This window comes from Microbispora rosea (assembly GCF_900156315.1).
Classification (GTDB): domain Bacteria; phylum Actinomycetota; class Actinomycetes; order Streptosporangiales; family Streptosporangiaceae; genus Microbispora; species Microbispora rosea.
In genome coordinates this window covers 342,044-399,714 of sequence record NZ_FTNI01000003.1, presented here as the reverse complement: position 1 = coordinate 399,714, position 57,671 = coordinate 342,044, and the positions used below count along the sequence as shown (strand labels likewise).

Sequence of the window (57,671 nt, the reverse complement as noted above, 5' to 3'; positions counted from 1 at the left end):
TTGACAACCATGCCGGATGCCTCTTTACCCGCCCTTTACCCCCTCGTTTAAGGTCCCGCATGCGCGCTCATCCCGGCGCGCCGTGCATGGGTGTCCGGGGAACCCGGACGGGAAGGGATCTCGTTGTCCAGAAGAATCCGGCGTCTCGCCGCGATCGTGCCCGCGCTCGGGCTGGCGGCAGGAGGTCTGGCCGCGGCCGGTGCGGCTGCGGCTCCCACGGCGGGCTACCAGCCCTCCGCCAAGGACCACTACATCAACTACGCGCCGCCGCGCGTGCAGGGCGACTTCACCACCATCGATGAGAAGGTCCCGGCCAAGGGCGCCAAGCGCACCGCGGCCCTGGCGCAGGCGATCGACCACAAGTTCGCGAGCGGCAACCCGGTCGCGGCGCGGGTGCTCGCCAAGCACGAGAAGCAGGCGATCAAGACCGGGAAGAACCCCTTCGACTTCATCTACAAGAAGGCGAAGACGACCCGCACCGCCAAGCTCCTCACGCTGCTGGTCGAGTTCAACGACCAGGCCAACGACGACTTCTCCGGCTGGTCCCACCCGAGGACGATCGACGACGTCGACGACTGCATCACCGAGCCGCCGGGCACCAAGCTGAACGGCCCGCTGCACAACAAGATCCCCAACCCGGCGACCGCCGGCGGCGGGGGCAAGGACAACAACTCCATGTGGGTGGCCGACTTCAACACGGCCCACTACAACAACATGCTCTACACCTCCAAGGGGATCACGACCCGGGTCCGCCCGGATCTGAAGGACCCCCGGGACGGCAAGAAGGGCATCGACATCTCCGGCTCCACCATGAAGAACATGTACGAGGAGATGTCGAAGGGCGCCTACACCGTCACCGGTGAGGCCGTCGGCTGGCTCAAGGTCCCGCACTCCGAGGCGTGGTACGGCGCGGGCAAGTGCCACACCTACCCGCAGGACATGACCGGCCACCCGGACAACCCGCGCGGCGCCGCCCAGCTCGCGGTCGACGCGGTCGACGCGCTCGTGAAGTCGAACCCGAACTTCCCGTGGGCCGACTACGACGTCGAGGACACCTCCGACGCCGACGGCGACGGCAACTTCGACGAGCCCGACGGCGTCGTCGACCACCTCGTGCTGATCCACGCCGGTGAGGACAAGTCGGGGGGCGGCGGTGCCGAGGGCACGCTCTCCCTGTGGGCCCACTCCAGCGACGTGGCCGGCGGCTACACGGTCCCGGGCACGAACGTGAAGATCTCCAACTACATCCTCCAGCCGGAGGACGCCGGGGTGGGCGTGTTCGCCCACGAGTACGGCCACGACCTCGGCCTGCCGGACCTGTACGACACCACCGGCGAGGGCGACTCCGACGTCGACTTCTGGGACCTGATGTCGAGCGGCTCGCACTCCGGGCCGATCTTCCAGTCCCTGCCCACCCACATGGGCCTGTGGGACAAGTGGGTGCTCGGGTGGGCCAACCCGAAGGTCATCGAGCCGGGCGGCAAGAACCAGCTCGTGACGGTCGGCCAGACCTCGCGTACGCCGAAGGGCACCGAGGACGGCGTGCGGATTAACCTGCCGGACAAGCAGAACATCATGTCCACCCCGCACAGCGGGTCGAACCTGTGGTGGTCCAACAGCGACCAGGACTGGGCCGACAACAAGCTGAGCAGGACCGTCGACGTCCCGGCCGGGGCGGACGCGAAGTTCTGGTGGTGGAGCGACTGGGGCATCGAGGCCGACTGGGACTACGGCTTCTTCGAGATCTCCACTGACGGCGGCGCCACATGGACCGAGCAGAAGGTCTACAACGAGGACGGCAGCCTCGCCACCACCGGCGACGACTACACCGACCCCAACGGCCGCCTGAAGGACTACGGCAACAAGAAGTACGGCCTCACCGGTGAGAGCGGCGGCTGGCACCACCTGTACGTCGACCTCGCCCCGTTCGCGGGCACGTCCGTCCAGATCCGCCTGCGCTACGCCACCGACGCGGCGTCCGTGCAGCGCGGCTGGTTCAACGACGACTTCTCGCTGAACAACGGCGCCACCGCGGTCTGGACCGACGACGTCGAGGGAGGCGCCAACGGCTGGACGGCCACCACGGGCACGTTCACCGACACCAGCGGCGCCGGCTGGGTCATCCACTCCGGCCAGGAGCAGGCGGCGCAGTACTACCTCGCCGAGTGGCGCAACTTCGACGGGTTCGACAAGGGCCTGGAGTACGCCTACGACACGACCTGGTCGCACGACGGCGCCTGGAAGGTCGAGAAGGTCAAGTACAACGCCCCCGGCCTGCTCGTGTGGTACCGCGACACCTCGGTGTCCAACAACGACGTCTCGGGCCGCACGTTCGACCTGCCGTCGGTGGGCCCGAAGGGCGAGCTGCTCATCGTGGACTCGCACTTCGAGCCGCTGCGCCGTACGGGTGAGGCGGCCGCGCACGACCCGAGCGTGCTGAAGAACCTGCCGTCCCGTCCGCAGTCGTCCAACGCGGCGTTCAACTTCGTCGGCACCTACCCGTTCAAGGAGTGCGTCGAGGGCGAGCCGTTCGTGGAGTACTGCACCTCGTTCGGCAAGCAGGCCGCGGTGAAGTCGTTCACGGACGCCAAGGGCTGGTACCCCGGCCTGGAGATTCACGACGACGGCAGCCTGTACTACCGCCAGCGTGACTCCTCGGCGGTCGTCCCGTCCAAGGACAACCAGCCGTACTCGACCAGGATCGTCCACGCGGACGGCACCCCCGCGAAGGAGCTGTACGGCACCGACATCGGCGGCCCGATTCTCGGCACCGGCAACCCCGGCGACGAGGGCAAGCAGCTCGGCGTGCAGATCAAGCTGATCAGCCCGCTGCCGGCCAACCTGGGCGCGATCGTCCAGGTCACCCCGGCCAAGAAGTAACCGCCATCGGGGTGTGAAGCCCCGTGGCCCCCGTGCCCGGCCGCCGTCCGCCCCGGACGGCAGCCGGGCACACTCGCGTCCGGGGCCGCGCATCCGGCCGCGGCGGCCCCTAGCATGTGACCGTGCGGAGCAAGGCGGAGCATACGGAGACCATCCACCGGGAGCGGAAGGCCGCCGTCGTCGTGAACACCAAGTCGCGGCGGGGCCGGCGCCACTACGCCGAGGTGCTGCGGCTGCTGAAGGAGCGCGACTTCCGGCTCACCGGCGTCCACCCCGTCACCGACCCCTCGCGGCTGCGCGACATCCTGACCCGCGCGCTCGACTCCGGCCCCGACCTGCTCGTCGTCGGGGGCGGCGACGGCACGCTGAGCAGCTCGGTCAGGCACGTGGCGGGCCGCGACGTCGCCCTCGGCGTGCTGCCGCTGGGCACCACCAACAACTTCGCCCGCAGCCTGGGGCTGCCGCTCGACCTGCCAGGGGCGATCGGCGTGTTCACCGAGGGCAAGGTGGCCGACATCGACCTCGGCATCTGCGGCGACCGGCCCTTCGCCAACCTCGCGAGCTTCGGCGTCTCGGTCGAGGTGGCGGGCACGGTCAAGCCGTGGCTCAAGCGGATGCTCGGCCGGGCGGCCTACCCGCTGACCGCGATGACGATCCTGCCGAGGCACCGGCCGTTCCGCGCCTACATCACCGTGGACGGCAAGCGCCACGAACTGCTGACCCACCAGCTCAACATCGCCAACGGCCGCTTCCACGGCGGCTGGCAGATCGCCAGGGACGTCAGCATCGACAACCGCAAGCTGGTGGCCTACCAGCTCGGCTCCGGCAAGCGGCTGCGCCTGCTCGGGGAGACCCTCGTGCGGGCGACCACCGGCAGATGGACCAGCCTCGCGGGCGGGCCGTTCGTGACCGGTCAGGAGATGCTGCTGGAGACCGACCCGCCGATGGCGGCCGACATCGACGGCGAGGTGCGGCTGCGCACCCCGCTCGTGCTCAGGACCGTCCCGAACGGCGTCCGCGTGATGGTCCCGCAGAGCTTCGAGGACACCTGATCCCTACCAGGTCGTGTCTCGTGATCTTTCCAGCCTACTGCGGTCGGCCAAATGGCGCCTCGCTGCGTTCTCGTCGTCGCCCATAGCTCCGCTATGGGCTCCTCCTCGGCCTTGCGATGCATCCACCTGGCCGATCCTCGCTATGGCAAAAGATCACGGGATACTCCCTCGGCCTCGTCGTTCTCCCCGGCCGCGAGAGTCCGGTACGCGGGCCGCAGCAGGTCGAGCAGCGGGATGTGCCTGGCCTTGACCTGCGGCGGGTCCAGCGCGCGCAGCAGCAGGTCGGGAGGAGATCCGGGATCGGCCGGCGGGCCGAGGCGGGCCGCCGAGGCGCCGGACTCGTAGAAGTCGCTCATCCGCTCGGCGAACGGGACGTCGGGCACGCCGAGCGGGTCGGGTGTCCCGCCGCCTCCCGGCTCAGCCGCGATCCGCCCGCCGTCGCCGCCGGTGGCGCGGAGGGCGTCGAGCAGGCCCTCCCTGGCCATGCCCCGCCAGGCCAGCACCAGGAACGGATCGTCGTCGAACGCCTCGGCCAGCAGGTAGAGCACGGCCGACAGGTGCTTGCACGGAAAGCCCCAGTCGGGGCAGGAGCAGTCCATGTCCAGGCCGCGCTCGCCGGGGAAGAGCGGCAGCCCGCACGCCTCGAAGACCTGCTCGATCTCCGGCGGCATCTCCCCGGCGAGCAGCTTCGCCCGGTGGAGAGCCTGCGCGGCCAGCGCCTCGACCAGCCCCGCCCACTCCCGCTCGCCGTACGCCGTGATCCGCACGCTCACGCCGTAAGGGTCCGGCCGGGAGCCCTGCACCCGGGCCTTCACCAGGCCGGGACCGAGGTCGAGGTCGAGCACCTGGCCCCGTCGCGCGTACGCGCGGCCCCGGGTCAGCCTGCCCGCGTCGCAGACGCGCTCCAGGACGTCGACGAACCGCCGCGACCACCACTGCTCGCCGATGGTCCCCCGCTTCGAGCGCGCCTTGATGCCGCCCTCGACCCTGATGGGCCGCGCGGCCTCGAACCAGCCGTCCCGCCCGACCGGCATTCACCTCACCGCCTCGGGGGACAGGCGGAACAGCTCGCGCAGCTCCGCCGTGGACAGCGCGGAGATCCAGTCCTCGCCCGTCCCTACGACGCTTTCGGCCAGGGCTTTCTTACGCTCGATCATCTCGTCGATCCGCTCCTCCAGGGTCCCCGCGCAGATGAACTTCCTGACCTGCACATTGCGGGTCTGGCCGATCCGGAACGCCCGGTCGGTCGCCTGGTTCTCCACGGCGGGGTTCCACCACCGGTCCACGTGCACGACGTGGTTGGCGGCGGTGAGGTTGAGACCGGTGCCGGCGGCCTTGAGCGACAGCAGGAAGATCATCGGCTCGTTCTCGGTCTGGAACCGCTCCACCAGCGCGTCGCGCGACTTCTTCGGCAGCCCGCCGTGCAGCCACAGCACCGGGCGGTCGAGACGCGCCGCCAGGTAGGGCTGCAGCATCGAGCCGAACTCCGCGTACTGCGTGAAGACCAGTGCCTTGTCGCCCTCGCTGAGGATCTCCTCGGCCAACTCCTCCAGCCGGGCCAGCTTCCCCGACCTGCCGGACAGCCGGGAGCCGTCCTTGAGCAGGTGGGCGGGGTGGTTGCAGACCTGCTTGAGCCTGGTCATCGCGGCCAGGACGTTTCCGCGCCGCTCGATGCCCTCGCTGCCGGCGATCCTGTCCATCATGTCCTCGACCACCGCCTGGTAGAGGCTCGCCTGCTCGGGGGTGAGCGTGCACCAGACCTTCATCTCCATCTTGTCCGGGAGGTCGGAGATGATCGCCTTGTCGGTCTTGAGGCGCCGGAGCACGAACGGGCCGGTCGCCCGCTTGAGCGCGGCCGTGGCCGCCTCGTCGCCCCGCCGTTCGATCGGCTCCTGGTAGCGGTCGCGGAAGGCCTTCGCCGACCCGAGCAGGCCGGGGTTGCAGAACTCCATGATCGACCACAGCTCGGCCAGATGGTTCTCGACCGGGGTGCCGGTCAGCGCCAGCCTCGTCCGGGCCGGGAGCGAGCGCACCGCCTGGGCCTGCCGGGCGGCGGCGTTCTTGACGGCCTGGGCCTCGTCGCAGACGACCCGGGCCCAGGTGAACCGGGCCAGGGCGTCGCGGTCGCGCAACGCCGTCCCGTACGTCGTGAGGACGAGGTCGGCCTCGCCGACCCGCCCGGCCAGTTCCTCGCCGCGCAGGCGGCCCGTGCCGTGATGGAGGTAGACGTCCAGCGAGGGCGCGAAGCGGGCGGCCTCCTTCTGCCAGTTGCTGAGCAGCGACATCGGGCACACCAGCAGCGTCGCCCCGGCCCGCTCCTCCTGCTCGCGTTCATTCAGCAGCAGTGAAAGGGTCTGTGCGGTGTTGTGGCAGAGGATGCCTCCGGCGACGAAGTTGTGGTGCTCTGCCACCTCGAAGTCATAGACGTATCCCTCGTAATCGACCTCTTCCACCGAGACGACCCGCGCGTAGAAGACCTCACGTTCCGCGCGCACGGCGAGCTCATCACGGATCGCGCGCAAGGCGTCCCGATCCAAGGCGCGATAGGCGGCAGCGACCTTCCCGGTCCATCGGTTCTCCGGTTGAATCAGATGTTCGCGTTCCGCTGCGCCGGACAACATCCGGTCCATCGCCTGGATCGCCATGGCCGCGGTCTTCGGGGAAAGCTCCTGGGTCCCCGTGAAGTAGACGGGACCGACGCCGAAATGACGCATGGGAAGGCCGGTGGACGCCCGAGCGAGCGCCAGGAGATCGCTGCCGGGTACGCCCTCCACATTCGAGTTGGCCGGCTTCGCGCAGAGGTCGTCCAACTTGGCCTGCTTCACCGGGTCGGAGAACCCGATCAGATCGCGGAACAATCGAAGCCCAGGACCGCCGATCATGCCGATTTGATAGGGCCGCCTGATTCCAGAGCCGTTGGTGGCCGCCTCCATCTTCTCAGCCGTCCGCAGCCAGATCCCGAATCGGCGGAGCATGATGCTCAGCTGGGACATAAGCCAGCGCGAGGCGGACGCGATCTCGATCATCCGCATCCCCGCGACGACACCGCCTTCAGCCGTGAAGAATTCCCTGAGGAAAAGCCGGACCGTGTCGTCGCCAGCGGCCATGATGAAGTCAGGAATGCGTTTCGCGTCGGAGAGACGGCCCCACTCGTAGCCCCGGGCGGAGAGGAACGCGGCGTAGTCGACGCTGCACAGGCGCAGATCGTGCACATCCCTTGTAGGTCGAATGGTCGGATTGTTTACGAACAGCCCATAGCGGGTGCCGATCCGGAGAATACGCTCATGGAGTTCGTCGAGAACGGCGCGGTTTTTCTGGGTGATTCGTAGATCCGCCTTGCGACTCTCGTGGCCCTCGCTTATCTGCCATGCCAGGAGTACGGTGAGGTCCGGATCGACCGGCTCCCCCTCCCATCGAATGCGGCGGGGTACGCAGATTCGGTCGCCGGGCTGGATGTTGCGGGTCCAACCGTTGACACCGAGCAAACGATGCCGCCTGGTGATCGTGATCTCACTGCCGTCGTCCAGGCGGACCCGGCGAAGCCGTTCCCACACATGCTGGCGGTAGAGGCGAGTGAACGAGGCCTGTACCACCCGGCCCTCGGCGTCGATCGCATTGGTGGAGAGCGGAGACAACGGGGTGGCCCACTCACCGCCATCCTTGAAGAGGATGCCGACGGCGTAGTTCTGCCAAATATCGGCTGCGGAGGTAAGCGCACCGTTGACGAAGATGGGCGAATCGGGCATTAGGCACTTACCGAGTCCCATGTCGTCCGCGAGAATGCCGCCGAGTCCGATTTGGGACATGAAGTCGAGCCATGCCAGCCCGCGCTCCTGGTACGGCCGGAGCGTGCCGTGGAACGCGGCCGGGGTCGCGACGGGTTCGAGACGGCGGTCGGCCTCGCCCGACAGCAGGTCGCCGAGCAGGCCGTCGGCGTCCACCTCCATGAGCGGAAGCTCGTCGTCCCCGCCGTGGACCACCTCCTGGATGACCTCGCCGATGGTCATCTGACCGGAGCCGCGGCGCTCCACCGCCCTCAGCGCGGCCCCGAGCTGCCGGGCGTCCAGCTCGACCCACTGCCCGCGCAGCCGGACCAGCGGCACCTTGAGCCGGGCCAGCTCGGCCAGCTCCGCCTCGCTGATCGTCTCGTCGCCGACGGCCAGCTCGGCCCGGAAGTCCACGAGCTGCGCCAGCCCGAACCCCTGGTCGGCGGCGGCGCCGGGTCCGGAGCGGGACCTCGTGGTGAGCTTCAGGCCGAGGCGAGTGCGGCCCGCCCACGCGGGCAGCTGCACGCCGAAGCCGGCCGACTGCAGGAGGGGCGCGGCGTGCCGGAGGAAATGGAAGGCCCCCTCCACGTCGAGGCCGACGTTCGTCGGCCGGGGTTCGCGGAGCGCGTCGTCGATCCTCGGGTAGAGACGGGCCGCCCGGCCGAGCCCGGCGAGCAGCGTCTCGTCCGGCCGTCCGGGCAGGCCGGGCAGGCCATCGCCCGCCCAGACGAGGGGAGCGGGCACGTAGAGGCTCGGGTCCTCGGCCGACTGGAGGGCGAACTCGACCCGCCACGCCCCTGCTCCCGCCTCGGCCGCGGCGCCCACGTGGGGTGCGCTGACCGCCTGCGCGGGATCTTCGGCCGGGAGGGGCTCGACGAGGCGGAAGCACACCTTGACCGGGCCGTCGAGCTGGTGCGCCGCCCTGAACCACTCCTCCAGCGGCCGGGCCAGCGCCTGCGCCTCCTCCCTGCGGGCGCCGGGAAGGGCCGCCGTGTCCCCGGTGAGCGCCACCGTCCACCGGTCGGCCAGGGGGCTGCGCGTCCCGGGGCGGTGCCCGCCGAGCAGGCGTTCGGGTAGCGCCTGCCGTACGGCGGCGTCGGCCAGGCCCGCCAGCGCCTCGGTCAGCACATGGGTGGACGGCCGCTCCCGCACCACCGCCCGGCAGACCGGCGGCATGGCGGCGGCGAGCTCGCGGAAGCGGTCGGCGTGCGCGCCGGTCAGCACCGGCCGCCAGCGCGCCGCGTAGCCGCCGTCCTCGGCGGCGAGCTGGGGCAGCACCCGGCCGCGCCGCACCAGGTCACGGGCGTGGGCGGCGACGACCGCGAGATAACGCAGGGACGGCCCGGCGATGGGTGGCGGCTCGAACTCCTCGGTCAGCAGGCGGAGTGCGGGCCCCGGCTCGACCAGCAGCGCGGGCACCCGCCATGGACTTATCCTCGGGCGGCGCGCGGTGACGCGCAGGCCGGTCTCCGGGGAAGGGAGGGGACTCGCCGCCGAACTCGGCAGCAGCAGCACGGCGTCGCCGGACACGGCCTTGCCCGCCGCCTCGGCCGCCGCGTCCCCCCAGCGGGGCAGCTCTCCGGCCAGGGCGCTCGGCGGGACGGCGAAGGGATGGGGGCGCACCTCGGCGCGGGAGGCCGCAGGCTCCGCGCCGGTCGTCTCCTCCGCCCAGAGCACGAGTTTCCCGCCGTTCCAGGCGGCGTGGATCACGACCACGCCGTCTCCTCCGCCGAGATCACGAGTTTCCCGCCGTTCCAGGCGGTGTGGATCACGACCACGCCGTCTCCTTCACCAGGAGTGCGAGCCGCCCGCCGTCGCAGGTCATGTGAGTCACGAGCACACCGTCTCCTCCCGCCAATTCGGAACGCTAGCAGCGGCGACGGAGCTTCCCGGCCGCTCCCGCCGTCGCCTGTGGACAACGCTCCGCGCGGGCCTGCCTCGACCTGCCGGGTGAACGCGCTGATCGCCTGGTCGAGCCGTGTCCGCGACATCCCCTGCCGAAGCGTCGTCGCGCGAGCGTCACTCGGCGGGCGGGAGCCGTACGGCGATGTAGCCGCGCAGGTCGTCCTCGTCGAGCGAAGCTCCGGGGAGGGGCGATCCCGCATCGGCACGCAGGCCGTCCAGCATGATCTCCACCACGCGTTCCATGGCCTGCTCGTTGTGCGTGCCCGGCGGCGTGTACACGTTCAGGGTCATCAGCAGGGCGACGTCGCCGGGGCCGATGTCGGCGCGCAGGGCGCCGTCCGCCTGCGCCTGTTCGACCATCCGCAGGACGGTGGCGATCACCAGCTGCCGCATCTCGTGCAGGTCGGGGCCGGTGCGCAGCCGCTGGTGCAGGTGTGGCTGGAGCTTGGCCGGCAGCACGCCCAGCCGCATGGCGACCGAGCCGCGCAGGAAACGGCACAACGCGTGCCAGGCGTCCGGTTCCTCCTGCCAGGACGTCTCCGCCAGATCCACGAGACGGCGCAGGCTCTCCTCGCCGACCGCCCTGAGCAGCGCTTCCCGATCGGGAAAGCGGCGGTAGAGCGTGCCGACGCCCACGCCGGCGCGGCGGGCGACCTCCTCCAGTGGCACATCGACGCCCTGCTCCAGGAACAGCTCCTGGGCCGCGGCGACGATCAGGTCCCGGTTGCGGCGCGCGTCGGCGCGCAGCCCCTTCTCCACTGCTGCCACCTCACAGACGGATCTGGACGATTTTCCTCCGGTTAGGATACCGTTGCTTATCGGAGGAAATCCCTCCGGTTAGGGGTGCGTCATGAGCACAGCGCTGATCTCGGGGGCCGGGATCGCGGGGACGACGCTGGCCTACTGGCTGGCCGGGCACGGGTTCCGGGTCACGGTGGTCGAGCGCGGGGGACGGCTCCGGTCCAGCGGCAACCCGGTGGACGTCAGAGGGCCGGCCGTCCCGGTCGCGGAGCGGATGGGCGTCATGCCCCGGCTGCGCCGGGCCACCACCGGCACGACGGGGGTCAGCTTCGTCGACGCGGCGGGCAGGCGGACCGGCCGGATGGACATGCGCGCCGTGCAGCGGCCGGACGAGGTCGAGGTGCCGCGCGGCGACCTCGCGTCGATCCTCTACGAGGCGAGCCGCGACCGCGCCGAGTTCCTCTTCGACGACTCCATCACCGCGCTCGGCCAGGACGAGCACGGGGTGGAGGTCAGCTTCGAGCGCGCCGCCCCACGCCGCTTCGATCTGGTGATCGGGGCCGACGGCCTGCACTCGGTGACGCGGCGCCTCACGTTCGGCCAGGAGACGGAGACGCCGCAGAGCGGGCTCGTACGTCACATGGGCCTGTACGTCGCGACGATGCCGCTCGGCGACGGGGCGGCCGGAGCCGGCCGGGACATCCTCATGCACAACACGCCCGGCAAGGCGGTCGCCGTCAATCCCCGGCCGGCGGGCGCGTTCTTCCTCTACCGGAGCCCCGAGGAGCCCGGCTTCGACCACCGCGACACCGAGCAGCACAAGCGGATGCTGATCGACGCCTTCGCGGACGTGTCGTGGCGGGCGCCGGAACTGCTCGACCACGTGCGCGCCGCCGACGACCTCTACTTCGACTCCGTCAGCCAGGTGCGCCTGCCCCGCTGGTGGAAGGGCCGCGTCGCGCTCCTCGGCGACGCCGCGTCCTGCGTGTCGCTGTTCGGGGATGGCTCCACCCTGGCCATCGCGGGGGCCTTCACCCTCGCCGAGGCGCTGGCCGCCCATTCCGGCGATCCCGCGGCGGCCTTCCGCCGCTACGAGGCGGCGCACCGGCGCCTGGTGGACCCCAAGCAGCGCAACGTCGCGCAGGCGTCGGCGCTCCTGGTCCCCGCGACGCGAGGCGGCATCCTCGCCAGGAACCTGGCCACCCGTCTGTGGCCCGCCGTGGCCGCCACCACGCGGCTCAAGCACGCTCTCGCACGGTGAGCGCAGGCCCCAGCCGCTCCGCTAGGAGGGGAAGGCGAAGAGGCGGTACCGGGAGACTTCGACGAAACCGAATCGCCGGTACAGCGGCTCACCGGCCGGGCTCGCGGCGAGTGCCGCCAGCCGCGTACCGCGGTCCCGTCCCACGCGGAGCGCTGCCGCGGTCAGTGCTGTGCCGACGCCGCGTCGGCGATGCGTGTCCGCGACGTGGACGAGGAAGATCCCGGCCACGTCGTGGGCCGCGATCACTGTCGTCGTCCCGACCACACGGTCCTCGAGAACCGCCGCCAGGCGGACGATGTCCGCGTTGTCCCGACGTTGCGACTCGATCCGCACGATGTCGGGTTCGAGGCTCGGCGCGACGCCCATGGAAGCGCTGTAGGTGCGTACCAGCTCCGGCAGCCGGTCATGATCGGTTACCGCCTCGATCCGCAGGCCGGCCGGCGGATCCATCGGATCCACGGCCTGGTCGAGCGATCTGACCATCACGGGGAGCGTTGTCAATTCTTGCGCTCCGCGGGTGGTCAGGGCGGACGACGTGCCCGCGGGGCTGTCGGGGCCGACCCACCACCACCAGGGCACTCCCGCGAGCCGATCTCGCGCGGTGGCGGTGATCTGCTCGACCGCAGCCAGGGAGCGGACACGGACCACTCCGTTGAACTGTGGCTGAGCCAGCCCGCTGCGGAAGTAGCCGAGGTCACCCTCACCGCGGTCCGCCGCGCCCCAACCGGTCAGGTACTGGCGGAAGTTGGCGGTCACGCGGGCCATGCTCCCGGGGTGCCACAGGGCTCGGGGGGCACGGTTGCCCGGGGATGCGGCCGCCGCGAGCGGTTCATCGGCTCCGCTTGGAACGTTCGTCATGGGTGTCACCTCTGTGGAGAAGCGGCCTTCTATTGATCTTGTGGTGTCAGGACGCCACGATTCGGTAGTCCAAGACGGGGCGGTATCCGATGCGCCGGTAGACGTTGTTGCTCGCCGGGTTGGCGAGGTCGGTGAAGAGGAGCACGTGTTCCGCGCCGGCGTCGCGAGCTGCTAGGGAGACGGCTGTGGTGACGGCGGAGCCGTAGCCCCGGCCGCGTTGTCCGGGCGGCGTGTAGACGGGGGTGATGCGGGCCGTCCCGGCCACCACGGACGTCATGGCGGCCATGGCCACTGGTTCGTCCCCGACCGCCCACAGCCGCCAGCCGCCCCGGCTCAGCCGCTCGTCGATGAACGCGTCGAGATCGGCTCCGAGTGAGCCGGCTTCCATGACGAAGCGGGTGCACCAGTCATGGAGAAGAGCCCGGTCGCCCTCGGTCGCCGCCCGCGGTGCCCCTGGTGGTGCGACGTCAGGGCGCACAAGCTGTTCGAGACGGTAGAGGCGCAGGTGCGGTCCGTGCTTCGGCGCGGAGCCGGTGGTCGTCCGCCAGGCTTCGCAGAAGGCGCGGACCGACGCGGTATCGGCCAGGAGCTGAGTGAACGGGTGAGTCCGGGCGGACAGGAGCCGGGCCAGGTGCGCTGCCGCGACCTGGGAAAGGCGGCTCGCGGCGAGGAGGTGCGGTGGCGTCCAGACGAAGGCGGCCGTCGTCGCCGTCTCTTCCGGTTCCCGCCACCAGCCCAGCACCGTGGGCGGGTTCTTGCCCCCGGATCGCAGCTGCTCGATCGTGTCGAGTCCGGACAGCAGCATGGTGTGCAGATCGGGACGTGCGGCGAGGAACGACTCCGCCTCGGAGCGGAACACTTCGGGGTCGTCTGTGATGAACCAGGTCACGGGGTGTGGTCTCCTGCTGGCCAGGGGGCGCGCGCGGTAGCCATGTGTCCCGGGGGTGTCACCAGATGAGGTGAGAGCCGCCGTGCGGACATCGACGCCGGGCAGTTCATCGAAGGAGTCGCAGATGCTCGGGCTTGTGCCACGCTCCGGGCGCCGGCGACAGCGACGGCAGGGTCGTTCGAACCTCAGGTGAGGTGTTCGGCATGGGCCCATCATGGAGGCCCCCGCCTCGCAGTGTCCACGTGATAGATGTCACCAATGATCTATATGGCCGGGCTGAACCACCGCGCCGTGAGAGAAAACCCTCCCGGCCCGCCGACGGTTCGCCGGCCGTGCCCCCTCGCCGTGGGCGCCGAGGTTGGCAACCATGGAGACTTAGATTATGGTCGCAATCTAAAGACGCACATCCACTGAGGGAAGAGGACGACCATGTCCACACAGAAGACCGGGACGGCACTCGTCACCGGCGCTACCGCAGGTCTGGGTGCCGCCTACGCCGAGGAACTGGCGGCGCGGGGGCACGACCTGCTGCTCGTCGCCCGCGACCAGGCGCGGCTGGAATCTTCCGCAGCCGGCCTCGCGCAGCGTTTCGGCGTCGAGGTTTCGGCGCTGAGCGCCGACCTGGCCACCCCGAAGGGCATGCGGAGCGTCGAGGACCGCCTGGCGGCGGACTCCTCGATCGACATGCTGGTGAACAACGCCGGCAGCGCGCTGTTCGGCCCGCTGTCCGCGGCGGACCCGGACCGGCTGGAGTGGCTGGTCACGTTCAACCTGACCTCCGTCACCCGGCTGGCGGCCGCCGCCGCGAAGGCGTTCGCCGGCCGGGGCTCGGGCACGATCGTCAACGTCTCGTCCGCCCTCGCCCTCAACATCCTGCCCGTGGGCGCGGTGTACAGCGGGACGAAGGCCTACGTGATCGCGTTCACCCAGGCCCTGGCGCAGGAATTCGCCGGCTCCGGCGTCCGGGTGCAGGTGGTGGTGCCGGGAGCGCTGGAGACGGCGATCTGGGACGGCTCGGGCATCGAACTCGACCAGCTGCCCAAGGAGGCCGTCATGGCACCCCACGACGCCGCGCGGGCCGCGCTCGCCGGTCTCGACGCCGGCGAGCTGGTCACGATCCCCTCGCTGCCGGAGTACGCCAGGTGGGAAGAGTACGAGAAGGCCCGCCAGGGACTCATCCCGGGCCTGTCCCTCACGCGCCCCGCCGAACGCTACGCCCGCTGACAGCGGGGCACGCACGCTCCTCGCCAGGACCGGAGGCCGACCGCCGCCGGCCGGGACCGCCGGCCGGCGGCGGGACGGGCCACGAGTTCAGGACGCCGTACGAACCGGCCGCGGGGCCGGGGCCTGCGGGCGCGCCCTGCGAACACGGCGTACGCGCCGCTATGGGACGTCGAGCGGGTCAGGACACCGAGGTGGCGTGCACGTCAGCGGGTTTCCGGTTGACCGGTGTCGGCGGCCCTCGCCGCCGCCGCACGCGCGGCCTGCAGGATCTGCTCCGACAAAGGCGTGCCCGCGGTGGCACGGGCGAGAAGTATGCCGCCGACGAGCGTGGCGTAGGCGGCCAATCCGGCGTCCCCGGGCGCGATCCACTCAGCGAGCTCCTGCACGCCCTTGGCGTAGGTGTCCCTGTGCTCGGGCTCACGCGCGACGTCGCCCGCGAAACCGGCTCCGGGACAACCCGTGCCGGGGTTGTCGCGATGCTCGACGGAGAAGTAGGACTCGAGCAGCGACTGCCACGCCGCCTGATGCCCTCCGGCCTCGTGGTCCAGAGCCATGAGGTCGTGCAGGTTGTCGGCGAACGCCTTGGCGGTCGCTTCGTCGACGAGAGCGGCTTTGGAGGCGAACTGCTTGTAGAAGCCGCCTTGAGTAAGCCCGATCGACTTCATCACATCCGCGATGCCGACCTTGACCACACCCTCCTCACGGAACAGTTGAGAGGCCGCGGCCACCACTCGCTCTCGGTTGGCCTTCGCTTCTGCTTGCGAGACGCGACTCATTCATCCCCTCCGTATGCCGGCTGTCCGCCCCGTCGCGGCCCGTCACAACGACCAGCGGCGCAGCGCCCCGGCCTTAAGATTATGCCTGTCGTCTATCGCCTGTCACAGCTCCCTGTCAGCGGAACCCGGTGTCAGACGAGGTCGGGGAGCAGCAGGCCGGTCGCGTCGTCCCCTCAGAGGCCGGACGTGCGCCAAGTGCCGCCGGTCGCGGTGACGGCGAAGGCCTCGTAGCCGTCCAGCGCTTCCACCCACTCCCTCGCGGCGCCGCCCATGGCGAAGGCAGCCGTGGCGTACGCGTCGGCGAGGGTGAGGTCCGGCCCGATCACCGTCACCGAGGCCAGCTCGGTGGCGGGTCTGCCGGTGTGGGGGTCGATGACGTGCGCCCCGCGTTCCGCCGTGCCCGAGGTGGCGACGGCGAGGTCGTTGCCCGTCACGACGGCGGCCAGGTCTCCCGGGCGGAGCGGGTGAGCGACGCCGACCCGCCAGGAACGGCCTGGGCCCGCCGAGCCGGACAGCCGCACGTCCCCGCCGCCGTTCACGCAGTGGTCCGGCGCGCCCGCATCGCGGAGCATGGCGGAGGCCCGTTCGACCGCCCATCCCTTGACGAGGGCCGAAGGGTCGAGCCGGCCCCCGGGGTAGGCGGTGAAGTATCCCCGGGACCGGTCGCTCACCGATTCGCACATGCGGAGAACGTCGGCCACCTCCGGCGGGCAGTCGGCCAGGGCGATCTCACCCCGGCCCAGCCGGCTGACCGGGCTGTCCGGCTTGTAGGTCGAGAAGACCTCGTCGACGTGGTGCAGCCAGGCCACCGCCTCCGTCACGGAGGTTCCGGCGTCGTCGTGGCGTCCGCCGGAGCGACGTACGTCGAAGGAGAAGACGGTGCCCATCACGTGCTCGACATGGCGTGTCAAAGGCCGGCCTTGTCGAGCGCGCTCTGCAGGGAGCGGATGTACCCGTCGCTGGTGTAGGTGGCGCCGGAGACCGTGTCGATCTGGGCGGACCGCGCCGACAGCGCCTCCTCGTTCAGGATCGGCAGTGCCTCGTTGTTGATCGATATGTCGCGGCGGTTGTTGGCGGGGGCCACCGGCACCCTGATCCCGGCCAGCTTCCCGCCGGAGATCACGATCTGCACCTGCACCGGGCCCCAGCGAGTGTCAGCGGGGTCGCCGGTGACGATCTTCTCGCCGCCGGTGGCGCCCGCCGCGGCGCCCTGCCCGGTCCACTCCGACCCGGAACCGGAGGAACCCGAGGAGTCCGGGGAGCCCTCGCCGAAGCGGTCCCCGTCGCCGGACTCGTCGTCGTCGTGGCCGAAGAACCCGTCGTCCTGGCCCTGCTCGCCGCCCTGTTCGCCGCCCTGGGCGCGGTCGCCGGCGTCCGCGTCCCCGCCCTGGGTGACGGCGGCCGGACGCTCGGCCAGCGAGGTCACCTCGTGTGGTTTGAAGGACAGCAGCAGCACGAGACCGACGGCGGTCGCGAGCACGGCCAGAATGGCTCTGCGCATGAAACTCCCATCAAGGGCGATCAGAATTCGAACGATTCGTGGTGGATGTGGCGCTTGGGCACCCCGGCGGCCCGGAGGGCGGCGGTGACGGCGCTCGTCATCTCGGCCGGCCCGCAGACGTACGCCTCGTGACCGGTCAGATCGGGCACCAGCCCGGCGAGCGTCGCGGGCGTGAACGGGTCGCCGATCACGGTCCGGGGGCCGACGCAGTAGTGCAGGGTAGCGCCGCGCGCCGTGGCGATCTCCTCGAGCTCGGCGCGGAACACCAGGTGCCGTTCGTCGCGCGCACGGTACAAGAGGGTCAGGTCGCCGGGGGCGGCCGGCACCGACTCGAACAGCGCGCGCAGCGGTGTGATGCCGACGCCGCCCGCGACGAGCAGCACCTTGCGCGCCCGGCCCCCGCCCGCGGTGAACGCGCCGTACGGGCCCTCGGCGAGCACCCGGGTGCCGGGCCGCAGGCCGGAGAGAGAGCGGCTCTGGTCGCCCAGGTCCTTCACCGTGATCCGCAGCTCGCCCGCGCGGGGCGGGGCGGACAGCGAGTACGGGTTGGGGGACCACCACAGGTCCCTGGTCAGGAACCGCCAGCGGAAGAACTGGCCGGGCTCGGCCCGCAGCCGGCCCAGGCGCCGCCCGGTCACGTACACGGAGACCACCCCCGGAGCCTCCGGCACCACCCGGGACACCCTCAGGCGGTGCCGTACGGCCAGCCGTACGGGCGTGAGGAAGCGATACCAGACGATCAGCGCCGCGACGCCCCAGTAGAGGACGTACCAGGAGGTGCGGGCGACCGGGGCCACGGCGAACTCCGCGCCCGTGGCGAGCTGGTGCCCGAAGGCCAGCCACGTGGCCAGGTAGGTGTAGAAGTGCAGGTGGAACCACGTCTCGTAGCGCAGCTTCGGGCGGATCTTGCGGGCGGAGACGACGCCGACGCCCACCAGCAGCAGCAGCGCGACGGTGGCCTTCAGCACGTCGGGATAGGTGAGGTTCAGCGTCACCGTCTCGCTCACCACGTCGGTGCGGTCGGTCAGCGCGTAGCCCCAGATGGTCAGCAGCATGTGCGCCACCGCCAGGCCGACGACGTAGCGTCCGCCCATGGAGTGCCACCGGGCGAGCCGGTCGGAGCCGACGCCGCGCTCCAGTGCGGGGACCCGGGCCATCAGCGCCAGCAGCACGGCGATCGCGTACCCGGCGAGCAGCCCGGTGATGCGCCCCGCGTTCGTCAGCCAGCCGTCGAATCCCGCGACGCTCGGCGTGTTCGCCCACCACATGCCGATGACCGCGACCACGCCCACGGCGATGAGCGCCAGGACGGCCTCGGGGCGGGCGCGCACGCTCCGTCGCGGCGGACGCGCGTGCCGGGTCGTCACCGCCGCCCCCGGGAACGTGGTGGTCACGGTTGCCTCCTCGTCGTCATCACGCGCCTCACCGTGTCAACGAAACCTCTTGTTTTCCTATGAACCGGGGCATTTGCTGACCATTCATAGGATTCTCTGAGGCGGCTCACAGGGTAGGCCCGGTGAGCGGGGAGGACCCTGTAGGCATCATGCGTAAGACTTCGAACGACCGGCCCGGCCTGGTCCGCTCCGACGGAAATCCCGTACGCGTCCTCGTGGTCGACGACGAACCCGACCTCGTCGAGGTCCTCGCCGCGGTGCTCAAGTACGAGGGGTGGGAGGTGCGCACGGCGGGCGACGGGACGTCAGCCGTGCGGGAGGCACGGGAGTTCCAGCCCGACGCGGTGCTGCTGGACGTGATGTTGCCCGACTTCGACGGGCTGGAGGTGCTGCGCCGCCTGCGCGCCGAGGCCCCGGACGTGTGCGTGCTGTTCCTCACCGCGCGCGACGCGGTGGAGGACCGTATCGCGGGCATCACGGCGGGCGGGGACGACTACGTGACCAAGCCGTTCAGCCTGGAGGAGGTGCTCGCCCGGCTGCGCGGGCTGCTGCGCCGCGCCGGCATGGCGCGCGGCGCCGAGGGCGACCGGCTGACGGTGGGTGACCTGGCGATGGACGAGGACGCCCGCGAGGTGACCCGGGACGGGGAGCTGGTCGAGCTCACGCCGACCGAGTTCGAGTTGCTGCGCTTCCTCATGCGCAACCCCCGGCGTGTGCTGAGCAAGGCCCAGATCCTCGACCGGGTCTGGTCGTACGACTTCGGCGGGCAGGCGCACGTGGTCGAGCTGTACATCAGCTACCTGCGCAAGAAGATCGACGCCGGCCGCAGGCCGCTGATCCACACGGTGCGGGGCGTGGGATACGTCCTGCGGCCGTGATGGCGCCGCTGTGACCGGCTCGCCGCCCCGGGCGGCGCCGGCCCGGGCAGTGCCGCGCCAGAAGCCGCCGCGCACGCGCCGCCTTCTTCGCCCGGTGCCGACGACGTTGCGGGCCCGCCTGGTGGTGGGCACGCTGGTGCTGCTCGTGCTCGCCTGCGCGGCGGCCGGGGCGGCCTCCTCCCTCCTGCTCGAACGGTTCATGGTCGAACGGCTGGACCAGCAACTGTCCGTGACGGCCGGGCGGTTCGCGGCGAGCCTGGCCCACGAGGAGCGCGAGGAGCGCGAGCACGGGTATCCGCGCGATCCGGACGGCGAGCGCGGGGACTCGCGCGGGCAGGCGCCCGGCACCTTGGGCGTGCTGATGCGGGACGGCCAGGTGGGGACGCCCGCCGTGGTGGGCCGGGCCGACCCGGTGCTGTCGGCGGCGGACCGGAAGGCGCTGGCCGCCGTCCGGGCCGACGGGCTCGGGCACACGGTGGATCTGTCCTCGGGCGGACTCGACGACTATCGGGTGATGGCCGTGGGGGACGACGACGGCGAGCTTCTCATCACCGGCCTGCCACTGGACGACGTGCGCACCACCGTGCAGCGCCTGCAGATCGCCGAGATCGGGGTGTTCGCCGTCGTCGTGCTGGTGACGGGGATCGCCGGGGCCGTTTGGGTGAGGCTGTCGCTGCGCCCACTGGACCGGGTCGCCGCCACGGCCCGGCGCGTGGCCCGCCTGCCGCTCGCCGACGGAGAGGTGGCGCTGCCCGAGGGGGTGCCCGACGAGGATCCCCGCACCGAGATCGGCCAGGTGGGGGAGGCGTTCAACCGCATGCTCGGCCACGTGGGACGGGCCCTCGCCCAGCGCCACGCCAGCGAGCAGCGGATGCGCACCTTCGCCGCCGACGCCAGCCACGAACTGCGCACCCCGCTCGCCACCGTCCGCGCCCACGTCCAGCTCGCCCGGCGCGACGAGGAGGCCGTCCCCGACGGCGTGCGGCACGCCCTGGAACGCATCGACGCCGAGTCGGCCCGCATGGGCACGCTCGTGGACGATCTGTTGCTGCTGACCCGGCTCGACGCCGGCCGCCCGCTGGCACGCGAGGAGGTCGACCTCACCCGCCTGGCCATCGACGCCACCGGCGACGCCCGCGCCTACGGGCCCGACCACCGCTGGAGGCTCGACCTGCCCGAGGAGCCGGTCACCGTGCCCGGGGACCCGGACCGGCTCCACCAGGTGGTGGCCAACCTGCTGGGCAACGCCCGCGCGCACACCCCTCCCGGCACGACCGTGACCGTGGCCTTGCGCGTGCCCGGCCCGGACAAGGTGGAGCTGACCGTCACCGACGACGGCCCCGGCATCCCCGGAGACCTGCAGGGCGAGATCTTCGAACGGTTCGTCCGCGCCGACAAGGCGCGCACCCGGGCCTCGGGCGGCAGCGGCCTGGGACTCGCGATCGTCAGGGCGGTGGTGGCCGCGCACGGCGGCACCGTCGACGTCGAGAGCCGTCCCGGCCGTACGGCGTTCCGCGTGCTGCTGCCCGCGGGCTCTGCCGCGCCGGACAAGGCTCTGTGATCGATCCTTACCCGTGATGATCGGTTCCGGTAAGGTCGCCCCGTCCGGCACGGGAGGGGGACATGGCGGGATTACGGGCGCTTCGTACCGACGATCCGCGGCAGGTGGGCCTTTACCGGCTGGTCGGCCTGCTCGGTGAGGGCGGCCAGGGGACCGTGTACCAGGGCCTGGCCCCGGCCGGCGAGCCCGTGGCGGTGAAACTGCTGCACGCGCGCTTCGCCGGGGACGACCGGGCGCGGGCGCGGTTCGCGGCCGAGCTGGATCACGCACGCAGGGTCGCCGCGTTCTGCACGGCGCGGGTGCTGGACGCCGACGTGGCGGGGGATCGCCCCTACATCGTGTCGGAGTTCGTCTCGGGGCCGTCGCTGGGAGAGGTGATCGCCTCGGGCGGGCCGGTGACGGGCGGTGCGCTGGAGCGGCTCGCGATCGCGACGGTGACCGCCCTGGCGGCGATCCACGAGGCGGGGGTGGTGCACCGGGATTTCAAGCCCGGCAACGTCATCATGGGGACCGACGGGCCGCGAGTGATCGATTTCGGGATCGCGCGGGCGCTGGACGCCACCGGCACCGTGTCCAGCGCGGTCGTGGGCACCCCCGCCTACATGGCGCCCGAGCAGATCGCCGGGCATGCGGTCGGTCCCGCCGCCGACGTGTTCGCCTGGGCCTGCACGATCGCCTACGCCGCGAACGGGGCAACCCCCTTCGGGCAGGACTCCATCCCCGCCGTCATGAACCGCATCCTGCACGCCGACCCCGATCTGGGCCCCCTCGACGGCGGACTGGCCGGCCCGATGCGCGAGATCATCACCGCCTGCCTGACCAAGGACCCCGCCGGCCGCCCCACCGCCCGGGACATCCTGCTGCGACTCCTCGGCGCCGGCCACCCCGCCGACACCCTGCTCGCGGAAGGCGCCCGCGCCGCCGGGCCGCCCGCGGCCGATCCCGCGGCCGATCCCGGTCCCACTCCGCCGCCGTACGACGGGGAGCGGCCCTCCGACGTCCCGCCGCGCACGCTGCCGCTGTCCGCCACGCCCCCGGCCGCCGGCGCGCGGCCCGCGTCCCCGGTGCTCGGCGCGCCGCCGATGGTCGTCGCCGCCGTGCTGGCGCTGGGCGGGATCACGGTGCTTGTCGACAGCACCGTGATGGGGATCGCCATGCCCATGATCTCTCGGGAGTTGCACGCGTCGTACGTGGACGCGCAGTGGGTGATCACCGCCTACCTGCTGGCCGCGACGATAGTCGTTCCCGTCACCGGGTGGCTGGCCCGGCGCTTCGGCGCGTCGGCGGTGTGGATCATCGCGCTCGTCCTGTCGCTGGCCGGCTCGGCCCTGTGCGGGCTGGCCTGGTCGTTCGGCGCCCTCGTCGCGTTCCGGGCGTTGCAGGGACTCGGCGGCGGGATGATCTTCCCGCTGAGCCGCATCCTCGTCGCCGAGGTCGCCGGCAGCGAGCGGCGCGGCGGGGCGGCGGCCCTGGTCGCGGTGGCCGTCCAGGCGGGGCCCATCGCCGGGCCCGTCGTCGCGGGCGTGGTCGTCGACACGTTGTCCTGGCGGTGGATCTTCTTCCTCGCCGTGCCCCTGCTGCTGCTGACGAGCATCCTGTCGGCCCTGCTCCTGCCCTTCGCGGGGGTGGCGGCCCGATCCGCCCAGCCCCGCGTGGTGGAACCGCGCCTGTTCCGCGACCGTGCGTTCGCCGCCTCGGCCGCCGCGTCGCTGCTCCACCACTTCGCGCTCTTCGCCGCGGTGTTCCTGGTGCCGCTGTACTTCCAGATCGCCGGCGGCCTGTCGCCCCGGCAGGCCGGGTGGTTGTTCGCCGCTCAGGGGGTGGGCACCCTCGTCGCGGTGCTCCCCGCCCGGTGGCTCGCCGGCGTCTGGCGCAACCCACGCCTGCTGGTCCTCGCCGGTCTCGCTCTGGTCGCGGCCGGCACGCTCCCCTTCGCACTCGATTCGGCGCACACGGGGTCTTCGGTGCTGGTCGCGGCACTGTTCGTCCGCGGTCTCGGGCTGGCGTTCGTCGGCACGCCCCTGATGGCGAGCCTCTGCCATTCGCTGCCGGAGGCGCGGATCCCGGCGGCGACGACGGCCGACGCCATGGGCGCCCGGGCCGGCGGCGCGGTGGGGACGGCGCTGATCGCCGTGGTGCTGGGATGGGCCACCGTCCCCGGCATCGCGGACCCGGGCTCGGGATTCCCCCCGGCGTTCTGGGCGATTCTGGTGGCCGTCGCCCTCACCGTGGTCCCCGCCCTGTCGCTGCCCGCGGGCGGCGCCCGCCGGGCGCACACGTGATCTCAACCCTATTGGGGAGGTCGCTGTCAAGGGGGGCGCTGTGAAACATATGTTGCATATGAGGAATACTTAGGCGTTGGGGGGGCAGGGGGGTCTTTCTGAGCGGAGGTCCCTCCGCGACAAGAGAGGTGTGCAATGACCGCGACCGCTACCGAGCGCCGCACAAGTGACGAACTTCCTCACCCGTGGCCGGATGACCGCTACGAGGTCAGATGCGACAGGGAGAGCCCGTTCGCCGGTAGTCGTGACCGTTACCACTACGCCAAGAACGCTGTGGAGTCGGCGAAGGCGCTGGAGCGAGCGGGACTGGCCCGCCGTGTCGTGGTCGTCAGGCTGGCGGACGAGACCGTCATCTACGACCGTGTGGGCGATGTGAACCTGCCTCCGGAGTCGTGGTGATCCGGCATGACACGGTGTGACATGTCTGGTCGCGTTTGGTGCATATAACGCAGAAAGACGATCCCCCGGGAGTGTGTCCCGGGGGATCGTCTGTGTCCGGACCGGCCTGTTCCGGGGTCGTCGCCCCGGCGGCCGGAGGTCGGGTCCTCGCGTGAGGCCCGCGCCGCGCGATCCTCGCTCGGGCACCCGCCGGCTACACGGGTGTGCAGGTTACGTCGGGGGCCTTCCCGCCGCCCAGGCGGGCGGCGAAGCCGAAGACGGTCGAGCCGCCGATCGGCAGGTTGCCGTTGTAGCTCTCGTTGCCGAACGCGTACGAGCCGACGGTGCCGACCACCGGGAGGGCGACGGCCCCCCACACCTGGGTGATGACGCTGCCGTCGGTGTAGCGCCACGACACACGCCAGCCCTTGAGTGCCCACGACCCGGTGTTGGTCACCGTGACCTGGCCGAGCGAGGGGGCGTCCCTCGTTCCCGGCCACTCGCTGGTGACCGCGTAGCTCGCCGTGCAGCCGATCGAGTCCGCGGCCGCGGGGACGGCCGTGATCCCCGCGGTCGCCAGGACCAGGCCTGCCGCGGCGATCATCTTCCTGATCATCGATCTCTCCCTTTCTCGGCGCTGACGTGGATGCCCGCCTCCCCCAGAGAGGGGTCCGTCTGGGGAAGGCGGGCGACTGGGGCGAGCCCGGGAACGCGGGCTACGCGGGAGTGCAGGTCACGGACGACGGGACGGTGTCCGAGCCGGTGCCGGTGAAGCCGAAGTTCGTGGTGGCGCCGGAGCTCAGGTTGCCGTTCCAGGACAGGTTCTTCACCGTGACGTTCGATCCGCTCTGGCTGACCGTGCCGCTCCAGAGCTGGGAGATGGTCTGGCCGCTCGGGAACGACCAGGCCACCGTCCAGCCGGAGACGGCCGAGGCGCCGGAGTTGCGTACGGTGACGTCCGCCTGGAAGCCGCCCTGCCACGAGTTGATGACCTTGTACGTCGCGGTGCACGCCTTGCCGGTCACCGGCGACGGGCTGGGCGACGGCGACGGCGAGACGGACGGGCTGGGCGACGGAGAAGGCGACGGGGAAGGAGACGGGGACGCCGACGGGGACGCCGACGGCGAGGCCGACGGGCTGGGCGACGGGGAGGGGGACGCGGACGGCGAGACCGAGGGGCTGGGCGACGGGGACGGCTCGGTCCCGGGCGCGTTGCCCCAGATCTTGGTCGATCCCGAGTACAGCGTCATGTTCTGCACCGTCACCGGCGTGGACGGCGTGGTGGACACCCCGGTGTACGACCAGTCGTTCGACGGGTCCCACGAACCGGAGCTGGCGATGCGGAACTGCACCTCACGCCGCGACTCCGACTGTCCCTGCGGGGCGATGACCTGGCCGGAGCAGTCGATCGTGACGTAGTAGACCTTGCCGGAGAACTGCGTGGGCCCGGTCGGCGGCTTGCACTGGTTGTAGTTGGCCGTCAGCGTGATCTGGCTCGGCGTGGTGTCGCCGTCCAGGGTGAAGTAGTAGCGGAACGAACCGTCGCTCAGCGCGCGGGCGGGCCAGGCCGAGTGGTTGTAGACCAGCGTCTTGATCTCGGTGAAGTTCTGGCCGGTGGCGTTGAGCGCGGCCTGGAGGTAGATCTCCGGGCCGTCGGGGGTCTCCGCGACCGGGAAGTTCGCCAGCGGCGTGCCGCCGTACTCCTTGTACAGCCGGACCAGCGCGCTGGTGAAGCCGGCGTTGTAGTCGGTGGCGACCTCGTTCATCGTGTAGTCGGCGCGGCTGTCGGTGTAGGAGTCGTCGGCCGACTTGGGGCCGCCGACCAGCGCGCCGTAGAGGATGTGGCGGCTCTGCGCCGGCTCGCCGTTCAGGTTGTTGGTCCAGGTGCCGTGCGCGGTGCGGTGGTGCGGGTTGCGTGGCGGGTTGTTCCCGAAGCCGATCTCGTACGACGACTTGCGCGGGTTGTCGCCGAGCGCGTAGTTGATCTGCCGCACGGCGAAGTCGTGGTAGCGGGCCTTGCGCGTGGTGTCGGTCAGCCCGTCGCTGTAGTACAGCGCGACGAACGCGGTGTTGGCGGCGTAGCGGAGCGAGCCCCACGAGTCGAGCACCGCCTGGCCGCCGGGGGAGTAGTTCACCCTCTGCCCGTTGACGCCGACCGTCCAGAAGTCGAGCCACCGGTTCGCGTCGTCGGCGTACTGCTGCTTGCCGGTCAGCTTGGCCAGCAGCACGTAGCAGCCGTACGACTTGTCGTCCCAGGCGATCGTCCACTTGTACGACTTGGTGGACGACTGCGGCTCGGTGCCGAGGTTGGCGTAGTACGACTCGGCCTTGGCGAGGTAGGAGGAGTCCTGGGTGGCGCGGTAGAGCCAGATGGCGCCCCACACCAGCTCGTCGTTGTAGCCGCTCCAGGACTTGTAGAAGTTGGCCGCGTCGGTGATGCAGTCGCTGTACTTGCCCCGCACGGTGTCGGCGAACGAGTACAGCTGCTTGGCGTGGGTGAGGAGCTTGTCGGCGTACGACGGGTCGGTGGGCCGGAAGACGATCGAGGAGGCCGCCATCGCGGCCGCCGTCTCCCCGGCCAGGTCGGCTCCGCCGCACGAGGAGTCGATCTTGTACGAGGGCCTGCTCATCGGCAGCACCTCGGCCGCCCCCCACCAGGCGTGGTCGGGGTTGCCGCTGCCGACCTGGCCGTAGAGGACGTTGGCGGAGGGGTGCGCCTTGATGAAGTAGTCGTTGACGAAGCGCAGGCTGTTGAGCAGGTAGGTGAGCTGCCCGGACGAGGCGTAGGCGTCGCGGTAGTCCACCGCGCCCCACGCGAGCATCGTCGTGCTGAACGCCATCGGCAGGCCGAACTTGACGTGGTCGCCGGCGTCGTACCAGCCGCCGGTCAGGTCCAGGCCAACGTCCTTGCCGTCGTTGAGCGCCGAGTCGCCGCGCCAGGTGACGCGGTTGGTGGACGGCAGTGTGCCGGACTGCTGGGCCTCGTAGAAGAAGAGCGACTTCTGCAGCGCCTCGCCGTAGTTGAACGCGGGGGCGGCGGAAGCCGACTGGGGAACCGCGGCCGGGACGACCGCGGTGGAGATGATCAGCGCCGCAAGTGCAGGGAACGTACGCCGCATGGGGATGAGCCTCACAGAGGTGGGGGGTCGGGGGCGCGGCGGCGGGTCAGGCACCGCCGCGCCCCGGCTTACTCGGTCGTGTCCCGCGGGGACACGTCCTTGGGGTGCGGTGAAGGGTCAGGCGACACCGCACCCCGGCTTACGGGGCGTGCTCAGCCGTTGGGGAAGAGCAGGCCGTACTGTCCGAGCGCGGTGGCCACATCGGTCTGCGCCCAGAAGCGGTGGTAGTGGAAGACCGGAGCCGATCCACCGTTCAGGTACGACTGGACCTTCGGCCAGTCCGGGTCGTTCTTGTACCAGGACCGGATGGAGATGAAGGTCGAGTTGCTGTTGATCGGGTCGCCGTTCGGCATCTTGCCGGTCCAGCCGGACGGGACGTAGATCGGGTCGTCGAGGCGGTTGTAGTCCGTCTTGGTCTCGGCGACCGACACGCCCTTGGAGTCCTGGTTGTTCTTCCAGATGCCGTCGAGCAGCGCCTTCGCGGTGCTCTTGGCCTGGGCGTTGCCCGACTTGGCCGCGTAGAACATCAGGGTCTTGGCGTACGAACCGGCCACGCCGATGTCGTCGGTGTAGTCGGCGATGGTCACGTGCAGGCCGGAGTTGGCCGGCGGCATCCCGGTGCCGCTGAAGCTGGCGTCCGGCTGGCCGGTCCAGTGCAGCGTCGACGGGATCTGGAAGGTGCCGTCGGAGTTCACCGTGGTGCCGGACAGCGCCCAGGCGACCCACTTGTCGAGGATGCCCTTGGCGTCGGCGTTGCCCGTGGCGTAGTAGTACTCCGCCACGCGCTCCATCGACCACGCCTGGAAGCCGAACCACTGGTTCGACGGCGGGTCGTGGTAGACCGGCTCCCAGTCATAGGCCATGCCGAAGAACTTCGGCAGGCTCGACGGCGGGGAGGCGTAGTGGCCCTCCCAGCTGTTGGTCGCGCCACCGGCGATGGCGCCCTCGGCCGACTGCAGCCACTTGTAGAACTGCAGCTGGCGGGTGAGGCTGGTCGACCAGTCGGTGACGGCGGTCGCGCCCTTGGGCTTCAGCGCGTTGACGTTCGACAGCGCCCAGGCCGCCATCGGGTTCTGGTAGCCGCCGTGGTTGTGGCTGGAGCCGATGCGCCAGGCCCAGCCGGCCGACGTGTCGGTCGCGCCGCCCCAGGCGTAGTACCAGGACAGCAGGTAGTTCGACGAGTTCTTGCCGGAGCCCGCCGGGCAGGAGGTGCTGGTGCAGCCCGCCTGCTTGAAGTACTTGTCGTACATCGCGTAGCGCAGGTAGTCGCCCATCTTCGCGGCGTTGGCCACGGAGGTGGAGATCTGCGACTGCTTGTTCTGCTCGGTCGCCCAGGTCAGCGCCCAGTAGGCGGCCTGGACGGCGCGGGCGTCGGCGTCCGGCGCGTTGGTGTACTTCCACTGCTTCGCGTACGACGCGTCACCCGTGAACAGGTCGAGGTACCCGTTCGGGCCGCCGAACTTGAAGGTGTCGCACGACGGCTGCGGGATGGTCTCGAAGACCGACTCCTCGGGCCCGCGCTGGTAGGTGTTGATGTACGCCGGCTTGGTGGTGCCGTCGCCGCAGCGGCCGTAGCCGTAGGTGTTGTCGACGTCCAGCAGCCAGTGCATGCCGTAGATGTCGGAGGTGCCGTAGGCGGACTTCAGCTCGCCCGCGATCGGGTCGCTGCCGACGCTGACGCCGCTGTCGAGCCTGGACGGGTATTGGCTGATGTCGTTCCACTCGCCCGCGTACGTAGCCGGCTTGCTGGCGTCGTACTTGTCGTTGGTGGGCTGGTCGTTGTGCGACGGGATGATGTACTTCTCCATCGTCGTCCACGCGGTGTTGAACTTCGACCAGTCACCGGTGATCTTGCCGTACATCGCCTCCAGCCACAGGTAGTAGCTGAACGCCTCGGACGTCGTCTCGTGGCCCTGGTCGGGAGCCTCCACGAGCAGCGTCTCGACCGAGTGGTACGGCACGCCCTGGGGCGAGAAGTACCCGTTGGCCGGGTCGTGGATCTTGTTGTACATCGTCATGAAGTTGTTGATGTACTCGTTGGTCCCCGGCGAGGGGCTCGCCGACGGCGACGCGGACGGCGACGCCGAGGGAGAGGCGGAGGGCGAGGCCGACGGCGAGGCGGACGGGCTGGCCGACGGGCTCGGGGAGGGGCTGGGCGACCGGCTCGGCGAGGGGCTCGGTGAGGGACTGACGGTCGCCCCACAGGTCACGCCGTTGATGGAGAACGAGGCGGGCTTGTTGTTGCTGCCGGACCACGTTCCCTGGAACCCGATGTTGGTCGTCGCGCCGGTGCCGAGGTTCCCGTTCCACGACATGCTCGTGGCCGTGACGGTGGCGCCGCTCTGGCTCCAGTTCGCCGACCAGCCGTTCGACAGCCGCTGCCCGTTGGGGAAGTTGAACCTGAGCGTCCAGTTGTTGATCGCGTCGCCCAGGTTCTTGATGTCCAGGCTGGCCGTGAAACCGCCTGATCCGGAACCCCAGGAGTTGAGCGCGTACTGGACGTCGCAGGACACGGCGGCGGACGCAGGGGTCTGCGCCAGCCCGACGAGGAGGCCGCCCGACACGGAGGCGGCCGCCAGCAGGGCGAGCCGTCTCCGCGATCGTGGGAGCGCTCCCGTACTCAGAGCTCTCGTTCGCATTTGAGGAGGGTCTCCAAAGGGGATTGGGGGTGGGAGCATCGGGTGGAGAAACGCCAGGTAGCGCATTTCGTGACCGATGCGGGCAAGGGTGGATCTGAACCGATACGATGGGAGCGCTCCCACCTCAGGATTGTGGATTGGGCCCCCGGTATGTCAATGACGGGTTGCCGACGCCTCACGCGTCCGTCCCATCGGACGGTGAGCCGGGGCCCCTTGCTGGCCTTTTGCCCGCCTCTGACAGATGTGGCGCTAATTCATAACTGAAACTTTCATGTGTAACAGCCTGGCCGTTCACCCCGCCGAGGCCCGTGGTTAGGGCTCTCGGCTGCGGGTAGGCGCTTCCCAACCCTGGAAGGGAGGCAGGCCATGACCATCCAGAAGGAGTCGCTGTCCACGGGCGAACTCGTGCGCCGGCTGTCCGAGGACGTCTCCCGGCTGATCCGCGACGAGCTGCGGCTGGCGCGGCTGGAGATGACTCGGAAGGGCAAACGCGCGGGCATGGGCGCGGGCCTGCTCGGCGCCGCGGGCCTCGTCGCGTTCTACGGCGGAGGAGCCCTCGTGGCCACGGCGATCCTGGCGCTCGCGCTCGTGCTGCCGGCCTGGGCCAGCGCCCTGATCATAGGCGCCGCGCTGCTGGCGCTCGCCGGACTGCTCGCCCTGGTGGGTAAGGAGCAGGTGTCCCGCGCGACGCCGCCCACTCCCGACGAGGCGATGCGCAGCCTCAAAGCAGACATCGACGTCATGAAGGAGAGTGCGCGCAGATGACCGAGACCGAACCCGGAGCGGCCCGGCCGAGCGCCGGGACCGTGGGTGTTCACAATCAGGACGTGTCCGAGCCGGTCACCGAGACGGAGTCGCTGAACGCCGTACGGCAGTCGCGGCCCGGACCCGAGCCCGTCGCCGCGGCCCGGGACACCGAGACCAGGGGCGAGGGCGAGGGGAAGAAGGGCCACGACGAGATCGCCGAGGTCCGCCAGGAGATCGAGCGGACCCGCGACCACCTCGGCGACACGATCGAGGCGCTGGCCGCCAAGGCCGACGTGAAGGCGCGGGCGCAGGAGCGCGTGCACGCGACCACCGCGGCAGCGCGGGCCAGGGTGGCCGGTGTCACCGGACGAGTGCGCGAGGCCACGCCGCAACCGCTGCGCGGAGCCGCGGGAAGGGTCGGCGAGGAGGCGAAGCGACGTCCCGGCCTGATCGCCGCCGCCGGAGCCGCGGGCACCGCGCTGCTGCTGCTGCGAAGGATCACCCGGAGCCAGGGCCGCGGGGCGAGGCCCGGTATGCCCGGCATGTTCCAGAAGCCGGGCGTCTCCGGCAAGGCCGGCACGCCACGGATGCGCGGCTTCGGCGGAGCCCGCACGGGCAGGGGGATGTTCGGCGCCTCCGGCAAGATCGGGAAGACGCGCGGCGGATCGCGGCCGTTCGGTTCGCGCATGTTCGGCGCCAGGAGCAGGGCCGGCGGCATGGGCCCGCTCGGCGGCAAGGGCGCGTTCGGCGGGAAGAGGACGCGCGGCGGCATGAGCATGTTCGGCCGCAAGAGCATGGCTCGCGGGATGGGCGTGTTCGGCCGCAAGAGCAGGCCCGGCGGGACGGGGATGCTCGGCATGCTCGGCCGGTCCCGGGTGTTCGGCGGTCGCCGGATGTTCTCGCAGCCACGTCGCCCGTTCATGCGGAGGTTCGCGCACCGATGACCGACCCCGAGGACGAGCGGGGGCCGCTGGAGAGGCTGTCGCGCCGCGACTGGATGGGAGTCGTCAAGCGCACGGCCAAGGAGTTCAAGGAGGACAATGTCCCCGACTGGGCGGCTTCGCTGACGTACTACGCCGTCCTCTCGATCTTCCCCGGGCTCATCGTGCTGGTGTCGATACTCGGCCTGCTGGGGCAGAGCGCCACCGGCCCGCTGCTCGGGAACATCAAGTCGCTGACGCCGGGGCCGGTCCAGCAGATGCTGCAGACCGGCCTCGCCAACGTCCAGCAGCACCAGGGCACCGCCGGGGTGTTCGCGATCACGGGCCTGCTGTTCGCGCTGTGGGCGGCCTCCGGCTACATCGGGGCGTTCATCCGGGCGAGCAACGCGATCTTCGACATCCGCGAGGGCCGTCCGTTCTGGAAGGTGACCCCGCTCCGGGTGGGGCTGACACTCCTGCTGGTCATCCTGATGGCGGCCTCCGTGCTGGCCGTCACCTTCACCGGCCGCCTCGCCGAGATCGCGGGGAACCTGCTCGGTGTCGGGCCCGCCGCGGTCACCGTCTGGAGCATCGTGAAGTGGCCGGTCCTCGTGCTGCTCGCGGGGGCCATGATCACCCTGCTCTACTACGCCGCGCCCAACGTCCGCCAGCCCGGCGTGCGGTGGCTCAGCCCCGGCAGCCTGCTCGCCGTCGTGGCCTGGGTCGTGGTGTCCGCCGGATTCGGGCTGTACGTCGCACGGTTCGGCTCCTACAACAAGACCTACGGCACGCTCGCGGCCGTGGTCGTCTTCCTCGTCTGGCTGTGGCTGTCGAACATCGTCATCCTCAGCGGCGCGGAACTCGACGCCGAGCTCCAGCGCGGGCGCAGGATCGCCGCAGGCGAGTCCCCCGCGGAGCCGTACGTCGACCCCCGCGATCCCCCGAAGAACCCCGAGCCCGCGGAGGGCCTGAGCGAGGCGCCGGAGACACGGCGCGAAGCGCGCCAGGAGGCCGACGCCCCCTGATACAGACGTGCCGAGGCCGGCGCGGGCCACTGGCGGCGGACGTGAATCCGGGAAGAGGAATTCGGAACGCCGCCGCTCTGCCGGAACTCGACCGCAGCACCAGGCCGCACCAGGACGCACCAGGGCCGCGGGACACACGCACGGAGGACGGGCGCGCGAACGGCGTCCGCGGGCCGGGCCCGCCCCGCGTCGAGCTGATCCAGAATAGTCTTCTGGTGTGACGGTCCATGAAGCCCGCCTCGGGCGCTACTACGAGGACTTCGTGGTCGGCGACGTCTACCAGCACCCGCTCGGCCGGACGATCAGCGAGGCCGACAACACCTGGTTCACGCTGCTGACGATGAACACCAACCAGAACCACTTCAACGCGCACTTCGCCGCCCGGGCTCCGGTCGGGAAGATCATCGTGAACTCGGGGTTCTCGGTGGCGGTCGTGCTCGGGTTGTCGGTCATCGACGTCAGCCAGACGGCCATGATGAACCTCGGCTGGGACGAGATCCGGCTGACCCATCCGGTCTTCGTGGGCGACACCCTGTACGCCGAGTCGATCGTGGTGGACAAGCGTGAATCGCGGTCCCGGCCGTACGCCGGCATCGTCACCTGCCGCACGCGGGGCCTGAACCAGGACGGGGACGAGGTGATGTCGTGGCGGCGCGCGGTGATGGTCTACAAGCGCGACGCGCCTCATGACAAGGGGTATTTCCCGCGTGCCAAGACCGGCCCGATGGAGGCGTAGTGGACTTCGAGCTGAACGAGGAGCAGCGGCTGTTCCGGCGCACGCTGCGGGAGTTCGTGGACAAGGAGATCGTCCCCGTCGCCTCCGAGTGGGAGCGCGCCGGGCGCTATCCGGAGGAGATCGTCCGGCGGTTCGCGCAACTGGGACTGTTCGGCATCACCGTCCCGGAGGAGTACGGCGGGCTCGACCTCGACCGGGTGTCGTTCGCCCTCGTCTTCGAGGAGATCGCCCGGGGCTGGATGGGCGTGGCCGGGATCCTCGGCTCCCACTCCCTGTCGACCTGGATGATCGCCAGATACGGCACGGACGAGCAGCGCCGCCACTACCTGCCCGACCTGGCCACCGGCGCCCGCCGCACCGGGATCGCGCTGACCGAGCCGGGCGCGGGCACCGACCTGCAGGGCATCGCCACCCGGGCGGTCCGCGACGGCGACCACTACGTCGTCACCGGGACCAAGACGTGGATCACCAACGCGCGGCACGCCGACCCGCTGCCCGTCCTGGTGAAGACCTCGATCGAGACGCCCGCCCATCGAGGGATGTCGGTGCTGCTGGTGGACGCCGGCAGCGAGGGCCTGACCGTCAGCCGCGACCTGCCCAAGCTGGGCTACAAGGGCACCGAGACGTGCGAGGTCGTCCTCGACGGCGTGCGCGTGCCGGCGTCGCGGCTGCTCGGAGGCACCGAGGGGCGCGGCATGCAGCAGGTGCTCTCCGCGCTCGAACTCGGCCGTCTCAACATCGCCGCCCGCGCGGTCGGCGTCGCGCAGTGCGCCTACGACGCGGCGCTGGGCTACGCCCGCGAACGGCACGCGTTCGGGCAGCCCATCGCCGATTTCCAGGCGATCCAGCTCAAGCTGGCCGACATGGCGACCGAGATCCAGGCGGCCAGGCTCATGACGTACTGGGCCGCTGTGCGGTCGGAGGCGGGACCGGTGCGCAGCGAGGCCGCGATGGCGAAGTACTTCGCCTCCGAGGTGGCGCTCAGGACGACGATGGAGGCGATGCGGGTCCACGGCGGCTACGGCTACTCGCAGGAGTTCGTGGTCGAGCGTCTCTATCGGGACGCGCCGCTCATGGCGATCGGGGAGGGCACCAACGACGTGCAGCGGCTGATCATCGCCAGGGCCCTCGTCGAGGGCGACGCCACGGTCGGCTGGTGACCGTGGACGGCTGCGTGTTCTGCGAGATCGCGGCGGGGGAGCGGCCCGCCCACGTGGTGCTGGACGACGAGGTCGCGGCGGCCTTCCTTGACACCCGGCCGGTGTTCAAGGGGCACGTGCTCGTCGTGCCGCGCGGGCACGTCGAGACCCTGCCGGACCTTCCGGCGGAGGAGGTCGGGCCGTTCTTCGCCCGGGTCCAGGCCGTCGCGCGGGCGGTCGAGGCGGGCGCCGGCGCGGCCGGCACGTTCGTCGCGATGAACAACCGCATCAGCCAGAGCGTGCCCCACCTGCACGTCCACGTCGTGCCGCGCAACCGCAAGGACGGCCTGCGCGGTTTCTTCTGGCCCCGGGTCAAGTACGACGGCGACGCCGAGATCGAGGACTACGCCGCCCGCATCCGCGCCGCACTGGACGAACCGATCCAGATGTGAATCTACAACGTAAAGGTGCCCCCCATGGACTTCCTCCGCACTCCCGACGAGCGCTTCGCCGGCCTCCCCGCCTTCCCCTGCGAACCCCGCTACGCCGAGGTGACCGGCGGCGCCCGGATGGCGTACGTCGAGGCGGGCCCGGCGGACGGACCGCCGGTGCTGCTGCTGCACGGGGAGCCGAGCTGGTCGTTCCTCTACCGGCACGTGATGGCCGTGCTGGCCGAGGCCGGCTGCCGGGCCGTCGCCCCCGACCTGGTCGGCTTCGGCCGGTCGGACAAGCCGTCCCGCCCGGAGGACCACACGTACGCCCGGCACGTGGAGTGGGTGCGCTCGCTCGCCTTCGACGCGCTCGACCTGCGCGGGGTGACGCTGGTCGGCCAGGACTGGGGCGGGCTGATCGGGCTGCGGCTCGTCGCCGAGCACACCGGCCGCTTCGCCAGGGTCGTCGCCGCCAACACCGGCCTGCCGACCGGCGACATCCCGATGCCCGAGGTGTGGCACCGCTTCCGGGAGGCCGTCGAGAAGGCACCCGTGCTCGACATCGCCCGATTCATCCAGTCGGGGTGCGTCACCGAACTGCCCGAGCCCGTACGGCGGGCCTACGACGCGCCATTCCCATCGGAGGAGTTCAAGGCGGGACCGCGGGCGATGCCGGGCCTGGTGCCGATCACCCCCGACGATCCGGCCGCCCCCGCCAACCGCGCGGCCTGGCAGACCCTCGTCACGCTCGACCTGCCGTTCCTCGTCGCGTTCTCCGACCGCGACCCCATCACCGGCGGGATGGCGCCGATCCTGAAGAAGTCCATGCGCGGCGCGGCCGGGCTCGACCACCCCGTCATCGCCGGCGCCGGTCACTTCCTGCAGGAGGATGCGGGGCGCGAGCTGGGCGAGGCCGTCGCCGCGTTCGTCCGTGAGACGGCTGCCCGGTAGGTCCGGCGAGCGGAGGACGGCCGCGCGGCCTCACGCGCCGGCCGTCCCGAGCCCGGTCTGCTGCAGCCCCGCCCCGGCACGCCGGTTGGTGCGCGAACAGCCGGTTTTGATTCGTGTCGGTGTGCGCAACAGGACATCAAAGCGCCGTGTCGGCTGAATGGTGACCGGATCGGCTGACGCGGCCGCCGCTCGCCGGCTGCCGGCCCGAACCACGCCCCATGTCCATCGGCAGCAGGAGGAAGCACATGAAGAACGGCGCAGGCCCTTCGCCGAGAACGGTACGAGTGGCCGCACTTGCCGGAGCGTTGCTCCTCGGTCCCGGCGCGGTCGTCGCCACGGCCTCACCCGCGATGGCCGCTGCGACGGCGGCCCCGGTCGTCACGAGTTGCAGCAATCCGAGCCGCAAGGTCGACATCGTGGACTCGCGTGGATTCCATACGTGCTTCGCCGGTACCGGTTACCTCGGATATCGGATCAACGGTGTGGCCGCGGTCAGGTCCCTCGACTGGGGCTGGATGGTGATGTACCTCCGCGGCTCGACCGACGGCTGGTACGAGGATCTCCGCGGCGACGGCAAGTGGTACTACTACCCGGCCAACCACGACATCACCCAGATCTGCGTCCACTGCTGAAACCGCGCGCACCACGGCGGAACACCGCGCTTCGGCCCGCCGGGTTCGCCCCGGCGGACCGGGCGCGTCGTCCCCCGCCCGGCTCGGGAGTAGGCTGCGGCGGCGTGGAACCGGTCGTCACCGCGCTCGTCGTCGCCGCCCTCGTCGCCGTGCCGGCGGTCGTGCTGTGGCGGGTGCTGCGCGGCAGGCGCGACCTCGGCAGCAGCCCCGCCGAGCGGGCGACGTTCGAGACGCTGCACACCGCGTCGCTGGCCGCGCCGCCGCTGCGCGCCGGGCTGACCCAGGCCGGGGCGCTCAAGGCGTCCAGGCACCTGCGCGAGCTGCTCGGCTCCCCGGCCATCGCCATCACCAACGGCGAGGAGCTGCTGGTCTACGACGGCGCGGGCGACCATCACGCGGCCGAGGCGTTCGAGCACGCCGCGGAGACGCTGAAGGACGGCCGCACCCAGGTGCTCGCGCTCGACTGCGGGCGGCCGGAGTGCCCCGTCAGGCACGCGGTCGTCGTCCCGCTCACCACCGACGACCGCGTCGTCGGCTCGCTCGCGGCGTACGGCGACCACGCCTCGGCGGGGCTCGTGCGGGCGGCGCAGGAGGTCGCGCGGTGGGTCGACTCCCAGCTGGAGCTGGCCGAGCTCGACCGCTCCCGGACGATGCTGATGGAGGCGGAGGTCCGGGCGCTGCGGGCGCAGATCTCGCCCCACTTCATCTACAACTCGCTGACCACCATCGCGTCGTTCGTCCGCACCGATCCCGAGCGGGCCAGGGAGTTGCTGCTGGAGTTCGCCGACTTCACCCGCTACTCCTTCCGGCGACACGGCGACTTCACCACGCTCGCCGAGGAACTGCGCTCGATCGACCGCTATCTCACGCTCGAGCGGGCCAGGTTCGGCGACCAGCTCCAGGTCACGCTGCGGATCGCCCCGGAGGTGCTGCCCGTGGCCGTGCCGTTCCTGTGTCTCCAGCCGCTGGTGGAGAACGCCGTACGGCACGGCCTGGAGGCCAAGCCGGGCGTGGGCCGCATCACGATCGTCGCCGAGGACGCGGGCGCGGAGTGCGGCATCACCGTCGAGGACGACGGCGTCGGCATGGACCCCGAACGGCTGCGGCGGGTGCTCGCCGGGGAGGACCGCTCGGGCGCCGGCGGCATCGGCGTGGCCAACGTGGACGAGCGGCTGCGCCAGGTCTACGGCGACGAGTACGGTCTCGTGGTGGAGACCGGCGAGGGCGCCGGCACCAAGGTCACCGTGCGGGTCCCCAAGTATCACCCCGGGGTCTCCCTCCACTGACACCGTCTCGTGACAACGGGAGGCGTTGACTTACCGACGTTCCGGTCATCACTCTCTAGGGGATCGGTCGGTGAAAGGGGTGAGCGTGAGCGGTCTGCGGGTTCTGGCGGTGGACGACGAGCAGCCCGCGCTGGAGGACGTCGCCTACCTGCTGCGCGCGGATCCCCGCATCGGCGACGTGCTCACCGCCCGAGACGGAGCCGCCGCGCTCCGGCTGCTCGACCGCGCCATCGCGGACGGCAGGCCGGTGGACGCGGTCTTCCTCGACATCCGCATGCGCGGGCTCGACGGGGTGGTGCTGGGCCGGCTGCTGACCCAGTTCACCCGCCCACCGAAGATCGTGTTCGTGACGGCGTACGAGGACCACGCGGTGGACGCCTTCGAGCTGAAGGCCGAGGACTACCTGCTCAAGCCCGTACGGCCGGAGCGGCTCGCCGAGGCGATCCGCCGGGTGTGCGGCAGCCTGGGCGAGCCGGGGGAGGGGCCGCAGGCGGACACGATCCCGGTCGAGCTGGGCGGCGTCACCCGGTTCGTGGCGAGCACGGAGGTGCGTTACGTCGAGGCGCAGGGCGACTACGCGCGGCTGCACACGGCGACCGGCAGCCACCTGGTCCGCATCCCGCTGGCGACGCTGGAGGAGCGCTGGGCGTCGGCAGGGTTCCTGCGCGTCCACCGCAGCCACCTCGTCGCGGTCAAGCACATCGACGAGCTGCACATCGACTCGGGCAAGTGCGTGGTGCGGGTGGGGGAGACCGAGATCCCGGTGAGCCGCCGCCACACCCGGGAGCTGCGCGACCTGCTCGTCCGCCGGGCCCGCAGGGGCCAGACCCGGTGAGCGGGCGGTGAGGGCACGATGACCGGCAAGCCCCGCAGAGCGGCGGCGACCGGCCCGCGCGGACAGGGCGAAGGGGCCGCGACCAGCGGGAAGCCCCGCAGGGTGGTGGTGACCAGCCCGCGCACGGCGGCGGCGCGCAGGCCACGGCATCCGCTCACCCGGGAGATCGACGAGCAGACCCGCCTCGGCGAGGTCTACATGGGCTCCCTGGTGCGGACCCAGTTCCGCCTGGCGCTGTTCGTGTGCAGCCTGCTCGCCTGCGTCGTGGGCGGGCTGCCGCTGCTGTTCCTGCTGGCCCCGGAGCTGCGCGCGGCCGAGCTGTTCGGGCTGCCGCTGCCGTGGGTCGTGCTCGCGGGGCTCATCTACCCGGCGCTCGTCGGGGGCGCCTGGCTGTACGTGCGGCAGGCCGAACGCAACGAGCGCGACTTCGCCGACCTCGTGGAGCACCGATGAGGACGGTGCCCAGGTGAGGACGGTGCTCAGATGAGGACGGCGCGCCGGTGAGCCAGATCGCCGCGGTCGTCCTGGTGATGCTGGCGACCGTCCTCATCGGCGCGTTCGGCCTCCGGGTGTCCCGCACCACGTCGGACTTCTACGTCGCCTCCCGCACGGTCTCGCCCCTGTGGAACGCCTCGGCCATCGGCGGGGAGTACCTGTCGGCGGCCTCCTTCCTCGGCATCGCGGGGCTGATCCTCACCTTCGGCGCGGACATGCTGTGGCTGCCGGTCGGCTGGACCGGCGGCTACCTCGTGCTGCTGGTGCTGGTGTCGGCGCCGCTACGGCGGTCGGGGGCCTACACGCTGCCCGACTTCGCCGAGGCGCGGCTGGAGTCGATGGCGGTGCGGCGGCTGTCGAGCGTGCTCGTCGTGCTGATCGGCTGGCTGTATCTCATGCCGCAGTTCCAGAGCGCCGGGCTGGTCTTCCGTACGATCACCGGGGCGCCGCCGTGGACGGGCAGCCTGCTGGTGGCGGTGGTGGTCGCGATCAACGTGCTGTCGGGCGGCATGCGGTCGATCACGTTCGTCCAGGCGTTCCAGTACTGGCTGAAGCTGACCGCGCTGGCGGTGCCGCTGGCGTTCATGCTGCTGGCCTGGTGGTCCGACGGAAGGCCGGGGCTCGCTCCCGGGGACGAGTGGGTGCTGCCGCTCCACGGTCGTGATCACCCCATGTACGAGACGTACTCCCTGATCCTGGCGACGTTCCTCGGGACGATGGGGCTGCCGCACGTGCTCGTCCGCTTCTACACCAACCCGGACGGGCGGGCCGCCCGCCGCACCACGCTCGTCGTGCTGACGCTGCTCGGCGCCTTCTACCTGATGCCCGCGGTGTACGGCTACCTCGGCCACGTCTACGGCATGCCGGAGAGCGACACCGTGGTCATCGCGCTGCCGGGCCGGCTGGTCGGCGGGCCGGTGGGCGACTTCCTGACCGCGCTGGTGACCGCGGGCGCGTTCGCGGCGTTCCTGTCGACGTCGTCGGGGCTGACGGTGTCGGTCGCCGGGGTGATCGCGCAGGACATCCTGCGCGGCGGGGTGCGCGCGTTCCGCGTCGCGACCGTGCTCGCGGTGCTCGTGCCGTTCGCGCTGGCGGGCGTGGCCCGGTCGCTGCCGGTGGCGACCGTGGTGGGGCTGGCGTTCGCCGTGGCCGCCTCCTCGTTCTGCCCGCTGCTGGTGCTCGGCATCTGGTGGCGCAGACTGACGACGTCGGGGGCGATCGCCGGTCTGCTGGCCGGGGGAGGGCTGGCCTGCGCGGCGGTCGTGATCACGATCACCGGCGGCCCGCACACCGGCTGGGCGGGGTCGCTGCTGGCGCAGCCGGCCGCCTGGACGGTGCCCGTGTCGTTCACGGTCATGGCGGTGGTGTCGCTGCTGACGCCGTCGCGGGTGCCGCGCGGTGTGGCGCGCACGATGGTCCGCCTGCACACGCCGGAGACGCTGAACGTCGACCGGGGCGACTGGCGTCCGCGCTTCATGTAGACCCGCGCCTCATGTGGACCCGCGCTTTATGCAGCCCGCGCCTCATGTAGCCCGCGCGTCAGGTCGGCCCGGCGCCACGCTACGGCCGTGTTTCATGTAACGCGTGCGTGACCGCTCGGCGCGTGCAACCGACCATTCGTCGCACGGATGCGCCATGTGAACGAGCGGGCGGTACGGCTGGGCGACTCGGCGGTCCCCGGGACTCGTCGCCGGACACGGCGCACTCCTACGTTGAAGTGATCCAGATCACTGCCGAAGGAGATCTTGTGACCGTCCAGCACGATCCATCGGTCTATGAACGTATACAGGCGGGTGAGCAGTTCCAGGAGCTGCGCCGCCGCTACCGGTCCTGGGCCTTCCCCATGACCATCGCCTTCCTGGTGTGGTACCTGCTCTACGTGGTGCTTTCCGGCTTCGCCCGGGACTTCATGGGCGCCAAGTTGTTCGGCAACATCAACGTCGCCCTCGTCTTCGGTGTGCTGCAGTTCGTGTCGACGTTCCTGATCGCGTGGGCGTACTCGCGGCACGCGGCGGCCAAGCTCGACCCGATCGCCGACGAGCTGCGCGGCGAGGCCGAGAGCCGCGATGAGGTCGGGGAGGGCGCCAAGTGAGTCACGAGACGCTGTCCACGATCCTTTTCGTGATCTTCGTTGCCGGTACGCTCGCCATCACGTTCTGGGCCAGCCGCAACACCAAGACAGCCTCCGACTACTACGCCGGGGGCCGGTCGTTCAGCGGCCTGCAGAACGGTCTGGCGATCGGCGGCGACTACATGTCGGCCGCGTCGTTCCTCGGCATCGCCGGCATCATCGCGCTGTCGGGCTACGACGGCTTCCTCTACTCGATCGGCTTCCTCGTCGCCTGGCTGGTGGCGCTGCTGCTCGTCGCCGAGCTCATGCGCAACTCCGGCAAGTACACGATGGCCGACGTGCTGGCGTTCCGGATGTCGCCGCGCCCGGTCCGTACGGCGGCCGGCGTCTCCACGATCGTCGTGAGCATCTTCTACCTGCTCGCGCAGATGGTCGGCGCGGGCGCGCTCGTCGGCCTGCTGCTCGGCGTCCACTCCGAGGCGGGCAAGATCTGGACGATCATCGCGGTCGGCCTGCTGATGATCATCTATGTCGTGTTCGGCGGCATGAAGGGCACCACCTGGGTGCAGATCGTCAAGGCCGTCATGCTGATGGTCGGCGCGGCGCTGATCACCCTCTTCGTGCTCGGCAAGTTCGGCTTCAACCTGTCCGGGCTGCTCGGCGACGCCGCCGCCCAGAGCGGCAAGGGCGAGGCATTCCTCAACTCGGGCCTCAAGTACGGCACCGAGGCCCAGGGCGTCTGGGGCAAGATCGACCTGATCAGCCTCGGCCTGGCCCTGGTGCTCGGCACGGCGGGCCTGCCGCACGTCCTCATCCGCTTCTACACGGTGCCCACCGCCAGGGACGCCCGCAAGTCGGTCTTGTGGGGCATCGGCATCATCGGCGTGTTCTACCTGCTGACGCTGGTGCTCGGCTTCGGCGCCGCGGCCCTGGTGGGTTCGAAGACGATCGCCGAGGCCGACAAGGCCGGCAACACCGCGGCCCCGCTGCTCGCCCAGAAGGTGGGCCAGGACCTCTTCGGCGACGTCGGCGGCACGGTCCTGCTGGCGGTCATCGCGGCGGTCGCGTTCGCCACGATCCTCGCGGTCGTCGCGGGCCTGACCCTCGCGTCCTCCTCCAGCTTCGCCCACGACCTGTACGCGCACGTGTTCAAGCGGGGCGGCGCCACCGAGCGCCAGGAGGTCGTGGTCGCCCGGATCGCCGCGTTCGTGATCGGCGCGGTCGCGATCGCGCTGAGCATCTTCGCCCAGTCGCTCAACGTGGCCTTCCTCGTCTCGCTGGCCTTCGCGGTCGCCGCGTCGGGCAACCTCCCGGCGATCCTCTACAGCCTGTTCTGGAAGAGGTTCAACACGGCGGGCGCGGTCTCGGCCATCTACGGCGGCCTGATCTCCGCCGTGGTGCTGGTGATCTTCTCGCCGGTCGTCTCGGGCGCGGCGACGGCGATGTTCCCCGACGCCGACTTCCACCTGATCCCGCTGTCGAACCCGGGCATCTTCTCGATCCCGATCGGCTTCCTGTGCGGCTACCTCGGCACGATCCTGAGCAAGGAGTACAACAGCGCGAAGTACGCCGAGATCGAGGTCCGCTCGCTCACCGGCCTCGGGGCCGAGAAGGCCACGAGCCACTGACACCGGTTTCCCGGCCACACGTCGCCGGCCCGCGGCGCCGCCTCCCACCGCCGCCGAGGGCCGGCGACTCCCATGCGCCCGGCCGCGAGCTCCCCACCCACCGCGGGGGCTCGCGGCCGGGCGTATGCCTGCCCTGTCCCTCGCGTCATGGTGTTGGGGCACCCACTCTGGTTATGGTTCGGTCCGTGGACAGCCCTCTCCAGACCGCCAAGGCGTGGTCACGCTCGCGGAGAAGGAAGCAGCCGCCCGAGGGCGACGCCCGCACCCGCATCCTCGACGCCGCCGAGGAACTGTTCGCGGGAGGCGGCTACGAGGCCACGCCGACCGCGCGCATCGCCGAACTCGCCGGCGTGCCCAAAGGCCTGGTCTTCCACTACTTCCCCCGCAAGATCGACGTGCTGGTCTCGCTGGTGGACGAGCGCACCGTGGTGATCGAGGAGGAGGTGGAGGCGGTCCCCGGCGACGCGGCCGGCGCGCTGTCGCGGCTCGCCCGCAGGCTGCCGCTGCACGCGTCCCCCGCGATGCGGCGCATCCTGTTCCGGGAGGCCGACACCCACCTGTCCGTACGGGAGCGCCTGGGCCGCCTGAACACCGAGATCATCCGACGGGCCAGGTTCGCCCTGGAGCTCGCCCTGCCGGGCGGGCGGGGTGACGCCGCCCGGCTGGAGGCCGCCGCCGCGACCTTCGCCGCGGTCCTGCTGTACCAGGAGAGCATCTGCCTGCTCACCGGCCATCACATCGACCCCGACGCGGTCGCCGAGCTGATCGCGGGCGCCCTGCGCTGACGTGGCTCGTGCTCCTCCCGGGGCGGTGTGAGAGGAGCGTCGCCGTGCGGGGCCGGGTCGTCCGGGGAGTCGTCGAGCAGGGCCAGGAGCTCGTCCATCGCCTCGCGCAGGTGGCCGATCATGCTCCGGACATCGGGCAGCCGGGACGGGCAGGCGACGATGCCGAAGTCCAGCCGCCCGTCGTACGACGCGCAGGTGATGCTGATCCCCCCGGTGGCGTCGGTGACCACCGACAGCGGGTGGTAGGCGAGCATCCGGGCGCCGCACAGGTACAACGGCAGGCGGGGGCCCGGCACGTTCGACACGATGAGGTTGACGCCCGCCCCCGCGACGCCCGCGAGGCGGAACACCATCGGCGTGGCCAGCGCCGCGAAGGCGCTCGGCACCATCGCGCACACGTCGTCCAGCCAGGTGCGATGGGAGACGGCGAAGCGCCGCTTGGCGGCGGCCAGCGCCGAGCGCACGGACGCCAGGCGTTCCCCGGGGGAGGCGACGTCCGTGGCCAGCGGCGTGATCATCGCCGAGATCCGGTTGCCGACCCGCCCGTCCGCGGCGTCCGGGGACGGCCCGCCCGCACCCGCCGACGGTCGAGAGCGCAACGCCACCGGCACGGCGGCCACCAGCGGCCGGTCGGGCAGCGCGTCGTGGGCGAGCAGCCAGCGCCGCAACGCCGAGGCGCACAGCGTCATCACCACGTCGTTCGGGCCCATGCCGAAGGCCCTGGCGACCCTCCTGACCTCCGCCAGCGGCACGGAACCGAGGGCGACCTCACGCTCCCCGGAGATCGGGCCGTTGAACGGCGTGCGCGGCGCGACCAGCGGCGGCGTCTCGGGCAGCGGGCGCGCGTCTCCCGCGAGCGCGCGGGCGGCCTGGGCCACGAGCCGGGCGTCGGGCAGCGCCGCCACCACCGGGATCGCGTCCAGGTCGGCGGCGGTGCGGGCGAGCGAGCACAGCGCTTCCACGGGCTGGACGATCGACCGGGTGATCGCGCCGGCGAGCATCGCGAGCAGCCCGGGCACCTGCGGCGACGCAAGCGCCGGGGGCACCGGGGGCGCCTCCACCCGGCGCGGCTGCGGCGACGGGTCGAGCAGCGCGGTCAGGATCTCCGAACCCGACACGCCGTCGATCGCGCAGTGGTGCACCTTCGTGTAGAGGGCGCAGCGGCCGCCCTCCAGGCCGTGGATGAGGTGCGCCTCCCACAGCGGCCGCGCGCGGTCGAGCCGCCGCGCGTGGACCCCCGCCACGTACGCCGCCAGTTCCCGCTCCCCACCGGGCGCGGGGAGCGTGGTCTCGTGCACGTGCGCGTCGAGGTCCACGTCCGGGTCGTCCAGCCAGTACGGCCGGTCGAGCCCGAAGGGCACGTCGGCCAGCCGCATGCGCAGCGGCGGGGCGAGGTGCAGCCGTTCGCGCAGCAGGGCGAGCAGCGCCTCCCTGGTCAGGGCGCCGGAGGGCGAGGTCGACGGGTCGAGTATGGCGACGCCCGCCACATGGGTCGCGGTCGTCGCCGACTCCACGCTCAGGAACTGCGCGTCGAGTGCCGTCAACTGGCGCATCTCGTCATCCTCCCGCTCACGCCGCCCGATCCGCACAGGCGCCCGGCCGGTCCCGCCGACGGGCCCACCACCGGGGTGCACTGCCCCTGCGCCGCGCGCCCGCACACCTGGGGTCGCACGTCGGAGGCCGCACACCGAGGTCCCCACACCGAGGTCCCCACACCGGGGTCCCCACGGAGGTCCCGGACGGAGGTCCGCACACCCCGCGGCGGTCCCTGGCGCACGATAATCACCCGCCTGCGCACCGTGACCATCATCGCCGCGCCGGGTTACCGCCGCATTTCTCCCACGTGCCGCCGGGGGATGTTCAGGAGCGTCCGTGACTCGCCGAAGACGAACGTGGCCGCGATCCGACGCGTGGTCGTGGCCGAGGCGTGGTCGCGGTCCGATGCGGCTCGGGCGATCGATCCGGCCCGCGGGTCAGGGCTTGCGCGCGACTCCCCCGTAGCACGCCACCTCGCGGGGCTCGCCCCACGGGTTGTCCTCCGCCCGCCAGTGCGACACCGAGACGATGCCCGGTTCGAGCAGGTCCAGGCCGGTGAAGTAGCCCTCGATCTGCTCGGGGCTGCGCGGCGTGTAAGGGGCGGCGCCGCTGCCCGCGTTGTAGCCGCCCAGCGCCTTGACGTACGCCGGGTCGGTGTCGGAGCCGTCGTAGAGCGCGAGATAGCTGCCGGAGGGCAGGGCCTCCAGCAGTCGGCGCACGATGTCGCGCGCCTCGTCGTAGTCCGCGACCAGGCCGAGGATGCCCATCAGCATGAGCGCGGTCGGCTGTGCGAAGTCGAGCGTTCTGGCCGCCTCCCGCAGGATGCGGCCGGGGTCGCGCACGTCGGCCTCGATGTAGTCGGTCGCCCCCTCGGGGGTGCTGGTCAGCAGCGCCTGGGCGTGCACCAGCACCAGGGGGTCGTTGTCGACGTAGACGATCCGGGACGCCGGGGCCAGCCGCTGGGCGACCTCGTGGGTGTTGTCGACGGTGGGCAGGCCCGTGCCGATGTCGAGGAACTGGCGGATTCCCGCCTCGCCGGCGAGATAGCCGACGGTGCGCACGAGCATCTGCCGCGACTGGCGGGCGATGTCCACCATTCCGGGGAAGACGCCGCGGATGCGTTCCCCGGCCTCTCTGTCGACCGGGTAGTGGTCCTTGCCCCCCAGGAAGTAGTTCCAGACGCGAGCCGAGTGCGGCACGCTGCTGTCGATCCTGCGGACGCCGGGGTCGTCGGTGGAAGGAGTGTCGCTCATGGGGGCCTCGGATCGGTCGGAACGGAGAGACGACCGCACCCGCGTCAGTGACCTCCGCTGGGTGCTGGCAGATCGCGCGTGGCGCCCATCCTTTCCGATCAAGCTCCGGCACGCAACCACCCGGGTCGCGCGGAAAGTGCGGTGACGGCCGCGTTCGCCCCGATAGCATCCCGTCACCGGGGACGCCGGCGTACGGCCGGCACGACGAGGCCCATAGCGGGGAGGACAGAGATGATCTCGGCTCGACCGGAGGCCGCGACTCTTCCGGACGGACGGCCGGTTCAGCCGCGGGGCGGGCCGACGGTGGTGCGCATGATGCTCGGCGCCCAGCTGCGCCGGCTCCGCGAGGCCAGGAACATCAGCCGCGAGCAGGCCGGGCACGCCATCCGTGCCTCCACGTCGAAGATCTGCCGGCTGGAGCTGGGCCGCACCCCCTTCAAACGACGCGACGTGGCCGACCTGCTCACGCTGTACGGCGTGGTCGACAGCGGGGAACGGGAGACGATGCTGGCGCTCGCCGAGCAGGCGGGCACCCCCGGCTGGTGGCACCAGTACGGCGACCTGCTGCCCGGCTGGTTCGAGGTGTACGTCGGGCTGGAGGAGGCGGCGGCCACGATCCGCACGTACGAGGTCCAGTTCGTGCACAGCCTGCTGCAGACCGAGGACTACGCGCGGGCGGCGATCCGGCTGCGGCATCGCGGGACGCCGGAGTCCGACGTCGACCGCCGCGTCGGTCTGCGCATGCGTCGTCAGCGGCTCCTGGACCAGGCCGACGGGCCCCGTGTGTGGTCGGTGGTGGACGAGTCGGCGCTGCGCCGTCCTCTGGGCGGGCGGGCCGTGCACCGCCGCCAGATCGAGCACCTGATCGAGGCCGCCGCGCGTCCGGACGTCACCCTGCAGATCCTGCCCTTCCGGGCCGGGGGCCACCCCGCCGTGGGCGGCCCCTTCACCATCCTGCGGTTCGCCGAGCCCGACCTGCCCGACGTCGTCTATCTCGAACAGCTCAGCAGCGCGCTGTACCTCGACAAGCAGGAGGACGTGGACGACTACACCGCCGTGATGAACGACCTCAGCGTGCAGGCCGAGTCGGCCCGCGACACCGTGACCATGCTGCGCGCGATGCTCCAGGAACTGTAGGGACAGGAACTGTAGGGGCAGGAGCTTTAGGGACAGGAGCTTTAGGGACAGGAGCTTTAGGGACAGGGACCGGTGGAACTCGGGTGTGCTGTGAGGGGTCAGGCCCTGCCCAGGTGGGCCAGTAGGCGGTCGAGGGGCCAGGTGTTCACCACGTCGTCCGGGGTGAGCCAGGCCCGCTGGGCGATGCCCACGCCGAACCTCTGGTGGGCCAGATGCGGCACGGCGTGGGAGTCACTGTCGACGGAGAACTTCACGCCGTGGTGGCGCGCGAGCCGTACGAGGTCGGAGGGCAGGTCGGCCCGGTCGGGGTAGGAGTCGATCTCCATGATCGTGCCGGTTCTGGCGGCGGCGCGGAACACCGCGTCCCAGTCCGCGTCCACCGGCGGCCGCTTGCCGATCTTGCGCGTCGTGGGGTGGCCGATCACGTGGACGTGCGGGTTCTCGCACGCCGCGATGAAACGGCGGGTCATCTCCTCCCGCGACTGGGTGAAGTGCGAGTGCACGGACGCGACGCAGACGTCGAACCCGGCCAGCACCTCGGCCGGCCAGTCCACGGAGCCGTCCGGGGCGATGTTCAACTCGCTGCCGTGCAGCAGCCGCATGTCCGGATATCTCGCCTGCAACTCGGCGATGCGGCCACGCTGGGCGAGGGCCTTGTCGAGGGTCATCCGCTGCATGACCAGGTCGGGCGCGTGGTCGGTCACGGCGTAGTAGGAGTAGCCGCGCATCGCGGCGGCGGCCACCATGTCCTCCAGTGAGGCGATGCCGTCGGTGAGGTCGGTGTGGGTGTGCAGGTCGCCCCGCAGGTCGTGCAGCTCGACCAGACGCGGCAGCTCGCCCCGCAGCGCGGCCTCCACCTCGCCGCCGTCCTCGCGCAGCGCCGGGTGCACCCACGCCATGCCGAGCGCCTGGTAGATCTCCTCCTCGGTCTCCGACGCGATGAGGCGCTCGCCGTCGAACAGCCCGTACTCCGACAGCTTCCAGCCCTTCTTGACCGCCATCTCCCGGATGCGGACGTTGTGCTCCTTGCTGCCGGTGAAGTAGATCATCGCAGCGCCCCACGACTCGGCGGGAACGAGCCGCAGGTCGACCTGGAGGCCGCGGTCGGTCCTGACCGAGGTCTTCCGCTCGCCCTTCGCGACGATCTCGGTGACGTACGGCTGCCGCGCGAACAGCTCCATCAGGCCGGGATCGCCGACGGCGAGGATGTCGATGTCGCCGATCGTCTCGCTCATCCGCCGCAGCGACCCGGCGAAGGCGATCCGGTCGGCCGGCAGCGAGGCGATGACCCGCTCCGCGAGATCCGTCGCGACGCCGAGGTGGACCCGGTCGCCCGACCGCTCCATGTGCTCGATGCCCTTGAGCAGGTTCTCCTCGGTCTTGGCGCCGAAGCCGCGCAGGCCCTTCAGGCGGCCGTCCCGGATCGCGCCGGCCAGAGCGGCGGGGGAGTCGATGCCGAGCTCCTGGAAGAGGAACAGCGCCTTCTTCGGGCCGAGCGAGGGGATCCGGGTCAGCCTGCGCACCCCCTCGGGCACCTTGCCCCGCAGGTCGTCGAGCTGGCGGAAGCTGCCGCGTTCGAGGAACTCCTCGACCTTCTTGGCGATCGCCTCGCCCACCCCCGGGATCGACCGGACGTCGGTCTCTCCGAGGTCTCCGGGGAATCCCGCGATCGACTTGGCCGCCTTCTGGTAGCTGCGCACCCGGAAGGCGTCCCCGCCGTTCAGCGCGAAAAGCTCGGCGTACTCCTGCAGCGCCGCGGCTGCCTCGTCATTGGCCCGTCCCATGCGTTCAGGGTAGGAGAAGCGGGAGCGCACGTTCGAACGAACGGATCCAGTACGGCCAGGTGTGGGTGCCGTTTCCGTAGAAATCGGTCGTCACCTTCACCCCGGCCCTCTCCGCGGCCCCGGCGAAGTTCCGGTTCTGCCGCATGATCGCGGCCTCGGTCTGATCGACCGGTCCTTCCCCGCGGTCCAGCGGGCCCGGCTCGCCGTTGCCGGAGGACGCGTAGAGGCGCACGCCCTTCAGCCGCCCGGCCAGGTCGGCGGGGTTGTGCTCCGGCCACGCGCTCGGGTCGCCCCACAGATCCTCGGTGTCCACGCCGTTGTCCGCCATGAACGCCCGATATCCGGCGACGTCGTCGCGCGTGTCGAGCACCCCGGAGAACGACGCCGCGGCCTCGAACACGCCCGGATGCCGGGCCGCGTAGACGAACGCGCCGAGGCCACCCATCGAGAAACCGGCGACCGCGCGGCGCGTGCCGACGCCGTACCGCGGCTCGACCAGGCGCGGCACCTCGGTCATGTGGAACGTCTCCCAGCCGGGGCCGTCGCGCCAGTCGGCGTACCAGCCCATCGAACCACCCTCGGGGACGATGACGACGGCGTCGAGGCGGGCGGTCAGCCGAGCCACCTCGCCCGTCCTGAGCCAGTCCCAGCCGCCGCCGGCGCAGCAGCCGTGCAGCAGGTACAGCGCGCGCCAGCCGGTGGAGCCCGGTTTCCAGGCCGGGGGCTTCAGCACCCACACCGAGCGCCGGTCGCCCGTGGCCGGGGAGTCGATCACGAGCTTGTCCGTCCGCTCGTCCACGGTCTCCTGCGAGACGACCGTGGCCGAACCCGGAGGGCGGACGGGCGGCGGCGCCGCGGACTCCGCGGCGCTCTGGCAGCCGGTCACCGTGACGACGAGGACGAGCCACGCCAAAATCTTCTTCACATAGAGCTGACTGTCATATCGATCACACGCCGTCAACAGTCGAGAAGGGCTTCGCGTAGACGAAGGGCCCGCGCGGCGGCGGGACCCGTCGCTCGAACACCCGCACCTGGAAGTGCTCGCCCCACGCCGGGTCCGGCGCCGTCACGCCGTGCGTCTCCGCGTGCTCGAAGCCGAAGCGCGAGTAGTACGCGGGGTCGCCGAGCAGTGCGACCAGCGGCGCGCCGAGCGCCTCGGCCGCCCCGAGCGCGGCGTGCACGAGCGCCGAGCCGACGCCCCGCCGCTGGTGATCGGGGTGCACGGACAGCGGGCCGAGCCCGAGCACGGGCACGGCGCCCACATGGGCCCTCGTGCAGACGACGTGACCCGCGATCCCGCCGCCCGGCGCCTTTGCCGGTGCCGGTGCCGGTGCCGGCGCGACGAGCGACAGCTCCGGCAGCCAGCCGGGGTCGGCGCGCAGCGCGTCGAGCAACGTCACCTCGGCCGGCAGCCCGTCCGGGCGGCCGGGGGTGCGGGCCGCCTGGTACGGCGCGAAGGCGAGGGCGACGACCGCGCGGACGGCCTCCACGTCGCCGGGGTTCTCCCGTCGGATCAGCATCCGCTCAGCCTCTCGCCTGCCCCCGCCACCGGCAAGGGATTAACGGGCCGAGCCGGCGGCCGGACGCGGGTGCGGGGAGCGGCGATGCGCTCCCGGCAGCAGCGTCCGACGGATGTCGGTGGTGGAATCAGCCGCGAATCAGGAGAAAAGTGCCATATTGCCCGCTCGGGCTGTTATTTGTGCTTTATGCGGGAATTGGCGGGACAAAGGAGTTCGCGGGAGCCAGGCCGGCCTACCAGCCGGTCCGTGGCTGAGCGATGACAGGCCGCCCGACTTGACCCGAATCCTGGTAGGCGAATACCGTCTCTCCGAAAATTACATTGAATATCGAGAAAGTTTCGATGGCGGTTCGCGGGTGGTGATGACCGTCGTGCCGGTCATCCGGCCGCCCACGTGTCCTCGTGTCGATGAGAGACGACGGTAAGGAGCACCGATGCCAGAGACGACGGACCCCGATCCGGCCGCCAGACCCGTCCCGCGAATCAACACCGCGATTCCGCATCCGGCCCGGATATACGACTATCTGCTGGGCGGAAAGGACAACTTCGCGGCCGACCGCGAGGCGGCCGAACACCTCCTGAAGGTATCGCCGGGCACCCGTGAGGGCGTCCGCGCCCACCGCGCCTTCCTCCGCCGGGCGGTGCGTCATCTCGCCACCGAGGCCGGAATGACGCAGTTCCTCGACATCGGCACCGGCATCCCCACTCAGGGCAACACGCACGAGATCGCTCAGCAGGCCAACCCCAGGGCCAGGGTGGCGTACGTGGACAACGACCCCATCGTCCTGGTGCACGGCCGCGCCCTGCTGACCGGCAGCCCCACGGGGATGACCTCGGTGATCGAGGCCGACATGCGGCAGCCGAAGGCGATCCTGTCCCACCCCGAGGTCCGAGGTGTGATCGACTTCGACCGTCCGGTGGCCGTCATCCTGGCAGGCGTCCTGCACTTCCTCACCGACGACGAGGATCCGTACGGCCTGGTCGAGACCTTCAAGGCCGCCGTGCCCTCGGGCAGCCACCTGCTGCTGTCGCACATCACGCTCGACTTCGCCCCCGAAGTGCGCGAGGAGGAGTTCACCAAGCCCTACGACAACAGCACCGCGCCCATGGTGCCCCGCACCCTCGACCAGGTGCTGCGGTTCTTCGACGGCTGGAAGGTGCTGGAGCCGGGCGTGACCGAGGTGGTGCAGTGGCGGCCGGACCAGTACAAGGACCGGGAGCGGATCCCCGGAGGTCACGCCTGGGCCTACGGCGCCCTCGCGGTCAAGCCCTGACCCCGGACGAGAGAGACGTACGGGCAAACGCATGGCCTCCGGTGCGACGCGCGCACCGGAGGCCATCGCCTGCAGGTGGGGAAAAGGGGCCAGGAGGAACGGCTCAGCAGGGCGGAGCCGGCCCAGATCAGATGGGTCCCGTTCAGATGGCTCCGGGCCGGTGGGTCCGGGTGCCGCGGCGGCTTGTCGTGGCCGCCGCGGCCGTGGTCCCGGCTCCGGTCATCGCGCCCGGCAGGGGCGACGAACCGGCCTGGCCGGACCCGTCGTGCTTACTGGGTGAAGGTCCACTTCTGGTTGTTGCCGCCCCAGCAGGAGTACATCTGGAGCTGGGTGCCGTTGCCGGTGCCCTGCCCGACGGCGTCCAGGCAGAGCCCGGACTGGACGCCGGTGATGGTGCCGTCGGAGTTGAGGCGCCACTTCTGGTTGTCGCCGCCCCAGCAGGAGTAGATCTGGACCTTGGCGCCGTTGCCGGTGCCGGCGGCGTCCAGGCACTTGTTGCCGTAGACCCGCAGTTCCTGCGAGGAGGTGTAGGTCCACTGCTGGTTGGTGCCGCCGTGGCAGTCCCAGATCTGCAGCTGGGTGCCGTCGGTGGTGCTGGAGTTGGGCACGTCCACGCAGCGGCCGGACGCGACGCTCTTGATCGTCCCGTTGCCGCCGCCACCGGGAGTGGGCGAGGTGCCGGGGCTGGGGGAGGTGCCCGGGCTGGGCGAGGTGCCGGGGCTGGGCGACGTCGTCGGCGTGGCCGCGTTGAGGGCGTTCAGGACCGAGTTGTACGCGGCCTTCTTGTTGCCGCTGCTGTCGAACAGCAGCGGGGTGGTGTTCGCACCGAGCCAGGAGTCGCTGTCACGCACGCCCCACACGGTGATGCCGATGCAGCGGGAGACGGCCAGACAGTCGTTGACGACGCTGGCGTAGGTCGAGGCCGACCCGCCCTGGATGTCCAGCTCGGTGATGGCGACGTCCACGCCGAGGGCGGCGAACTGGGAGATGGTGGTGCGGTAGTTGCTGTTGTACGGGCTGTTGCCGTTGAAGTGCGACTGCAGGCCGACGCAGTCGATCGGCACGCCGCGGGACTTGAAGTCCTTGACCATGTTGTAGACGCCCTGCGTCTTGGCCCAGGTCCAGTTGTCGATGTTGTAGTCGTTGTAGCAGAGCTTGGCGGACGGGTCGGCGGCTCGCGCGGTGCGGAAGGCGACCTCGATCCAGTCGTTGCCGGTGCGCTGCAGGTTGGAGTCGCGCCGGCCGCCGGAGTTGCCGTCGGCGTACGCCTCGTTGACCACGTCCCAGTAGGGGATCTTGCCCTTGTAGTGGTTCAGGACGCCGTTGATGTGGTTGATCATCGCCTGGCGCAGCGCGCTGCCGCTGAGGGACTGCATCCAGCCGGGCTGCTGGTTGTGCCAGGCCAGCGTGTGGCCGCGCATCCGCTTGCCGTTCTGCGTCGCCCAGTTGTAGATGCGGTCGGCGTTGGTGAAGTTGAACTGACCCTGGTTCGGCTCGGTCGCGTCGATCTTCATCTCGTTCTCGGCCGTGATCATGTTGAACTCACGGTTCGCGATGCCGGTGTAGGTCCCGTCGCCGAGCTTGCCGCTGGCGATGGCGGTGCCGAAGTAACGGCCGCTCTGCGCGGCTGCCGCGCCCAGCGTGCTCGCCGCGGCGTCGGCGGGAACCGACACCGCCACCGCGGCCGTGGCCGCGGTGATCACGCCGAGCGCGCCGGCGACCAGAGCCCGGCGCAGCCGGGTTCCGGGCGGCGACATGACGTTTTCGCCCATGTCTGAGCCTCCATAACTGAATCACCAAGGGGGAACGCGGAGGTTCCCATGAGACCGACGCCGCGCCTCGTCGCTTGAGGACGCACACCACCAGGGCGCCGTGATCGGCGGCCCCCTGCCGTGCACCACCACTTGGGGGCGGGGGACCGCCTCGGAGGATCAGTGTGGAAACGTCTCCGAAACTTGTCAAGCCTTCAACGGAAACTTTCGGGATACCTGTGCAGTGCTGGTGTGCAAAATTGGTTAAGCATCTGGCATCCGTGCTCTGAAAGTTTCGGCAGGCTGCGAGTTGGATGGGAGAGTTGAATGAAAGTTTCATCACACGCGTCTGGTCGGCCTCGCAGGCCGCCGCGACAACGCCCATGTGGGCCGCACTCGGACCCGGGCGGCTGAACGACCTTGTATCAAGGCCCTTGACAAAGGATCTCCGTCTCGTATTGGCTCCGCCCCACACCACCTCCACACCGCCCCGATGGAGAGGAGAGCCGATCGGAAGACGAATGTGAACGCTCACAGCCATCGGGGACGCGGCCTTCCCCCGCCGTCCGGGCCGCCGGGCCCGGGGACGCTCGGCCGATGCGCAGGCACCTCGCTCGCCGATCACCGGTGCGGGGAAGGAGGACGATGGCACTACCCTGCCAGGGTGAGCGTGGAAGTGTCCGTGGTGGTCCGCTATCGCAGGGCCGTGACGTACGGCGTGAACGCGCTGCTCGGCGCGCTCGAGACCGCGAAGGCCGAATGCGACCTGCGGCTCGGGACCACGCCCGAGGAGACCGCCGAGCACATCGCGGCCAGCCCCGCGGACCGTGTCCTGGTCCTCTGGTCGTTCTACTCGCCGGACGCCGAGGCGATGGCGGCCGAGCTGGCCACCGTGCGGGCCCTCGCCGACGACCCCCGCGTCCTGCACATCGCCGGAGGGGTGCACGCCACCGCCGAACCGCAGCAGGTCATCGACGCCGGCTGGGACCTCGCCGCGATCGGCGAGGGGGAGCCGACGATCGTCGCCCTGGTCGAGGCGCTGCGCGCGGACCGGCCGCTCACCGGCGTGCCCGGGCTGGCGGTGCGCGACGGCGACGGGACGGCGCTGCGCACGCCACCGGCCCCGCAGTTACCGCTGGACGCCTTTCCGTCCTTCCCCGACCGGCGCCGCCACTTCGGGCCCATCGAGATCACGCGGGGCTGCGCCTACACGTGCCGCTTCTGCCAGACGCCCTTCATGTTCGGCGGCAGGTTCCGGCACCGCGGCGTGGACAGCGTGCGCGAGCACGTCCGCCGGATGGCCGCCCACGGGCTGCGCGACGTCCGTTTCATCACCCCCACCTCCCTCTCGTACGGCACGCAGGGGCCGGAGCCGGCGCTGGACGCCGTGGAGGAACTGCTGGCGGGGGTGAAAGAGGAACTGCCGGCGGACGGGCGGGTGTTCTTCGGCAGTTTCCCCTCGGAGATCCGTCCCGAGCACGTGACGCCGGAGGCGATGCGGCTGCTCAGGCGTTATGTGGCGAACGACAACATCATCATCGGCGCGCAGTCGGGCTCCGACCGCGTGCTGGCCGCTGCCGGTCGCGGCCACGGCAGTGCGCCGGTGCGCGACGCCGTGCGGATCGCCGTGGAACACGGCTTCCGCCCGAACGTCGACTTCATCTTCGGACTGCCCGGCGAATCGCCGGAGGACCAGGACGCGTCCCTGCGGCTCGCCGCGGACCTCGCCGATCTCGGGGCGCGCATCCACACCCACACGTTCATGCCGCTGCCCGGCACGCCGTGGCGGGACGCCGAGCCCGCGTTCATCCCGCTGGCCACGATGCGTGAGCTGGACCGGCTCGCGCAGCGCGGCGACGCGTACGGGCACTGGCGCAAGCAGGCCGAGCACGCGGCGCGGCTGGCCGAGACGGCCAAGGCCTACCCACGCCGTGCCCGGCGCCGCCGCACCACCGACAACTGACGTCCTCCCAAGGACCTCGCGCCCGGACCCAACCCTGCGACCCAACCCTGCGACCCAACCCTGCGACCCAACCCTGGGATCTCGCCCTGGGACCCCGCCCGCCGGGCTCTTCCCGGGCCCGGCGAACGGGGGCCTCCTGATCAGAACTGCTGCCGCCGGGCCTGGTACGGCTCCTCGAGGAAGGCGATCTCCTCGTCGGTGAGCTTCAGCTCGACCGCGGCGAGCGCGTCGTCCACGTGATGCTCCTTGGTCGCACCGACGATCGGAGCGGTCACGCCCGGGCGGCTGAGCAACCACGCGAGGGAGAGGGTCGCGGGGGCGACCCCCCGCTCCTCGGCGGTGCGCGCCACCCGCTCCAGGATCGCCTCGTCGGCGGGCCCGCCGTACAGCTGCTCCTGCCTGGCGCCGTCGCCGACCTGCCGCACGGTGTCGGCCTGCTTGCCCGCGCGGGCGAGCAGACCGCGCGCGAGCGGGCTCCACGGGATGAGCCCCACTCCCTGGTCGAGGCACTGCGGGATCATCTCCCGCTCCTCCTCGCGATGCAGCAGGTTGTAGTGGTTCTGCATCGAGACGAACCGGGTCCAGCCGTGCTTGTCCGCGACGTGCTGGGCCTTGGCGAACTGCCACGCCCACATGCTGGAGGCGCCGATGTAACGGGCCTTGCCGGCCCGGACGATGTCGTGGAGCGCCTCCATGGTCTCCTCGATCGGCGTCTCGTCGTCCCACCGGTGGATCTGGTAGAGGTCGACGTAGTCGGTGCCGAGGCGGGCGAGGGAGGCGTCGATGGCCGACATCACGTGCTTGCGGGACAGGCCGTAGTCGTTCCTGCCCCCGCCCATCGGGAAGTAGACCTTGGTGGCCAGCACGTAGTCGTCGCGACGGGGGAAGATCTTGCGCAGCAGCCGCCCGGTGACCTCCTCGCTGACGCCTCCCGAGTAGACGTCGGCGGTGTCGAAGAAGGTCACGCCGCCCTCGGCCGCCTTGCGCACGATGGGCTCGGCCTGCTCCTCGTCCAGGACCCAGCCGCCCCACTTGGCCGGCTCGCCGTAACTCATCATGCCCAGGCAGATCCTGCTGACCTTCACACCGGTGGTGCCAAGTCGTCGATACTCCATGACAGCACCCTATTTGCCGCATCACTGCGCCGGGCGGGACGGGTGCCCGCCGGGGGCGCGCACCGGCACGGCTCTCCCCGGTGCGCGGCGGGGCGTCACCAGCGCAGCGCGGTGAAGTCGATCGGGCGGGGGGAGAGCCGCCCGGTGCGGACGGTCAGGTCGCGCATCCGGCGGGCGAACTCGCCGGCAGGCAGTCTCCTGCGGTGTGGCCGGGCAGCAGCCACTCGAAGCGCAACCGCGGCCCGTACGGGCCGGCGTAGCGCTCCGCGTGCCGTTCGCGATACGGCGCACCCTAGTCGATCTTGGTCTTTCTGCTCAGACTCGCGTAGTAGTCCTTGAGCATCGCACGGAGCGCCGGGCGATCGGTGAGCTGGATCGACTGGACGACGTGGGCCACTTCGGAGCCGCTGAAGACGGCACGCCTGCCCTGCCAGACGCGGTCGGTCAACTCGAAGAGGACGTTTCTGGCGATGGCGTCCGGAGTGCCTTCCGAGGCCCAGTCGAACGAGACGGTGACCGTGGTCGCGGTGGGCGTCGTCTCGAAGGTCAGGGGCTGCATGTCGCCGGGCGTCGGCGGCCGCCGGTGCGCGCCGGGATCGTCCTTGGTGCGCTGCTCCGGAGCACTGGTGAGCTCGCCTCCCGGCTTGGGCCCGAGCCTGAGGACGAGGTAGGTGTTCACCACGCTCATCAGGGTTTCGAGCTGGGCGAAGAGCTCTCTCAGCAGAGCGGTGAGCAGAGGTCCGGAATCTGAAGGCACCGGCGGCAGCTCGCGTAGTTCCTCGGCGGTGATCCGCCCGTTCGCGGCCAGGCCGATCAGGTCGTAGACGCGGACCCAGGCGCGGACCACCCGTGAGCACATCAACGCGTGCACCTGCGCCAGCGAGTCGCCGGCGCCGTCCCGTAGGGCCTTGACATCACCGGCGTCGAGCTGGCCCGGCTTCCCACCGATCAGGTCGATGACCACCTGCTCGTAGTTGCCCGCATTCATAAGCGCCAGCTTCGGCGGCAGCAAGTAGTGGGCGTGGGCGTTGCGGTAGGCGAAGTCGACGGTGGGCTCCACCGCGATCGTGTGCGAACCCTCATGCACCAGCGTGGAGGCGGCATCCACGTCGGACATGAGATGCGGGCGAAACTGGGAGGACAGGTCGATGCATGCGGCCGCGCCGCTGCCCCGCCCGAGCGCTCCCATCGAGCGGGGCAGCTGCGGGTTGTAGAGCATCCCCTTGCTCTTGCCGTCCGAGCGGGCGTGGATGGCCTGCAGCTGCTGCAGGATCTTCCGGAACCGGGGGGCGGCCGCCGCGGCCTCGTCCCCGAAGCAGGTCCGCACACTCGCCATCGCTCGTGGCGAACCGGTCTCGATCGGGAGGACCACCTTCTCCTCGATCAGGTTCAGGAGCCGGATGAACCACGGGCTCCCCGCCACCGGTGGGAAATCCTCTGCCGGCTGCTGCGCCTGGGCGGCCGCGGGAGCGAGAAGCTGGTTGAGATCAGTGACGAACTGCGGCAGTTCGGCCGCCCTGCGTCGTCCCGTAGCCTCCTTGGTCTCCCCGGGA

The 57,671-nt window shown here is 71.0% G+C and carries 47 protein-coding genes and 1 pseudogene (1 of these 48 cut by a window edge); 26 read left to right on the top strand and 22 right to left on the bottom strand.

Annotated features, from left to right (window positions below; translation table 11 throughout):
* The first annotated feature begins 123 nt into the window (after positions 1–123).
* Together BXA11_RS06960 and BXA11_RS06955 are read left to right on the top strand one after the other, a co-directional pair.
* Positions 124–2,880, top strand: a complete 2,757-nt coding sequence (locus BXA11_RS06960) for an immune inhibitor A domain-containing protein (protein ID WP_076433693.1) — start codon at positions 124–126, stop codon at positions 2,878–2,880.
* A gap of 122 nt (positions 2,881–3,002) precedes the next feature.
* On the top strand, positions 3,003–3,932 hold the full coding sequence (locus tag BXA11_RS06955; protein WP_030505244.1) for a diacylglycerol/lipid kinase family protein: 930 nt from the start codon (positions 3,003–3,005) through the stop codon (positions 3,930–3,932).
* Between the two features lie 140 nt (positions 3,933–4,072).
* Here the strand turns inward: BXA11_RS06955 and BXA11_RS06950 are convergent, their stop codons facing one another.
* The 4 genes and pseudogenes from BXA11_RS06950 to BXA11_RS06940 all read right to left on the bottom strand — a co-directional run bounded on the left by BXA11_RS06950 (position 4,073) and on the right by BXA11_RS06940 (position 10,363).
* Positions 4,073–4,966 (bottom strand): SWIM zinc finger family protein, encoded by an 894-nt coding sequence (locus tag BXA11_RS06950; RefSeq protein ID WP_076433691.1) that lies wholly within the window; start codon positions 4,964–4,966, stop codon positions 4,073–4,075.
* Positions 4,967–7,678: an SNF2-related protein gene (locus tag BXA11_RS43040; RefSeq protein WP_159454743.1), complete on the bottom strand. Its 2,712-nt coding sequence runs from the start codon at positions 7,676–7,678 to the stop codon at positions 4,967–4,969. It lies immediately after the preceding gene.
* 249 nt (positions 7,679–7,927) lie between these two features.
* Positions 7,928–8,875 (bottom strand): annotated as a pseudogene (locus BXA11_RS44380) (SNF2 helicase-associated domain-containing protein); the annotation flags it as partial.
* An 843-nt stretch (positions 8,876–9,718) separates the two neighbouring features.
* Positions 9,719–10,363 carry a TetR/AcrR family transcriptional regulator gene (locus BXA11_RS06940; protein ID WP_204053557.1) on the bottom strand — a complete coding sequence of 215 codons (645 nt, stop codon included), beginning with the start codon at positions 10,361–10,363 and terminating at the stop codon, positions 9,719–9,721.
* Positions 10,364–10,454: 91 nt separating this feature from the next.
* Here BXA11_RS06940 and BXA11_RS06935 point away from each other — a divergent pair, with 91 nt between their 5' ends.
* A complete protein-coding gene (locus tag BXA11_RS06935; protein ID WP_076433685.1) occupies positions 10,455–11,606 on the top strand; it encodes an FAD-dependent monooxygenase in 1,152 nt (383 codons plus the stop codon).
* A gap of 21 nt (positions 11,607–11,627) precedes the next feature.
* Here BXA11_RS06935 and BXA11_RS06930 read toward each other — a convergent pair whose 3' ends face one another.
* Positions 11,628–12,362: a GNAT family N-acetyltransferase gene (locus BXA11_RS06930; RefSeq protein ID WP_076433824.1), complete on the bottom strand. Its 735-nt coding sequence runs from the start codon at positions 12,360–12,362 to the stop codon at positions 11,628–11,630.
* Between the two features lie 148 nt (positions 12,363–12,510).
* The gene (locus BXA11_RS06925; RefSeq protein ID WP_076433683.1) at positions 12,511–13,353 is read right to left on the bottom strand and encodes a GNAT family N-acetyltransferase; all 843 of its coding nucleotides are present in this window, start codon (positions 13,351–13,353) and stop codon (positions 12,511–12,513) included.
* A 429-nt stretch (positions 13,354–13,782) separates the two neighbouring features.
* Here BXA11_RS06925 and BXA11_RS06920 point away from each other — a divergent pair, with 429 nt between their 5' ends.
* The gene (locus BXA11_RS06920) at positions 13,783–14,577 is read left to right on the top strand and encodes an SDR family NAD(P)-dependent oxidoreductase (RefSeq protein WP_076433681.1); all 795 of its coding nucleotides are present in this window, start codon (positions 13,783–13,785) and stop codon (positions 14,575–14,577) included.
* 203 nt (positions 14,578–14,780) lie between these two features.
* Here BXA11_RS06920 and BXA11_RS06915 read toward each other — a convergent pair whose 3' ends face one another.
* The 4 genes from BXA11_RS06915 to BXA11_RS06900 form a co-directional block, all read right to left on the bottom strand.
* A complete protein-coding gene (locus tag BXA11_RS06915) occupies positions 14,781–15,353 on the bottom strand; it encodes a TetR/AcrR family transcriptional regulator (protein ID WP_076433679.1) in 573 nt (190 codons plus the stop codon).
* Positions 15,354–15,526: 173 nt separating this feature from the next.
* Positions 15,527–16,264: an FAD:protein FMN transferase gene (locus tag BXA11_RS06910; RefSeq protein ID WP_239104910.1), complete on the bottom strand. Its 738-nt coding sequence runs from the start codon at positions 16,262–16,264 to the stop codon at positions 15,527–15,529.
* Positions 16,261–16,854: an FMN-binding protein gene (locus BXA11_RS06905; RefSeq protein ID WP_076433675.1), complete on the bottom strand. Its 594-nt coding sequence runs from the start codon at positions 16,852–16,854 to the stop codon at positions 16,261–16,263. The genes BXA11_RS06910 and BXA11_RS06905 overlap by 4 nt, the downstream gene beginning before the upstream one ends.
* 20 nt (positions 16,855–16,874) lie before the next feature.
* A complete protein-coding gene (locus BXA11_RS06900; RefSeq protein ID WP_076433673.1) occupies positions 16,875–18,248 on the bottom strand; it encodes a ferredoxin reductase family protein in 1,374 nt (457 codons plus the stop codon).
* Between the two features lie 149 nt (positions 18,249–18,397).
* Between BXA11_RS06900 and BXA11_RS06895 the strand changes: the two genes are divergently transcribed.
* The 4 genes from BXA11_RS06895 (at position 18,398) to BXA11_RS41945 (ending at position 23,368) form a co-directional block, all read left to right on the top strand.
* Positions 18,398–19,126: a response regulator transcription factor gene (locus BXA11_RS06895; RefSeq protein ID WP_076433671.1), complete on the top strand. Its 729-nt coding sequence runs from the start codon at positions 18,398–18,400 to the stop codon at positions 19,124–19,126.
* Between the two features lie 94 nt (positions 19,127–19,220).
* The gene (locus tag BXA11_RS06890) at positions 19,221–20,687 is read left to right on the top strand and encodes a sensor histidine kinase (RefSeq protein WP_076433670.1); all 1,467 of its coding nucleotides are present in this window, start codon (positions 19,221–19,223) and stop codon (positions 20,685–20,687) included.
* Between the two features lie 62 nt (positions 20,688–20,749).
* Positions 20,750–22,969, top strand: coding sequence for a bifunctional serine/threonine protein kinase/MFS transporter (locus tag BXA11_RS06885; protein WP_083744019.1), 2,220 nt, complete (start codon positions 20,750–20,752; stop codon positions 22,967–22,969).
* A gap of 135 nt (positions 22,970–23,104) precedes the next feature.
* Positions 23,105–23,368, top strand: coding sequence for a hypothetical protein (locus BXA11_RS41945; protein WP_030505230.1), 264 nt, complete (start codon positions 23,105–23,107; stop codon positions 23,366–23,368).
* A gap of 193 nt (positions 23,369–23,561) precedes the next feature.
* Here the strand turns inward: BXA11_RS41945 and BXA11_RS06880 are convergent, their stop codons facing one another.
* The 3 genes from BXA11_RS06880 to BXA11_RS06870 form a co-directional block, all read right to left on the bottom strand.
* Entirely contained in the window at positions 23,562–23,963 is a 402-nt protein-coding gene (locus tag BXA11_RS06880) for a cellulose binding domain-containing protein (RefSeq protein WP_076433666.1), read from the bottom strand.
* A gap of 100 nt (positions 23,964–24,063) precedes the next feature.
* A complete protein-coding gene (locus BXA11_RS06875; RefSeq protein WP_076433664.1) occupies positions 24,064–26,466 on the bottom strand; it encodes a glycoside hydrolase family 9 protein in 2,403 nt (800 codons plus the stop codon).
* A 152-nt stretch (positions 26,467–26,618) separates the two neighbouring features.
* On the bottom strand, positions 26,619–29,105 hold the full coding sequence (locus BXA11_RS06870; protein ID WP_076433662.1) for a glycoside hydrolase family 48 protein: 2,487 nt from the start codon (positions 29,103–29,105) through the stop codon (positions 26,619–26,621).
* 366 nt (positions 29,106–29,471) lie between these two features.
* Here BXA11_RS06870 and BXA11_RS06865 point away from each other — a divergent pair, with 366 nt between their 5' ends.
* From BXA11_RS06865 to BXA11_RS06795, 15 genes are all read left to right on the top strand, one after another.
* Complete coding sequence (locus BXA11_RS06865) at positions 29,472–29,870, top strand: phage holin family protein (protein WP_076433660.1); 399 nt, start codon at positions 29,472–29,474, stop codon at positions 29,868–29,870.
* On the top strand, positions 29,867–30,796 hold the full coding sequence (locus BXA11_RS41940) for a DUF3618 domain-containing protein (protein WP_076433658.1): 930 nt from the start codon (positions 29,867–29,869) through the stop codon (positions 30,794–30,796). Before BXA11_RS06865 ends, BXA11_RS41940 begins: the two co-directional genes overlap by 4 nt.
* Complete coding sequence (locus BXA11_RS06855; RefSeq protein WP_076433656.1) at positions 30,793–31,797, top strand: YihY/virulence factor BrkB family protein; 1,005 nt, start codon at positions 30,793–30,795, stop codon at positions 31,795–31,797. Before BXA11_RS41940 ends, BXA11_RS06855 begins: the two co-directional genes overlap by 4 nt.
* Positions 31,798–32,014: 217 nt before the next feature.
* The gene (locus BXA11_RS06850; protein ID WP_076433655.1) at positions 32,015–32,533 is read left to right on the top strand and encodes a MaoC family dehydratase; all 519 of its coding nucleotides are present in this window, start codon (positions 32,015–32,017) and stop codon (positions 32,531–32,533) included.
* The gene (locus tag BXA11_RS06845) at positions 32,533–33,693 is read left to right on the top strand and encodes an acyl-CoA dehydrogenase family protein (RefSeq protein WP_030505223.1); all 1,161 of its coding nucleotides are present in this window, start codon (positions 32,533–32,535) and stop codon (positions 33,691–33,693) included. Before BXA11_RS06850 ends, BXA11_RS06845 begins: the two co-directional genes overlap by 1 nt.
* The gene (locus BXA11_RS06840; protein ID WP_308441028.1) at positions 33,690–34,124 is read left to right on the top strand and encodes an HIT family protein; all 435 of its coding nucleotides are present in this window, start codon (positions 33,690–33,692) and stop codon (positions 34,122–34,124) included. Before BXA11_RS06845 ends, BXA11_RS06840 begins: the two co-directional genes overlap by 4 nt.
* Before the next feature lie 24 nt (positions 34,125–34,148).
* Complete coding sequence (locus tag BXA11_RS06835) at positions 34,149–35,054, top strand: haloalkane dehalogenase (RefSeq protein ID WP_076433653.1); 906 nt, start codon at positions 34,149–34,151, stop codon at positions 35,052–35,054.
* A 284-nt stretch (positions 35,055–35,338) separates the two neighbouring features.
* Entirely contained in the window at positions 35,339–35,686 is a 348-nt protein-coding gene (locus tag BXA11_RS06830) for an SH3 domain-containing protein (RefSeq protein WP_076433651.1), read from the top strand.
* Positions 35,687–35,790: 104 nt separating this feature from the next.
* The gene (locus tag BXA11_RS06825) at positions 35,791–36,972 is read left to right on the top strand and encodes a sensor histidine kinase (protein WP_030505219.1); all 1,182 of its coding nucleotides are present in this window, start codon (positions 35,791–35,793) and stop codon (positions 36,970–36,972) included.
* Between the two features lie 85 nt (positions 36,973–37,057).
* On the top strand, positions 37,058–37,807 hold the full coding sequence (locus BXA11_RS06820) for a LytR/AlgR family response regulator transcription factor (protein WP_030505218.1): 750 nt from the start codon (positions 37,058–37,060) through the stop codon (positions 37,805–37,807).
* Between the two features lie 18 nt (positions 37,808–37,825).
* Complete coding sequence (locus BXA11_RS06815) at positions 37,826–38,260, top strand: DUF485 domain-containing protein (protein ID WP_083744018.1); 435 nt, start codon at positions 37,826–37,828, stop codon at positions 38,258–38,260.
* 47 nt (positions 38,261–38,307) lie between these two features.
* Positions 38,308–39,783: a sodium/solute symporter gene (locus BXA11_RS06810; RefSeq protein ID WP_239104909.1), complete on the top strand. Its 1,476-nt coding sequence runs from the start codon at positions 38,308–38,310 to the stop codon at positions 39,781–39,783.
* Positions 39,784–40,049: 266 nt separating this feature from the next.
* The gene (locus tag BXA11_RS06805) at positions 40,050–40,394 is read left to right on the top strand and encodes a DUF485 domain-containing protein (RefSeq protein ID WP_083744017.1); all 345 of its coding nucleotides are present in this window, start codon (positions 40,050–40,052) and stop codon (positions 40,392–40,394) included.
* Complete coding sequence (locus BXA11_RS06800; protein WP_076433649.1) at positions 40,391–42,001, top strand: solute symporter family protein; 1,611 nt, start codon at positions 40,391–40,393, stop codon at positions 41,999–42,001. Before BXA11_RS06805 ends, BXA11_RS06800 begins: the two co-directional genes overlap by 4 nt.
* A 185-nt stretch (positions 42,002–42,186) precedes the next feature.
* Entirely contained in the window at positions 42,187–42,786 is a 600-nt protein-coding gene (locus tag BXA11_RS06795) for a TetR/AcrR family transcriptional regulator (protein ID WP_036404413.1), read from the top strand.
* Here BXA11_RS06795 and BXA11_RS06790 read toward each other — a convergent pair.
* Entirely contained in the window at positions 42,735–44,339 is a 1,605-nt protein-coding gene (locus BXA11_RS06790; RefSeq protein ID WP_083744015.1) for a wax ester/triacylglycerol synthase family O-acyltransferase, read from the bottom strand. The genes BXA11_RS06795 and BXA11_RS06790 overlap by 52 nt on opposite strands.
* Positions 44,340–44,759: 420 nt before the next feature.
* Positions 44,760–45,575, bottom strand: a complete 816-nt coding sequence (locus tag BXA11_RS06785; protein WP_076433647.1) for an SAM-dependent methyltransferase — start codon at positions 45,573–45,575, stop codon at positions 44,760–44,762.
* 231 nt (positions 45,576–45,806) lie between these two features.
* Here BXA11_RS06785 and BXA11_RS06780 point away from each other — a divergent pair, with 231 nt between their 5' ends.
* Positions 45,807–46,712: a helix-turn-helix domain-containing protein gene (locus tag BXA11_RS06780; RefSeq protein ID WP_030505210.1), complete on the top strand. Its 906-nt coding sequence runs from the start codon at positions 45,807–45,809 to the stop codon at positions 46,710–46,712.
* 98 nt (positions 46,713–46,810) lie between these two features.
* Here the strand turns inward: BXA11_RS06780 and polX are convergent, their stop codons facing one another.
* The 3 genes from polX to BXA11_RS06765 are packed head-to-tail and all read right to left on the bottom strand — an operon-like array spanning position 46,811 to position 50,016.
* Positions 46,811–48,496, bottom strand: a complete 1,686-nt coding sequence (gene polX, locus BXA11_RS06775; RefSeq protein ID WP_076433645.1) for a DNA polymerase/3'-5' exonuclease PolX — start codon at positions 48,494–48,496, stop codon at positions 46,811–46,813.
* A gap of 4 nt (positions 48,497–48,500) precedes the next feature.
* Positions 48,501–49,421 (bottom strand): alpha/beta hydrolase, encoded by a 921-nt coding sequence (locus tag BXA11_RS06770; RefSeq protein WP_076433643.1) that lies wholly within the window; start codon positions 49,419–49,421, stop codon positions 48,501–48,503.
* 22 nt (positions 49,422–49,443) lie between these two features.
* Complete coding sequence (locus tag BXA11_RS06765; RefSeq protein WP_076433641.1) at positions 49,444–50,016, bottom strand: GNAT family N-acetyltransferase; 573 nt, start codon at positions 50,014–50,016, stop codon at positions 49,444–49,446.
* Between the two features lie 433 nt (positions 50,017–50,449).
* On the opposite strand from BXA11_RS06765, the gene BXA11_RS06760 reads away from it, so the two are divergent.
* Positions 50,450–51,289 carry an SAM-dependent methyltransferase gene (locus BXA11_RS06760; protein ID WP_076433640.1) on the top strand — a complete coding sequence of 280 codons (840 nt, stop codon included), beginning with the start codon at positions 50,450–50,452 and terminating at the stop codon, positions 51,287–51,289.
* Between the two features lie 269 nt (positions 51,290–51,558).
* Here the strand turns inward: BXA11_RS06760 and BXA11_RS06755 are convergent, their stop codons facing one another.
* Positions 51,559–53,061 carry an endo-1,4-beta-xylanase gene (locus tag BXA11_RS06755; RefSeq protein ID WP_030505205.1) on the bottom strand — a complete coding sequence of 501 codons (1,503 nt, stop codon included), beginning with the start codon at positions 53,059–53,061 and terminating at the stop codon, positions 51,559–51,561.
* Between the two features lie 643 nt (positions 53,062–53,704).
* Between BXA11_RS06755 and BXA11_RS06750 the strand changes: the two genes are divergently transcribed.
* Positions 53,705–55,003, top strand: coding sequence for a TIGR04013 family B12-binding domain/radical SAM domain-containing protein (locus BXA11_RS06750; RefSeq protein WP_076433638.1), 1,299 nt, complete (start codon positions 53,705–53,707; stop codon positions 55,001–55,003).
* Between the two features lie 140 nt (positions 55,004–55,143).
* Here BXA11_RS06750 and BXA11_RS06745 read toward each other — a convergent pair whose 3' ends face one another.
* The 3 genes from BXA11_RS06745 to BXA11_RS06740 all read right to left on the bottom strand — a co-directional run.
* Positions 55,144–56,118 (bottom strand): aldo/keto reductase, encoded by a 975-nt coding sequence (locus BXA11_RS06745; RefSeq protein WP_030505203.1) that lies wholly within the window; start codon positions 56,116–56,118, stop codon positions 55,144–55,146.
* A 95-nt stretch (positions 56,119–56,213) separates the two neighbouring features.
* Positions 56,214–56,342 (bottom strand): hypothetical protein, encoded by a 129-nt coding sequence (locus BXA11_RS45280; protein WP_275409688.1) that lies wholly within the window; start codon positions 56,340–56,342, stop codon positions 56,214–56,216.
* A 68-nt stretch (positions 56,343–56,410) separates the two neighbouring features.
* Positions 56,411–57,671, bottom strand: the 3' portion of a protein-coding gene (locus BXA11_RS06740; RefSeq protein ID WP_143734120.1) for a M35 family metalloendopeptidase. 167 nt of this gene lie beyond the right edge of the window; the window shows 1,261 of its 1,428 coding nt (coding positions 168–1,428); the start codon falls outside the window, past its right edge; it ends in the stop codon at positions 56,411–56,413.

Bases quoted from the DNA above. Each gene is read 5' to 3' on its own strand.
- BXA11_RS41945 (WP_030505230.1), top strand. From the start codon at position 23,105: ATGACCGCGACCGCTACCGAGCGCCGCACAAGTGACGAACTTCCTCAC.
- polX (WP_076433645.1), bottom strand. From the start codon at position 48,496: ATGGGACGGGCCAATGACGAGGCAGCCGCGGCGCTGCAGGAGTACGCC.
- BXA11_RS06780 (WP_030505210.1), top strand. From the start codon at position 45,807: ATGATCTCGGCTCGACCGGAGGCCGCGACTCTTCCGGACGGACGGCCG.
- BXA11_RS06815 (WP_083744018.1), top strand. From the start codon at position 37,826: ATGACCGGCAAGCCCCGCAGAGCGGCGGCGACCGGCCCGCGCGGACAG.
- BXA11_RS06935 (WP_076433685.1), top strand. From the start codon at position 10,455: ATGAGCACAGCGCTGATCTCGGGGGCCGGGATCGCGGGGACGACGCTG.
- BXA11_RS06950 (WP_076433691.1), bottom strand. From the start codon at position 4,966: ATGCCGGTCGGGCGGGACGGCTGGTTCGAGGCCGCGCGGCCCATCAGG.
- BXA11_RS43040 (WP_159454743.1), bottom strand. From the start codon at position 7,678: ATGCCCGATTCGCCCATCTTCGTCAACGGTGCGCTTACCTCCGCAGCC.
- BXA11_RS06885 (WP_083744019.1), top strand. From the start codon at position 20,750: ATGGCGGGATTACGGGCGCTTCGTACCGACGATCCGCGGCAGGTGGGC.
- BXA11_RS06760 (WP_076433640.1), top strand. From the start codon at position 50,450: ATGCCAGAGACGACGGACCCCGATCCGGCCGCCAGACCCGTCCCGCGA.
- BXA11_RS06875 (WP_076433664.1), bottom strand. From the start codon at position 26,466: ATGCGGCGTACGTTCCCTGCACTTGCGGCGCTGATCATCTCCACCGCG.
- BXA11_RS06920 (WP_076433681.1), top strand. From the start codon at position 13,783: ATGTCCACACAGAAGACCGGGACGGCACTCGTCACCGGCGCTACCGCA.
- BXA11_RS06745 (WP_030505203.1), bottom strand. From the start codon at position 56,118: ATGGAGTATCGACGACTTGGCACCACCGGTGTGAAGGTCAGCAGGATC.
- BXA11_RS06765 (WP_076433641.1), bottom strand. From the start codon at position 50,016: ATGCTGATCCGACGGGAGAACCCCGGCGACGTGGAGGCCGTCCGCGCG.
- BXA11_RS06895 (WP_076433671.1), top strand. From the start codon at position 18,398: ATGCGTAAGACTTCGAACGACCGGCCCGGCCTGGTCCGCTCCGACGGA.
- BXA11_RS06915 (WP_076433679.1), bottom strand. From the start codon at position 15,353: ATGAGTCGCGTCTCGCAAGCAGAAGCGAAGGCCAACCGAGAGCGAGTG.
- BXA11_RS06865 (WP_076433660.1), top strand. From the start codon at position 29,472: ATGACCATCCAGAAGGAGTCGCTGTCCACGGGCGAACTCGTGCGCCGG.
- BXA11_RS06835 (WP_076433653.1), top strand. From the start codon at position 34,149: ATGGACTTCCTCCGCACTCCCGACGAGCGCTTCGCCGGCCTCCCCGCC.
- BXA11_RS06880 (WP_076433666.1), bottom strand. From the start codon at position 23,963: ATGATCAGGAAGATGATCGCCGCGGCAGGCCTGGTCCTGGCGACCGCG.
- BXA11_RS41940 (WP_076433658.1), top strand. From the start codon at position 29,867: ATGACCGAGACCGAACCCGGAGCGGCCCGGCCGAGCGCCGGGACCGTG.
- BXA11_RS06755 (WP_030505205.1), bottom strand. From the start codon at position 53,061: ATGGGCGAAAACGTCATGTCGCCGCCCGGAACCCGGCTGCGCCGGGCT.
- BXA11_RS06855 (WP_076433656.1), top strand. From the start codon at position 30,793: ATGACCGACCCCGAGGACGAGCGGGGGCCGCTGGAGAGGCTGTCGCGC.
- BXA11_RS06905 (WP_076433675.1), bottom strand. From the start codon at position 16,854: ATGCGCAGAGCCATTCTGGCCGTGCTCGCGACCGCCGTCGGTCTCGTG.
- BXA11_RS06870 (WP_076433662.1), bottom strand. From the start codon at position 29,105: ATGCGAACGAGAGCTCTGAGTACGGGAGCGCTCCCACGATCGCGGAGA.
- BXA11_RS06790 (WP_083744015.1), bottom strand. From the start codon at position 44,339: ATGCGCCAGTTGACGGCACTCGACGCGCAGTTCCTGAGCGTGGAGTCG.
- BXA11_RS06785 (WP_076433647.1), bottom strand. From the start codon at position 45,575: ATGAGCGACACTCCTTCCACCGACGACCCCGGCGTCCGCAGGATCGAC.